This window comes from Acinetobacter sp. YH12076, assembly GCF_013419525.1.
GTDB lineage: Bacteria > Pseudomonadota > Gammaproteobacteria > Pseudomonadales > Moraxellaceae > Acinetobacter > Acinetobacter amyesii.
This window is the reverse complement of record NZ_VOZY01000007.1, coordinates 1-57,671: the sequence shown is the minus strand read 5'-3', so window position 1 is coordinate 57,671 and position 57,671 is coordinate 1. Positions and strand designations below refer to the sequence as shown.

The window sequence follows — 57,671 nt, the reverse complement described above, 5'->3', positions numbered from 1 at the left end:
TCCGCTGGTGTGCAGCTGCTTTAAAGTCGGTAAAAATACCATTATCGAAACCATTAAAGAAAAGAATATTAGCCATGAAAAACAAGTTACTGCATGTTTAAAGGCTGGCGGCAATTGCGGTTCGTGCTTATCAGAAATTCGAGGCTTAATTAAAGCCTGTCAGACGGAGTACGCAGAATGATGAAGAAAATCACCAAATCAATAGGCTATCCAGAAACAGACTTGGTTATTTTGTCGGGCGGTCAGGCCCGCAGAATGAACGGCATGAATAAAGTGCTGCAAAAATTTGATAATGAAATTCAGCTGATTAAGATCCATCAGCAGTTGAAATCACGGGCTGAAAATGTCTGGATCAACAGCCATCGCGATCATTCGATTTATAAACGGCTCATTCCCTCGATCCGCTTTTATCAAGATGATGAAGCCGGATTTTTAGGGCCATTGATGGGGATGAAAAGCGCGTGGTCACATGTTGAGTCTGATTATGTTTTGTTTGTCCCGTGCGATGTGACCTATATCCCGAAGAAAGTGCTTTCGAGATTGCATCAGGCCATGCAGCGGGATCCCTTGTGTGAAGTAGCTGTAGTGGAAATTAATGGCAAAGCGCTGTATCCATTTTGTTTGCTGAAACGAAGCAGTCTCACAATGCTGCAGGTGCATCTTGATCAAAAACAGCGCAGTTTGAAGGGGTGTTTTAGTAAAATGCACATGCAAGTTGCACGTTTTCAAAATAATGCACTCTTTTTTCACAGCATTAACTCTCTAGATGAGCTGCAGCAGCACCGTCAGCTGAATTTTCTCTAAAAGCTGTACCTTTTGCGGAGCTTTCATTTCAAATAATGAGCCTAATGTGCTGTTTTTGAACCCAGAGAGAAAATCTACAGCCAATATGAAGCTTTTGAGCATGATATCTAGAGATAAAACAGACTGCTTTTATACCTTAAATAATGGGCTTAACGGCAATTTATATTTTTAATTGCTATTAGTTATTTATAAGTTATTGATTTTGTGTGTCAAAAAAACAAACCAAATCCTCTGAAATAAATATTCAAAAAAGCGCAAAGTTGGAACACTTATTGCAATTTTTACTGCAAGAAAAGAGGGCGCAAAATTTGTACTGAGCTAAGACAGGGCAAATGACAGCACCATGGAAGATAAACATGAACAGCATGACACAATTACAGCCAGCGACCATTTTTAAGGATCAGTTTGGCCGTGAAAAACGCAAATTGCGCATTTCAGTGACAGACCGCTGTAATTTTAAATGTGTCTATTGTATGCCTGAACATCCTGAATGGATGAAAAAACATAATCTTCTTAGTTTTGAATCACTTTACAATTTTTGTGAGTTTATGGTGCTGCGCGGGATTGATCAGATCCGGATCACGGGCGGCGAACCGCTCATGCGTCAAGGCGTTGTGCATTTTATTCAACAGCTGCAGCAGTTGAGAAAGCTAGGCCTTAAACGTATTTCCATGACAACCAATGGACATTATCTGAAGCAATATGCACAGGCCCTAAAACAAGCTGGCCTAGATGGCATAAATATCAGCTTGGACAGTTTGGATGAAGCGCAATTTTTCCAGCTGACACAAAAACAATTACAGCCTGTATTAGACGGGATTGAAGCTGCTCAGCAAGCGGGCTTTGAAATAAAAATCAATGCTGTGTTAATGAAAGGTCTAAATGAACAGCAAATCATTCCATTAGCAAAATGGGCGCTGCAAAAAGGTTTCGAACTACGGTTTATCGAGTTTATGCCGCTGGATGGCGATCAAAACTGGTCTAAAGCTGCGGTCGTTACCGAACAAAACATACTAGATAAACTAAAGACTGTTTTTGAAGTGCAAACACTGCACGGTCAAGGCACATCGCCAGCCAGATCATACTTAATCAACGGCTTGCCTATAGGCATTATTTCAACCATCAGCAATTCTTTTTGCGGCAGCTGCGACCGTTTGAGACTGAATGCGCAAGGCGAGTTTTTTAACTGCCTGTTTGCCCGAAAAGGTTTAAATCTCAGCCATGAAATTCAGCAGCTGAAAAGCAGTAAAACAACAGAGTTAATGCCGCTCGATGCAATGGCTTTGCAGCAAAAATTAGGCGGTTACATTTGGCAGAAGGAACAAGGCTTTCATGCCATAACTACCCAATCTAGCCCATCTAGAAAAATCAGCATGCATATGATTGGAGGTTAAAGATGACTCATATCACCATCAAAATAGAATCTTTTGGCGCTATTGAACGCCTGCTGCCAGCGAATTTAAGTCTGACTTGCTTGGCACAGCAGTCGATTGCAGAGGTTTTGCAGCAAGTTACAGATCAATTTCCGGAGTCGTTCAGCATGCTTGAATGCTGCGCCTGCGCTATGGGAGAAGACATTGTGCCAAGGCAAACCGCATTGATGCAGGACAGTACCGTTGTGCTGTTGTCACCTGTGGCGGGAGGCTGAATATGGAGCTCAAGCATATTTCACGCATACAAGATACGGTATTCAGCCAAGCTGATTTTGACAGCATTGAGGCATTTCCTGAATGTGGCGGTATAGGTGTATTTATTGGCGCGGTGCGTAATCACCATGAAGGCAAAGCGGTAAAAGCTTTGAAATATACCGCTTATGTGCCTGTGGCTGAAAAAATGATCCGTCAAATTGAGCAGGAAATTCAAGCCAAATACGGCGTGTCATATGTACGGGTTGTACACCGTATTGGCGCGCTGCAGGTCGGTGATACGGCCATTATCGCAATGGCCTATGCGCCGCACCGCCGTGAGGCTTTTGCAGCCTGTGAAGAAGCGGTTGAACGGGTTAAGCATGAAGTACCGGTGTGGAAAGAAGAGTTTTATATGGATGGCAGCAGTCAATATGTAGAGGGCTGCTGTATTCGTAAGGATCACGCGCCTGAAGTGGCAGATCACGAAACGAAGCATACACATATCCATGGCGAGTCATGTGAACATTCACACCAAAGCAGCCATCAGACTATGCATTTGAATGCCAATATTTATCAATGGCATCTATAAAACCTCAAATTTAATACTGCACATGCAAATGAATAAGATAAGGACAAAGCAATGAAAAATGTGGGCATGAAAGCGGAAAGTTACCGTACAGCCATTGCAACTGGAATACTGCATGCACCGCCACATTGCATTGAACTGCTGCGTAATGGCAATACAGAAAAAGGCGACGCGCTGAAAACCGCACGTATTGCAGGTATTTTGGGCGCAAAACGCACGGATGAACTCATTCCGCTGTGTCATCCGCTGCCGATCTACCGTGCAGATGTCGAATATGAATTATTTGAGGCGCATGTCGAAATCAGTGCTGTGGTCGAAACCATTGGCCCAACGGGTGTGGAAATGGAAGCATTAACTGCGGTCAGTCTTGCCGGTTTAACGCTGTATGACATGCTGAAACCGCACTGTGAGCCTGAAGATTTATGCCTAGATCAGGTGAAACTGCAAAAGAAAAAAGGGGGTAAATCACATTTTACCCGTGTATTGAAAGAAAGCTTATCGGCGTTGATTATTGTGCTTTCAGATACGGTTGCTGCCGGTAAAAAATCAGATACTGCAGGGCAAAATGTCCTCGAAATTTTAGAAGAAGCAAACTTCAGCAACATCAGCTATCAAGTGATACCGGACAGTCCTGAACAGCTTTTGGCTCTTATTGAACAGCATAAGACGCAATATCCGCTGATTTTGACCGTGGGCGGTACAGGTCTAGGCCAGAAAGATTTAACCGTTGAAACCATTCAGCCGCTGTTAAAACGGGAAATTCCAGGGCTGATGGAAGCATCCCGCAGTTTTGGGCAGAAACGCACCCCTTATGCGGCCCTCAGCCGCGGTGTTGCCGGCTATATTGATGACAGTTTAGTCATTACACTGCCGGGCAGCAGACAAGGCGCAAAAGAATCATTGATTGCCATTTTACCTGCCTTGGTGCATCTATTTGATGTGCAGAAGAATATTCCGCATGCAGGAGGCTACCAATGAACCAAGCCGTATTGCACGCAGGCTGCGGGGCCGAGGCTGGACTGATTTCAGTGGACGAAGCGCTTACGCTGATTCAGACACATACGCAAAGTTTAGCGCATGAAACTTTGGCGCTTCAGCACGCTTTAGGCCATTATTTGGCGGCAGATGTGCATTCACCAATTCAGCTGCCTTTATTTGCGCAAAGCGCAGTGGATGGCTATGCCATTTGCGCAGCGGGTGAAATTAAACCCGGCGCGCAATTTAAGCTGATTGGAGAAATCCGCGCAGGGCAAACGGCTGAAATAAGCTTAAAAGCAGGGCAAGCTGTCCGCATATTTACCGGCGCGCCGATACCTGAAGGCACGGCAACTGTAGCGCGGCAAGAAATTGTAAAGGCGGATAGACAGCAGATTGAACTGACTGCAGTCTTAAGCCCGCATGCAGATATTCGAGATGCAGGTGAGGAAATTTCATTTGGACAATGTTTAGCAGCGCGTGGTCAAAAGCTGACGGTTGGATCAATTGCAGCGCTCAGTATGGCTGGTATTTCACACTGCGAAGTTTTTGCCTATCCGAAAATTGCGGTCGTAATTACAGGTGATGAAGTTGCGCAAAATATAGAAGATTACCGTGCTGGTAAAATATTTGATGCCAATGCGCCGCTGATTTTAGTATGGTTTCAGTCGCAGCACGTCCAAGTTGAAGTGATTCATATTGCAGATGAAAAACAGGCGGTTTTAGATTTATTCAACCGTTTAAAAGACAGCTTTGATTTAATTTTAACGACTGGCGGCGTATCTGTCGGTGATTATGATTTTGTTCGGCCGGCAGCCTTGGACATCGGTTTTCAGCAAATTTTCTGGAAAGTGAAACAAAAACCCGGCAAACCGATGCTGTTTGCACAATATCGACGTCCTGACAGCAGTTCCTGTTATTTACTCGGACTGCCGGGCAACCCCGCTGCAGTCTATGTCGGCATGCAAATTTATACAGATAGATTATTGAAAGCCCTACAAGGTCAAACACCTGCGCTGGACTGGTTCAGCGCAGTCATGACACATGACCTAAAAGCAGATGCACGTGAGCGGTTTTTAAGAATGTCGGCGCACTTTGATAAGCAAGGCAAGCTTCAACTAACCAGCCTGTCTAAACAGCAGTCGCATATGTTGAGCAATTTAATGCAAGCCAATTGCATTGTTCGGATTCCTGCAGGGCAGTCTGTGCAAGCAGGACAAATTCTTCAAGGCGTATTTATTCAGCATTAGGAGTTTGCTATGCGATTCAAATTTATTTTAGCAGTAGGACTGAGCTTCATTGCTGGCGCATCTCAGGCGGAAACAGTCAAAATTTATGCTGCAGCCAGTTTAAGCAATGCTATCAGCGATATTGCAAAGCAATATCAGGCACAGAATCCAGACATCAAAATTGTACCGGTATTTGGCGCGTCATCTGCTTTAGCCAAACAGATTGAAGCCGGTGCGCCAAGTGATTTGTATTTTTCAGCAGATGTGGACTGGATGAATTATTTGGTGCAGAAGCAGAAAGTACCTGCAAAGCAAGTGTTCAATATGCTGAGCAATGATTTGGTGCTGATTACGCCTAAAGCGGTGAATATGCAATTTAGGGCCGTGCCGCAGTTTAATTTTTCCAAGGCATTTCAAGGTCACTTATGTACAGGTCAAATGGAGTCTGTACCTGCTGGAAAATATGCAAAACAAAGCCTAACCAAGTTGGGCTGGCTATCAAGTTTGAATGGAAGGATTGTCGGGACAGATGATGTACGTTCAGCACTGGCTTTTGTCGAACGCGGTGAGTGCCAAGCGGGGATTGTTTACCGTACCGATGCGATGATCAGTTCTAAAGTTAAAATAGCCGGGATTTTTCCAAATAATACTCATCAACCGATCATTTACCCATTGGCTTTAACACAGCAAGGCGCAGCTAAACCTGAGGCCGTGAAGTTTTACCGTTATCTTAAAGACCATGCGCAAAGCAAAATGCTGTTTAAGTATTATGGCTTTGGTGTGAAAGGCTAAAGCATGCTGAGCCTAGAAGAGTGGAGCGCATTGTATCTATCGGCTAAAGTTGCCGTTTGCGCCACTGTATTTTGCTTGCCATTTGCTATTGGGCTGGCTTGGGTGCTGGCGCGCTATGAGTTTCATTTGAAATTTTTAGTCGAAGCGCTGTTACAAATGCCGATGGTGCTGCCGCCGGTGGTTTTAGGTTATCTGCTATTGGTGCTGTTTGGTTCAAATGGCTGGATCGGCAAGCTGCTCAATGAATGGGGCATTCAACTGGCTTTTAATTGGAAAGGTGCCGTTTTAGCATCCATGATTGTGTCATTTCCGCTGATTGTGCAGCCGATCCGTTTGTCTTTTCAAATGATCAATCAGCAGCTGGAGCAGGTTGCAGGCTCCCTAGGCGCGCATCCGTTACGGGTATTTGCATCAATTAGCCTGCCGCTGGCATTGCCGGGCATTTTAATCGGGAGCATTTTAGGATTTAGCCGAAGTTTAGGCGAATTTGGCGCAACCATTACCTTTGTGGGTAATATTCCTGATGAAACCCGAACCATTCCAATTGCTATCTATTCGCTGATACAGCAGCCCAATGGCGAAGAATCCGCAATGCGTTTAGTGATCCTTTCACTGCTGGCGGCTTTTGGCGCATTGATTGCCAATTATTATATTTTACAGTTCTATCAGCGAAAACTCGGAGCCGGCCATGCTTCAGTGTGATTTTCAGTTTCAATATGCAGATTTTCAATTGCAGGCTCGGCTGCAGATGCAAGAACAGCTGCTTGGCATTATGGGGCCATCAGGCAGCGGCAAGTCTACGCTGCTGAAAAATTTGGTTGGTTTGCTGCAGCCGCAGCAAGGTTATATATCGCTGAATCAGCGTGATGTGTTCGATACGGCGCAGAAGATTAACGTGCCGATGCATCAACGCAGTATTGCGCTGATTTTTCAAAAATCATGGCTTTTTCCGCATATGAATGTGCAGCAAAATCTGCAATATGCGGAGAACTTAGGCGCTCAGGAAAATGCGAAATTTAAATTTGAGCAAGTGACTAATCTGCTTGAGTTACAGCCACTGCTCAAACGGCGGGCGCATGAACTTTCTGGCGGAGAAGCGCAGCGCGTTTCCATAGGACGCGCATTGCTGTCACAGCCTGACTTACTGCTGTTAGATGAACCGCTGACAGGACTGGACCGCAGGCTGAAAGATCAAATATTGCCATTTTTAAACACGGTGAAAGAACAGTTGGCGCTGCCGATGATATATGTTACGCATCATGGCGATGAATTAGATTATTTAAAAGCCCATGTTTTGCATCTAGAAAATGGTCAAATAAGTTTTTAAATAAATATAAATTATATAAGTAATAACAATAAATTAGATGAAAAAATGGCATTAAGTTGCATCTTAAAGTTTTGATTAGAACTATGAAAAACTCATTTTCTAGATTAAATTGTTACAAAACAAGGGAGAACACAGCGTTTTCCCTTTTTTATTCCTAATGATCTTGGAAATAATGATTTGTACGACTGACCGTGCAGACAGGGAATCTAATCGATGCATGATGATAGCTTAGCCACACATAATTCAACTGCAAAACTGGGTGCAGGGCTATCTAATCGGCATATTACAATGATCAGTATTGGTGGTGTAATTGGTGCTGGACTGTTTGTTGGATCATCTGCTGCGATTGCAAAAGCAGGGCCTGCCGCCGTTCTTGCTTATATTACTACCAGTATTTTGGTTTTTTTAATCATGCGAATGTTGGGAGAAATGGCTGTAGCTCAACCTGACACCGGCTCATTTTCAACCTATGCAAGAAAAGCCATTGGGCCTTGGGCGGGCTTTACCATCGGATGGTTATATTGGTGGTTTTGGGTTTTAGTTATTCCAATTGAAGCAATCGCTGGTGCAGAAATTCTGCATGCATGGTTTCCTTCAATATCAAGTGCTGTATTTGCGACATTCTTTATTGTGCTTCTCAGTTTAGCGAACTTTTTTAGTACTCGGAGTTTTGGTGAGTTTGAATTTTGGTTTTCTCTGATAAAAGTCTTGGCTATTGTAATTTTTATCGCCATTGGACTCACCGCCATATTTGGATTTTGGCCCTTAGCACCTGAAGTGAGTGGTGTAGAAAATCTATTCAAAAATGATGGATTTTTGCCAAATGGTCTGGGTGGCGTGCTTTCAGCAATATTGATTTCAGCATTCTCATTCTTTGGTGTAGAAATTTTATCGATCGCTGCAGCAGAATCAAAAGATCCTGAGCAAAAAATTAAACGCGCAACCAATTTAGTGTTGTATCGGGTTATCTTATTTTTTGTGGTTTCAATTTTTATAACGGTTGCATTGGTCGATTGGCGTTCACCGCAATTACAACAATTAGGCACCTTCCAATATGTCTTGGTCAGTTTAAATGTCCCTCAATCAAAATTGATTATTGATAGTGTGGTCTTTATTGCGGTTGCAAGTTGTATGAATGCCGCACTTTATAGTTCATCAAGGATGCTATTTTCATTGGGGACACGCAAAGAAGCACCTCAATGGGTCACATCAATTAATGCCTCTGGTGTGCCTGCAATTGCAGTATTGGCATCGTCTGTAGTGGGCTTAATTTGCTGTGCAGTCAATTATTTATTTCCAGGCCAAGTATTTGGATTTTTACTGTCTACAACAGGTTCAATTGCCTTATTGGTTTATTTAGTGATTGCATTTTCACAGCTTAAATTGAGAACACAAATCGAAAAAAATGGAACTGAGGTTGCGTTTAAAATGTGGCTATTTCCATGGCTGACATGGGCAGTCATTTTGGTGATCTTAAGTGTGCTGATCTATATGTTTTTATCTCCAGCCTACAGTTATGAAACTTCATTATCTTTAGGTGTTACGACATTGGTGGTGCTCTGCGGCTTAGTTGTGACAAGAAAAGCTAAGTTGAAGAATGATTCAGAACTAAATTAAAAAAGTTTCGCTGATAAAAATCGTAATCATGAACCAATGGATTGTCTTTAGAATGTGCCGTGTCAGGGGATTAAAGCGAATGCGTTACGTTATATCTCTATGGCAATCCATTTTTAAGACAAATTCAAAGATTCACTTGACCTTCGACCGACTCCAAGCTTTATAATCGTTAAAATTTTCTTGATTGATGCAATATGCGTTCTGCGACATGGATAACAGTCTTAGTTGGATTGTTCATGTTCCAAAGCCTTTGGAACGTGGCAGCCGCTTTCTGTGTGCATGAAGAGCAAACTCAAGTTGTTCAAAGCTATCATTTTGGTCATCATCAAAATACCTTATGCGTCAGCAGTGAAACCAATCCACAGCATTCGTTGCATCAAGCATCTGAATCCAGTAGCAAACCAGTCAAAAATACCGCTAACGATCTGCAACTCGGTGAAGATCATCAAGACCATTTACCGTCTATGACGCATTTGATTGTACAAAACCAACAATCGATTCTTTTTATTGCACATCAGAGCTTTGAATATTCGCCAAAATTTGTTTGGAAGAATCTTTATCAAGCCCCTGATTTATTACTGCAAACACCTCCTCCTGTTTATGCCCCGCTAATGGCGGGGTAGCCTAAAACATTCCCGCCACTTTTTTTAATAAATGAGTGGGAAAAATCATGTCTTTATATTTTATGGCGTTTATACGTCTAGGCTTAGCTGTCGGTATTTCGACGGCCTTACAAAGTACTTTTGCGGAAAATGTCAGTAGTTTTGAATCTGCATTTGCCAAAGTACAAAACTACCAAGCCCAAACAGATATTTGGCAACAACAACAGCAAATCTCAGATTTTAATGTGCGCCAAAGCAAGCTTTGGCAAAACCCAAGTCTATCGATTGAACAAAATGGTTTTGGTAAAAATCAAGATCAAGAGCTCAGTATCGGAATCAGCCAGCCAATGGATGTATTCGGTCAGCGTAAAATCAATCAAGCACTCGCGAGTACCTCTGCACAGCAAATACAGTTGCAACAGCAAATTTGGAATGCGCAAAGTCAGTTGATTGTGAAGTTTGCATGGTCACAGCTAGCCATCGCTCAAAATGAGCAATCGATTTACGCTACACAGCTCAAACTCAGTAAATCTAATTTGGACAGCGCGCAAAAACGCTATCAGGCAGGCAGTATTGCTTTGGTGGATGTAGAGCGCGCTCAAATTGAAGCTTTGGAAATACAGCGTCTATACCAACAGGCGCTTTTAAAACAGCAAACTGTGGCGCGTCAGCTTTCTAATTTATGGGGTGAAACTACGTCGCAAATTGCGTTGAATAACAGCGTTACGCCTTGGCCTGAACAGAGCCAAAGTTTAGTTGAGCGTAATTTATCGGAAGGTTGGCTACAAAAATTGTATGCCTTGAATGTTCAGCAGGCAAATCAGCAAATTGAACATTTAAAAGTACAGGCACGTCCAAACCCAACCCTAAATATGGGCATGTCACGTACCAAGTCTCCAACTGACGCCAATGATACGGCCTTGGTACTTGGTGTGGATATTCCGCTCAATATTTTTAACCGCCAGCAATATGCCATTCCAATGGCGCAAAAACAGCAAATTTTATTAAATCATCAGCAACAGCGCGAGTTAAAACAGCAAGTTTTGGACATTGCCAATAGCATTCACCAGCTTAAAGGTCTGCGTATGCAGTTTGATGCCACAGGCAATCAGATTGGTTTGGCTGAAAAGGTTCAAAACCGAACTTTGCAAGGTTTTCAGGCAGGTAAATTTGCTATTACAGACGTACAGCAAACCACAAAACAACTCCAAGACCTTCGACTTAGCCAAATGCAAATTTTGGCGCAGGCTTGGCAAAGCGCACTCAGTGCTGAAGCCTTAAGTATTGGAACCAGTTATGAAGAAATCAGCCGTTCAGATGCTTATAGCCAATTGAATAAAAAAGCCATTGAGGCATCCCAAAATCTCATCAACAGCGCATCAGCACAATAAGGCAGTTAATCACATGAAAATTAAACAAGATGGAAAAATTTCACAGCCTTTGATGATTGCAGTTTTGGTTGGCCTAACGCTGATGCTGTGTACTGCTATTTGGTTAAGTACAAATAAATCCGATGCGGATAAAACTGAGTCGGAAGGTGAAAATAGCGAAGCCAAAAAGAGTGATACTGAAGCAGAACATGCGGAAGAAGGTGAACTGCAACTCACCACTCAACAAATGGTGGAACAAGGAATTAAAATTGCGACTGTAGAAAATGGTCTGGTCGAAAATATTATTCAATTGCCGGGTAAATTGGCGGTCAATACAGATCAGCAGGCACATATTTCCCCAAACTTCAGCGGTCATGTCGAACAAGTCAGTGTAGCACTCGGTCAAACTGTACAAAAAGGTCAAACTTTAGCTGTGCTGTCAGTACCTGAATTGATTGATCAGCAAGCCAATTTACGTATGGCAGAAGCCAATTTAGATTTAGCCCGTCAAGATTATCAGCGTGAGCAAAAGCTATGGTCTCAAGGAATTTCTGCCAAACAGGACTTCCAGCGTGCTGAAAATGCCTATCGTCAGGCTCAAATTAGCGTACAGTCAGCACAATCGCGCTTACAAGCTTTGGGCGCGAATAGCGGTCAAAACGGACGATTTATTATTCGTGCGCCAATCGCTGGCGTGATTAGTCAAAAAGATATTGTGGTGGGTGAAAATGTACAATTGGCAGATCAATTGTTCACCATTGAACAGCTAAAAGATTTGTGGCTAGAATTTAACTTAACTCATCAATATTCCGCACAATTACAAACGGGTCAAAACGTCTCTTTCAAAATCAATGGCTCAGATCAGCTCTATAGCGCAGAGGTACAAAGCCTGACGTCAAAGGCAGATGTGCAAACGGGACGCTTGGTGGTACGTGCCAAATTAAAACAACAATCTGCTGAGCTTCGCCCGAATGTGATGGTCAACGTGCTATTGGCTGATTCAGGTACTAAAAAAGCATTACGGGTGCAAAAGTCCGCCGTGCAAAGTATTGAGGGTCAAGACAGTATTTTTATTGTTGAATCTGAGCTAAAAGGCCAAGTGCATTTAAAAGCACAAGCGCTAAAACTTGGACAAGCATCCAGTGATGGGCAATGGCTAGAAGTGATTTCGGGTCTTGAGGCAGGGCAAAAGTATATTTCCCAAGGCAGTTTTTTACTGAAATCTGAACTGGAAAAAGACGAGGCTGGCCATGAACACTAATTCAGAGAACCCGAACACAGATTTACCAAAGCCAGAAGGTCTATTCGAACGCATTATTCAGTTTTCAATTCAAAATGCAATTTGGGTGATGCTGTTTGTCTGCACATGGATTGCCGTCGGGATTTACAGTTATCAAAAACTGCCGATTGATGCAGTACCTGATATTACCAACACCCAAGTGCAAATTAATACGCAGGCCAATGGCTTTACAGCGTTAGAAGTTGAACAGCGGATTACTTATCCGATTGAAAATGCGATGGCAGGTATTCCAGATTTGGAGTTGACCCGTTCTATTTCCCGTTATGGCCTGTCACAAGTCACGATTGTCTTTAAAGACGGTACGGATATTTACTGGGCACGTCAGCAAATTAATCAGCGGGTACAGGAAGTTCAGTCGTCATTGCCAGCTCAGGTTTCTCCGACGATGTCGCCAGTTTCGACAGGTTTGGGCGAGATTTATCAATGGGTGCTGAAAGCAGAACCCAATGCAAAAAAAGCAGATGGTACGGCATATAGCGCGATGGATTTGCGTGAAATTCAGGACTGGATTGTGCGTCCGCAATTACAGCGTGTACAAGGTGTTGCCGAGGTCAACAGTATTGGTGGTTTTAATAAAACCTACGTGGTTTCACCTGATTTAAACCGCATGCAACAGCTGAACCTGTCATTAGAACAATTACAGCAAGCGCTTACAGAAAATAATGAAAACCGTGGTGCAGGATTTATTGAGGAAAATGGTCAGCAGTTAACAGTTCGAGTGCCGGGAACCTTAAACACCATTTCAGATATTGAAAACACCATGATTGACAGCCCAAATGGCAGTCCAATTCGGGTGGGTGATATTGCGCAAGTCTCCATTGGGCATGATTTGCGCACAGGTGGTGCAACCTATAACGGAGAAGAAACGGTTTTAGGTATTGCCATGATGGCTATGGGACAAAATAGCCGAACTGTCTCGAAAGCTGTAGATTCCAAAATTAAAGACATTCAAGCCAGCTTACCCAAAGGGGTAAAAATTGAAACAGTGTATGACCGTACCACATTGGTGGAGAAAGCGATTAAAACCGTTCAAAAGAACTTGGTTGAAGGCGCAATTCTAGTCATCATCATTTTATTTATCTTTTTAGGCAATATCCGTGCAGCACTCATTACGGCCTGTGTTATTCCGCTGTCAATGCTGTTTACCTTAACCGGCATGGCACAAAAGAATATCAGCGCGAACCTAATGAGCTTAGGCGCATTGGATTTCGGGATTATTGTTGATGGTGCAGTGGTGATTGTTGAAAACTGTATACGACGTTTAGCCCATGCACAGCAAATTTTGAAACGTCCATTAACGCAAAATGAACGCTTTAAAGAAGTCTTTTTGGCTGCACGTCAGGCGCGCCGTCCGCTGATATTCGGTCAGTTAATTATTTTAGTGGTTTATTTGCCAATTTTTGCTTTAAGTGGTGTAGAAGCAAAAATGTTCCATCCGATGGCATTAACTGTGGTATTGGCACTTGTGGCGGCGATCATTCTGTCTATTACATTTGTACCTGCTGCTGTAGCGCTTTGGGTGAAAGGTGAAATTAAAGAAACAGAAAGCCGTTGGATGAATTGGCTGAAAAAGCAGTATCTTCAAATTTTAAATAAAGCCTTTCATTACAAGGCTGTAGTGATGACTTTTGCACTGTGTTTACTGCTCATTACTGGGCTTTTAAGCACCAAAATTGGCAGTGAGTTTGCACCACAGCTGAGTGAGGGTGATTTTGCAGTTCAGTTGATGCGCTCACCAAGCACAGGCCTAGAAGAATCATTAAAAATGCAGGAGAACGCTGAGAAATTGCTGCTGAAAAAATTTCCAGAGATTCAGGCTGTATTTGCTCGTACAGGTACAGCAGAAGTGGCAACCGATGTAATGCCTCCGAACATTTCCGATGGTTATATCATGCTCAAACCACGTAATGAATGGCCAAACCCTAAAGAAAGTGTGGATGAACTGCGTGGCCGTATGGTGGCTTATGTGGCTACAATTCCAGGTAATAACAGTGAGTTTTCCCAACCTATTGAACTGCGCTTTAATGAGTTGATCTCAGGTGTGCGTAGTGATGTGGGCGTTAAAATATTTGGCGATGATATGCAAGTGCTTAACACAGAAGCCACTAAAATTGCCAAAATTATGCAGCAAGTTGCGGGGAGTAGCGCCGTAAAAGTTGAACAAACCTCAGGTTTGCCTTTATTAAATATTGAAATAGATAAGGCTTTGGCTGCGCAATATGGTTCAAGCGTTAAATCTATACAGGATACTGTGGCAGCCAGTGTCGGTGGACAAAGTGTAGGGGAGATTTTAGAAGGTGATCGCCGTTTTGATTTTGTTATTCGTTTAAATGATCAAGATCGTAATGTAAGTACAATTTCACAACTACCGTTAAAGTTGCCAAATGGTGGCAGTATTGTACTCTCAAATGTTGCCACAGTGTCTAATGTAGATGGGATCAATCAAGTCAGCCGTGAGAATGGTAAACGCCGTATTGTAGTGACTGCCAATGTTGAGGGCCGTGATTTAGGTTCTTTTGTGGCGGGTATGCAGACTCAGCTGAAACAATATGCATTACCAAGCGGTTATTGGATTGAATATGGCGGTCAATTTGAAAACCTTGCATCTGCCAAAGCAAGAATGCAAATTGTCATTCCTTTAGCACTACTGACCATCTTTATTTTATTAATGGCAGTATTTCATAATGTGAAAGAAAGTCTGCTGGTCTTTACTGGCGTACCCTTTGCCTTAACGGGCGGTGTATTGTTTCTTTGGTTAAGAGATATTCCGCTTTCGATGTCTGCAGGGATTGGATTTATTGCACTCTCAGGTGTTGCTGTGCTGAATGGCCTGGTCATGCTGACCTTCATTAAAGAACTGGGGGACAAGTATCCATTGCATGAAGCCGTATGGCAGGGCGCTGTACTTCGATTACGCCCAGTACTCATGACTGCCTGTGTTGCCTCTTTAGGTTTTGTACCAATGGCTTTGGCAACAGGTACAGGTGCGGAAGTGCAACGGCCTTTAGCCACGGTTGTGATCGGCGGTATTCTTTCTTCCACCTTGCTGACCTTGGTGCTATTGCCAGTGCTTTACCGCTGGCTTAATACAGCTCGATCTCAATAATCTAGACTAAGCAATTTTGATTAAAACGATATTGCATTAACCCATACGGTTCATTCATTAGACAGAATGGATCGTATGGACTTACGATTTATCAATATTTAAACACAGCTAAAATCAGCAAATCAGTATAAGCCGATATTCACCTACATTTTCTACAGGTGCGCGGTGTACACAAGGCAAAACTTGCTGTGTAGGATGATCCACCGCTAAACGCCAAAGATGACCATTGCCTAGATTTACAGGCACAGCATTTTCTTTGAGCTGATAATGTAAATCAAAAAAATATTCCGCTAAAAAATCATCAAATTCTGAGGTAGGGCCATCGTACAAATCTTTAAGTTGTTCTCGTATTTTAGGAATTAAGATTCTTTGTGTCACTTGATCATTTGGCACAATATCACTGGAAGCACCATAATATGTACATAAAAAGGTATCGGTAGCGATAGGTGATCGATCGACATGAAAGGAATAAACATCGGTTGAGATGAAATCGAATTCATCATCTCGTTCATAACATTTGAGCAAGTTCAACGAAGGTGATGCACCAAATTCTGTTAATTGTTGCAGATCATTTAAAATAACTTCTCTGGCTAAATGGCCTTGCGATGAAAGTGTTAACTTCATCAGATCATCTATAGAAATTTCGGTTATATTTTCAATCAGTTCGAGTTTTTCGACTATTTCTTTAAAGTCGCCTTGTATGCTGCGTTGCCAGCAAAGCGCATTCATTTGACCTTCGAAATGACTATGAATCAATTCAGAAAATGTAGTGACTACACCAATTTGAGGATGCTGGGAAAAAGTATTGCTCATAATAGGGATCGAATTAAATCTGAGGCGAAGATACTGCGTACAAGGAAGTGCTAGAAGGATTAAGCAGTTTCATTTTATCTTAAAACACAAACTGCTATACAAGATTATTTGAGCGTAGGTATTAATCGTTACGCTTTCTGTTTGGCTTTTTGGCGTAAGACATACAAATATAAGCTTTCTACTTTTTCATGTGCCCAAGGTGTAGTACGTAAGAATCGTAGTGATGATTTAACGCTTGGATCTATGCAAAAACATCTAATTTCAATTTTGCGGCTTAAGCCTTCAAAACCACCGTAGTAATCCAATAATTCATCCAAGATGTCAGCAAGTTTTTTGCCGTGTAAAGGGTCATTGGAGGTGCTCATATTAGATCAATCATATTTTGGGAGACCATTATTATAACCTGAGCGAGTTGAAAAAATGATAGGGTTTGAATTTAAACATCAGGAACGTCAGATTCGCCAATTGATAAGATTCTGATTTCGGCATAACGTATATTATGTTCATTAGCGTACTCGGCATCGTGAATGATAATTTTACAGATTCACGATGTCGAGCTGTGGCAACGGATGCGTTGTGTAGGCCACAGTCTTGGATATGCTATTTAACATAATATATATTATACGAAATGCTTCAACTTTATTTACAAAGATGATAATTCACGGCTCTTGCACATCAACTGTATTCAAATTGCTATGTTCCTAAGCTACGCTAAAAATAAATTTGTTCTGGCACAATCCTTAAACAAAAAAAGCCATAACAACGATTGCTATGGCTAAATCACATGTATTTCTATAGTTGAAATTCTGAATTTTAAATCAATCAATTGTTTTACTGATTGTTGATTTAGGAAGATTTGATTTCCTCACTACTAAATACTTTAGTCTTTTGCTCTATTTGATCTGGCTTTAAAAATGATGATGCAATAATCGCAATCACAGCAAAGCCTGAAATATAGGCAATAATTAAATTAGGGCTTCCATCACCAATACTTAGCAATTTCGTCGCGATTAATGGTGCTAAACCGCCACCTAGCACGCCTGCAAATTGAACTGAGATTGAAATACCGCTATAGCGTATTTCTGCTGGAAATTGGCGTGAAAATAACTGTGACTGCGGCGCATACATCAAAGGAAAAACCACGCCAATACCAATCACAATGGCCGTCCAAACCAATACAGGATCCTTGGTATTTAACATCGCAAAAAATGGATAGCTGTATATAGCCAATACGCATAAACCAAATCTAAACATGTTTTTTTGCCCAACTTTATCAGACAAATGTCCAAAAATTGGCGTAATAACCATGATGACTGCAGCACCACAAATCGTTGCAAACAAGATATCTTGTCGAGGAATATTTAGCTGTGTGGTTGTATAAGCTAAAGCAAATGTCGATGCCAAATAGAACCAAGCATTTTCAGCAGCACGAGATAAAATAATCGTAATCAACTGCTTAGGATGATTTTTAAACACTTGTTTTGCTGGAACTTTAATTGTTTCGGTTTGAGCTTTAACTTTTTCAAAGTCTGGAGACTCAGGCACCTTTACGCGAATATACCAACCTACAGCCAGTAAAATAATGCTGGCTAAAAATGGTAGACGCCAACCCCAGCTAAAAAGTGCTTCTTCAGGCAACATTGAGACTAGACCTAAAGCCACCGAAGCGAGCAATAAACCACCACCTGTACTGGCTTGCGGTAAACTTCCCCAAAAGCCTTTTTTACCCGCTGGCGCATGCTCTACCGCCATGAGGACTGCTCCGCCCCATTCTCCACCCATGGCCATGCCCTGTATAAATCTTAAAATAATTAAACAGACCGTTGCCCAATAACCAATGGTTTCAAATGTCGGTAACAACCCAATCATCACCGTTGGAATACCCATCAACATTAATGTGACCAATAACATTGATTTACGACCAATTTTATCGCCAAAATGGCCAAAAACAATTCCACCAAGTGGTCGACCAATAAAGCCTACAGCATAGGTAGCAAATGCTGCCAATACGCCCGTTAAGGGATCAAGATTTGGGAAAAAAAGTCGATTGAAAATGAGTGCTGCGGCAGCACCATAGATAAAAAAGTCATACCATTCGATGGTTGTACCCACCATGCTGGAAATACCCGCTAAACGATGCGAGGACTTAGCAGGTGGAGCTGTGTTTCCCTGTACATTTTGCATTGTAATCTTCCTTATTCTGCAAGATATTTCTATATTGCATTTTCACGATGCTTGATTTGTATGATGATTTTCTTCTTGAAAATCAATATTTTTCAGATCTTATATATGTTTAATTTATGATGAGTCACTTGTTCATATCGAATAAGAAATTAAGTATGAATATTGACCAATGGTTTGAACCGTTAAAGTTTTTTAAATCACTGATTAAATAGATATTTCCTCCATTATTTTGTCTAAAGTCGGACTAGATTGTTGCCACTTTGGCTGCTTGTCTTTATCCACAATTAATGCGCGAACACCTTCGACAATATCGCCATGTTGAAACCAAACATCTTGCAAATGTCGTTCAATTTGCATGCATTGGTTTAGTGAAAGACTTCGACCTAAATGTTGGAGTTGCAAACTGATCCTTTTCGCGATTGGAGATCGTTGTTCCAAGGTATTGCGTATTTTTAACGCCCACGCTTGAGCATCATTATGCTGTTCATTTTCAAGACTATTTTCAATGGCATCAATGCTCTCAAAACCAAAATGCTTACGAATTAAATCTGCATTTTGACTGAGTTCACTTTCCGCTGGTCGAGTAATATATTTCGCAATCAATTGTTCAATATTTTCTTTGCTGAGATGCTTGGAATTTCTTAAATCTTCTTCTAATTGAACAAGTTGCTCACTCGGAACATGGTAGTCAATCAAATCTAGATACAACGCATCGCTAGCACTGATTTGATCGCCCGTAGTTGCCATGTACACACCAATATCATCTAAACGTGATAAAAAGTGTGTCGCAGCCACATCTGGGAAAAATCCAATGGCAGTTTCAGGCATGGCAAATCTAGACTTTTCGCTGCTGACAAGCACATGACATGCTTGGGCTAAGCCAAATCCACCGCCAAGTACATAGCCATCGAGTATGACAATAATGGGTTTTTCATACGAACGAATGGTGTTCAGCATTTCATACTCAGCTTGAAAATAAGCTTGATGATCATCTCTACCATTCATATAACTATCATAGAGATAGCGAATATCTCCACCTGCACAAAATGCTTTGGGACTATTTGAGCGAATAAGTACGGCATGAATATTGGTTTGATCAGCCCATAGTGCTAATTGCTGTTGAATCCCTTGGATCATATTCAAAGACAAGGCATTTAAACTTGCCACGCGATCTAAACTGATTTGGCCTAAATGTCCATGTTCTTCAATCATTAAGTTATTTGTACTCATATCCATATCATCCTTTTTTATTTTTAATTGTGTTTAAAATTGGCTTGGCGCTTTTCAACAAATGCTTGCATGCCTTCTTTTTGGTCTTGAGTTGCAAAAATCGAATGGAATGTTCTGCGTTCAAAACGCAAACCTTCTTGCAAACTGACTTCAAATGCACGGTTAATTGACTCTTTGATCATCATGGTTGCCACCACAGATTTTTCCGCTATTTTTTCAGCAGCTTTTAAGGTCTTTTCGACCAACTCCTCTTTAGGAAAGACCTGAGCAACTAAACCACTCTGCTCTGCTTCTGCTGCGCCCATTTGTCTCGCAGTCAGACACATTTCCATGGCTTTGGCCTTACCAATAGCAAGCGTTAAACGCTGTGTCCCACCTATCCCTGGGATTACTCCCAATGTCACTTCTGGTAAACCAAATTTTGCATTGTCGGCACAGTAAATAAAGTCACACATGAGCGCTAACTCACAGCCTCCACCTAACGCATAACCACTGACAGCTGCGATTAAAGGTTTACGGCGCTGTGCAATTCGATCTGCCAGATGAAAAAAATCATCCAAATAAATATTCGGAAAACTCAGTTCAGCCATTTCTTTAATATCTGCACCAGCGGCAAAGGCTTTTTCTGAACCTGTAATAACCATACAGCCAATGGAAGAATCTCTGTCTAAATCATCTAAGGCCAAATTAAGGTCTTGAATTAATGTGCTATTTAATGCATTTAAGGCCTGAGGACGATTTAAAGTAATAAGTCCAACACCATTGTTCTTTTCAAGCAGAATCGTTTCAAATTGCATGTAATATCCCTATATATGTTCAATATTTATAAGTAGGCTTCATATCTGACGCCTTTCCATTTAAATGTCTTAATAACAACGTTATAAGCTGCGGGCAATTACTAAACGTTGGATATCACTCGTACCTTCATAGATTTGGCAAATACGTGCATCACGATAAATACGCTCTATCGGGAAATCTTTGAGATAGCCATAACCACCAAAGACTTGTAATGCTGCGGAGCAAACACGCTCAGCCATTTCAGATGAAAAAAGTTTGGCCATAGACGCTTCATTTAAGCAAGGTTGCCCTGCTTCTTTTAAACGTGCCGCGTGATAGACCAATTGGCGTGCGGCCTCTATTTCTGTTGCCATACTTGCCAATCGGAACGCAACTGCCTGATGTTCAAAGATCGGCTTTCCAAAAGTAATACGCTCTTTGGCATATCGGGTTGCTTCTTCTAATGCTGCTCGTGCAAGACCAACCGCTTGCGCCGCTATACCAATACGACCGCCTTCTAGATTTGATAAGGCGATTTTCAAACCTTCACCTTCTTTTCCTAACATCAAGCTTTCATGCACACGAACATCTGTTAGTGCAATTTGACAGGTATCTGAGGCATGTAATCCAAGCTTTTCTTCAGTACGAATCACTTCATAGCCGAGTGTTTCTCTTGGGACAATAAAAGCACTCAGGCCTTTTTTCCCTGCACTTGGGTCAGTCACAGCAAAGACAATAATGACCCCTGCATTATATCCCGAGGTAATAAACTGCTTAGCACCATTAATCACCCATTCATTGCCATCTTTTACTGCACGAGTTTTAATGGCAGCAGCATCTGAACCTGTATGCGGCTCAGTTAATGCAAATGCACCGATCATTTTGCCTTGTGCTAAAGGCACTAAATATTTCTGCTTTTGTTCTTCTGTGCCAAATTTAGCAATAGGAACACAGCCTACCGAGTTATGTACACTCATAATGGTTGAGGTTGCCCCATCGGCCGCGGCAATCTCTTCTAAAGCCATAACATAGGCAAGATTACCTGTATCTGAACCACCCCATTCATCTGATACCAACATACCCAATAAACCCAGTTCTCCCATCTGCGCTAAAGCCGCTTTGGGAAAGGTACCGTGTTTATCCCATTCGGCCGCTTGAGGTTTAATTTGTTCCTGTGCGAAACTGCGTGCCATGTCCTGAATTAATAATTGTTCTTCGGTAAATTGCATCTTATCTTCCTGTACATCAATCAATTGCTTTCATCCAGTTTGAAAATGACTAAAACTGAATGAAAGCTTGATTTTGATCCTGATTGTTCGGCATTCATTTAGGGTTAATCGTTGCGTCATTTAACTTGCATGCTGCGTAGATTGTTTTGCAATCTCTTGATTTCTTAATAAGAAACGCTGAATTTTTCCACTTGGAGTCTTCGGCAGTTCTTGAACAAACTCCACCAATCGTGGATAAGCATGTGCAGATAAGCGCTTTTTCACAAATTGCCCTAGTTGCTCTGCTAACTCTTCTGACGCTGTGACATGCTCAGCTAAAATCACAAAAGCTTTTACAATTTCTGTCCGATCCGGATCAGGTACACCAATGACCGCAGCTTCAATCACTGCATCATGCTCAAGTAAAGCGCTTTCAACATCGAATGGCCCGATACGATAACCTGATGTTGTAATCACATCATCATTACGACCAACGAAGCTCATACTGCCATCTGCGTGTAATTCTGCGGTATCACCCGTGAGGTAATAATGCTTTACAAAGGGTGACTTACGACTTTCTTTATAGCCACCAAACCACATCATCGGTGATTGACTGATATCGACAGCCAGTACTCCTGGCGTTCCTGCAGCTAGCTCTTGCCCTTGTTCATCAACAACCGCCACGCGATATCCCGGACTGGCATAACCTGCGACACCTGCGCGAATATCATGTTGTAAACCATGGTGATTACACACCACCATACCAACTTCAGTCTGACCATAATGGTCAAAGATCGGTGCATCGAGGACTTGTTTAAACCAACGGAACACTTCAGGGTTAAGCGGCTCTCCAGCACTACTCACGACTCTAAATTTCCCTTTGAGTTTTGCCATTTGTTCAGGATCAGCCGCCATCATCATTCGATACGCTGTCGGTGCGCCTGCAAGGTTCGTCACTTTGTAGTCATCTACGATCTGACACAAACTATCAATGCTAAAACCACCTTCGTAAAAGAGTGTTGCATGTCCAAGTAAAAGTGGCCCAGTAATTCCGTAATACAAACCATAAGCCCAACCCGGATCGGCAATATTCCAAAACGAATCATCTTCACGTAGCCCTACCGCATTTTTCATATATTGACCAAAAGCGATCAAAGCTTTAAGCGGGACTTCTAAGGGCTTTGCAGGACCTGTAGTACCTGAAGTAAACATCAAAAGAAATGGATCATTGATGCTCTGTAGGACAATTTCACAATCTGTAGACTGTGCGTTTACTTCATCCCAAAAGTTTAAATCTCCCTGTTGTATCCCTTGACCCGCTGGATCTGCAACAGTAACGATTTGAGGACAATGTGCAACTTCATCTAATTTACTGCGATTACCAACATCGCTAATCACCAATTTGCTTTGTGCAAGGTGTAAACGATGTTCAATGGCTTTGGGGCCAAAGGCGGTAAATAGCGGTTGATATACAGCACCTATTCGCCAAGCCCCTAAAATCACCACAAGTAATTCAACTGTACGGGGTAATAAACCCGATACACGATCACCTTTTTGCACACCCTGTGACTTTAAAAAATTGGCAAATTGGCTTGACCACTGTTGCAGCTCTGCAAAGGTATATTGTTCTTTCCGCCCATCTTTGCCTTGCCAATACAGTGCAACCTTATCTTGATCAATCGCATGACGGTCGCAGCATTCATAACATGCATTTAATTGCTCTAAAGAGCCTGATAACATTTCTTTGGCAGCATGATTTAAGTCAAATGCCTTTGCAACATCTTGATAATTCGACATCTTCTCTACCTCAGTCTCAATTTATTGTTATTCCGACACGAGTGTTAGTATTTTTAGCCATCCCTAGGCTAGATTGGTGTTCAAAGCGATTAAGCGTCCTTAGGTAAGTATTGCTGCACAATGCTTGAAAAATCTAAGTGTGCATTACCTTGTAAACACAGCTGTTGATACATCTGCTGAACCAGTCCACCTAAAATAATCGGCTGTTTGACTTGTCCTGCGGCTTCTACAGCCAATCCTAGATCTTTCAACATCAACTGAGTTGCAAAACCATCGGTATAACCACGTCCCGCAGGTGCATTTGCTGAGATACCCGGCCATGGATTACATACATCCGAACTCCAGCAACGTCCGCTCGAACTATTCACCACACCTGCTAAGGCTTGAGGATCAATCCCCAGACGCGCACCGAGCGCCATACCTTCAGCAACGGCTGCCATGGAAATACCAAGAATCAAGTTATTGCAAATTTTCGCAATTTGACCTGCACCCACATCGCCACAATGCACAATGTTTTTACCCATGTGCCCCAATACAGCTTTGGTTCTTTCAAAAGTTTGATCATCTGAACCGACCATAAAGGTTAATGTACCTGCCTGAGCACCAATAGTGCCGCCTGAAACAGGTGCATCACAGATTTTTATCTGATGTGCAGCACCCGCCTCGGCTATATCCTTAATGGTTTGCGGATCAATGGTACTGCTATCGATACATAAGCTTCCTGCTTTCATTACCGCTAATACACCATTTTCTCCCAAATACACTTCTTTGACATGCTTGGCAGCAGGCAACATGCTAATCACAACATCTGCTTGTTTCGCTGCATCTTGTGGGCTTTGGCAAACAATGCCACCTGCTTCAGTAAAATGCTGAATCGCAATTTCGCTTAAGTCGAAACCGTAAACCGTAAAACCTGCTTTGAGTAGGTTTTGGGCCATTTTTCCGCCCATGTTTCCTAAACCGATAAAGGCAATATTCATCCTTGAACTCCTAAATTAACGTAGGTTAATGGTGGTATTCACTTCACCTTTTTCTTGTGTATCTTCGAACCAACGACTGGTGATCGTTTTGGTTTGTGTATAGAACTGAACTGCTTGCTTACCATATGGACCTAAGTCACCCAGTTTTGAACCACGCGATCCTGTAAAGCTAAAGAAAGGAACAGGTACAGGAATTGGAATATTGATACCCACTTGACCAATATCGATATCGCTTTGGAATGTACGTGCGACTGCACCGCTTTGTGTAAATAGTCCGACACCGTTGCCGAATGGATTGGCATTAATCAATTCAATCGCCTGCTCCAGAGTATCGACATGAATAATGGCTAATACGGGTCCAAAGATCTCTTCGGTATAGATGCGCATATCGGTTGAAACTTGATTAAAAATCGTTGCTCCGACAAAGTTTCCTTGCTCATAGCCAATGACTTGAACATCACGACCATCCAGCAGCAACTCCGCACCTTGCTCTACACCGCTTTGAATTAAATCCAGTACACGTGCTTTTGCGCGAGGTGAAATGACTGGGCCAATATCGGTATTCGGTTCATGCCCTGCATTGACCTTCAGCGTTTTGGCTTTTTCAACCAGTTCATTAACCCATTCTTTACTTTCACCAACCATGACAGCAACAGACAAAGCCATACAACGCTGACCCGCCGCACCAAATGCTGCACCAACGAGAGCATTTAAAGTTTGTTCTTTATTGGCATCCGGCATTACCACCACATGGTTTTTGGCCCCCATCATCGACTGCACACGTTTTCCATGCTGTCCTGCAAGGTTATATACATGTGTACCAACAGCCGTAGAGCCAACAAACGAAATGGCCTTAATAGCTTTATGTGTGCATAAACGATCAACGACATCCTTACCACCATGCACTACGTTTAATACACCTGCTGGAATACCGGCTTCAATCGCAAGTTCGACAAGCATCATGGTCGACAATGGATCTTGTTCAGATGGCTTTAAAACAAAGGTGTTTCCACTGACAATCGCCATTGGGAACATCCACAGTGGAATCATCGCAGGAAAGTTAAATGGTGTAATTCCTGCACATACACCCAAAGGCTGTTGCAAGGTATAGGTATCCACACCACGTGCAACACCTTCTATATATTCGCCCATTTGAAGTGTGCCAACCGAACACGCATGCTCAACGACTTCTAAACCACGTTGAATATCACCTTCAGCATCTGCAAGTGTCTTTCCTTGCTCAGCAGTCAGTACGCGGGCAATCTCTTTCATATTGCTACGGATGAGATCTTGTAGCTTCAGCATAATGCGCATACGTGCTTGAACAGGCGTTAAGCGCCATGTTTTAAAAGCCTCTTGCGCTGAAGCAATCGCTGCATCCACTTCTTCCATAGTCGCCATTGGAACACGACCCAAAACCTCTTGTGTTGCAGGATTTAGAATGTCTTGCCACTCTGTAGTGTTTGACTCTACAAATTTACCGTTAATTAATAATTTAGCCGTCGCTGACTGAATATTTGACATTGTGTTCATGACCTCTCCATAGGCACTTATTGTTTTGTACTGACTTAGAAAATATCCAAAAGCCTTATATTTATATTTTCCAATTCACTTCAAACTAGCAAAGAAAATTTTGACTACCAATAGAGATTCACGCACGATTGATGTGCAAATATGCACAGGGATGACAATAACAATGAAAGTAGATTGGGATCATTTACAGTATTTTTTGGTTTTGGCTCGTGCGAAAACCCTAACCAATACCGCACGTATTATTGGAGTTGAGCACAGTACGGTTTCTCGACGTATACATGCGCTAGAACTGGCTTTAGGCACACCATTATTTAAACGTGAAGCCACAGGTTATGAGCTCACTTTAGAAGGTTTGGCACTGGTTCCTCGCGTTGAACAAATGGAACAGGCTTTTTTACAAATCGAAAAACCTAACCAACCTATGCAAGGTCGTGTGCGAATTGGCACACCCGAAGGGTTTGGAACAGCATTTTTGACACAGCTCTTGGCAGAATTGTCCAAAAAATACCCCTTGCTGACTATCGACCTTATTCCTGTGCCGAAAATGATCAAGCTTTCACATCGTGAAGCAGATATTGTTATTTCCATCGATCGACCAAAATCAGGCCCCTATATCATTACTCGATTGGCAGACTATTGTTTAAAGATTTATGGCAGTAAAGAATACTTAAAAAACACGCAACCCATTCATACATTAGAAGATTTAAAATCACATACTTTTGTGAACTATATAGATGATCTTGTCTATAGCCCTGAACTGTATTGTTTAGAACGTTTACCTATTCAGCTCAATGCAAACTTTAGAAGTAGTAGTATTTTGGCGCAACAAATTGCCGTGAGTGCGGGTGCTGGATTGGCAATATTGCCCAAATTTTTGGCTGAGGAAAAACCCGAATTAGAACAAGTTTTGGCGCAAGATGTTCGTTTTGTACATACCTTTTGGATGTTGACCTTAGTCGATTTACAACATGAGCCACGCATTAAACTTGTTTGGGACTTTTTGAGAAAAAGAACTGACCAATATCATAGTTTATTAATGGATTAAGAAATGAAGCTACCTTCCAAACTATAACTGTTATAGAAATTTAGATGAATGTTGTATCTATGCTTTCAGGCGATATACCCCAATAATCACCTATAACCACTAGGGATTTAGAGTACATCTTATGAGCAATCAAGAGCCTAAAAAACCGCAAAAATATGCAGACAGTGAAATTTCAGATAAGGCCTTTAAACGTGCCATTATTTGGTTCTCAATCTATGTGCTTTTATTCTGTATTGGTGTAGCGTTTGTCGTTGGTGCAGATAATTCCTATATACCTTAAGCGATAATCTATTCACTTATTACAACTCGCTATTGCATGTATATCTTACATTTCATGTTTGCTAGTGATCAGATCATATTGTATTGATCATTAGGCCAAATAAATTGGTTTAAATTTGAATTTAAAAAAAGCTTGTAAGTCTAGATTTACAAGCTTTTTTGCATTTTTAAAGTGATCAAATTACAGCTATAAAATTACTTTCCCCTCTGAATCGCTTATGCAGGACTCTGTTTTTTTAAACTTGGTGCTGTAGATGCGTTTGAATATATTCACCGTATACCGACATTTTTTCAAAGATGTGTTCTGAATAAAACATGTCTTCTACCAAGACTTGCGCACGGTCAAACTCATATAAACCTAATCGTTGTAAAATTTGCGCATTAATAAACGAAAATTTTTGACATAAATCGATATATTGCTGATCTTTGTCTTTAAATAGCAGCTTTAACATATTGATTTTATTTAGATCAAAGTCAATCGGTTCAGCGTTATCCGCCAAGACATGGATTTCAACATCTAAATATTCAGCAAGCTGATTTAATTTTTCTAAGTCGATATGTAGATGTGTAATACAAATAATTTTGGAAACTTTCGGATTACATAAGCTATTGATCAAACTAAAATAGAAGTATTCTGCTGGCGATAGCTGTTCATTATTTAGCTCAATGTAGACATTGAGTCCCGATAAAACATCATCAACTTTAAATGCGCTAAGTTTAGCCTCAGCATGATAATAACGATTCAATATCGCAACATTTTCAGGGCTTTGTGGTGTAGCGTAGATCACCTTCTGATTCAAATTCGCTAAGATAAAGGGTGCAAATAAAAAAGCCGCATTTTCAGCCTTGGCGTGCATATACTCCTGACAAATACTGACATAGCCCACTTGCTGTACTTGGCGCAAAATTCGACTTCGTAAAAGCACCGCTTCTAAATTAGTATGCTGTTGTTGCAACAGATGCAGCGTTGAATCTGTCAATGGAACATCCACCAGTAAATGTTGTAACAGTTCTAATTCACTGGCTTTAAACATACTCAACTCCCTAACTTCCATACCATTTGACGCCACAAGTGTTGTGGTCAATGCACCTTATAAAAAATTCAAGCTTAAAACTAGATACAGTGAATTTGAAAAAACATATAACAGTACAGACTCATCTGTTATAAAAATATAATGCACAATTAATTTTACTGATATATTTATAACAGAATCTTGTCTTGTTGATGACTATGTATAAATCGGAACAGCTCGCACAGCACCTACGTCAACTGATTGAAAATGGCACTTTAAAAGCGCACGAAAAACTTCCGTCTTTACGTGAACAAGTGCAGTTGTCCGGTTTTAGTTTAATCACGGTCATGAATGCTTATCAGGAGTTGGAATCACGTGGCTTAATCTATGCACGTGAGAAATCTGGCTACTATGTGGCGCAAGGCTTACTCGAAATAGAAGCTGAACAAACTCAAATCGTGTCCTTAAACACACCGGTTGAAATTAACTCTCTGGTCTTTAAGTATTTAAAATCAATACAAGATGAAAAAATCATTCCATTGGGTTCAGCCTTTCCATCTCAAGACATTGTTTTTTCTAAAAAGTTAACCCAAATCATGGGGCAAATTTCCCGAAATCCCAAAAGTTACGATGCCATTGATAATCTTCCACCCGGTAATTTAGCCCTTCGTAAGTTGATTGCACAGCGTTATTGCATGCAAGGCATTGCCACAGATCCAGAGGATATTGTGATTACCTCAGGCTGTATGGATGCACTGAATCTTTCCTTACAGGCCATTGCCTCACCGGGTGATTATATTGTGTTACAGCAAAATATTTTCTATGGCGCATTGCAAGCTGCAGAGCGCTTAGGCCTTAAAGTGGTGACCTTACCTGAACATCCACAAGACGGTTTTGATTTAACCGCGTTTGAACATATTTTAAAAACTTATCCCGTCAAGATCTGTTGGTTGATGCTGAATTCACATAATCCTGTGGGCTTCACAGTGAGTGATGAAATCAAGCAAAAAATTGCCGTGCTCTTACACCAATATCATGTGCATTTAATTGAGGACGATGTGTATGAAGAAATGCATTATGCGTCTAAGAAACCTGTTTCAATGAAATACTTTGATCAAAATAATATGGTCTTACATTGCTCTTCTTTTTCTAAAACGTTGGGCGCTGCATTTCGGGTGGGTTGGGTGCATGCAGGTAAATACTCTCAAGCGATTCAACACTTACAACTCATGAGTACTATTTCCGTCAATACCTTATTGCAAAATGCCTTGGTGGAATTTATTTCAAATTATCATTATGAAAAACATTTACGGGTCTTAAGAAAAAGTCTACAGCAACATAAATTACAGTTTTACCGTTATTTAGAAAGCCGCCTACCGACTGGATGCAAATTACAATATCATCCAAGTGGTTATTTTCTTTGGTTAAAACTACCAGAAAATATTGAAAGCATGGCGGTCTATGAAGCCTTAATTCAACAGCAGATCGGTGTTGCTCCAGGCCGTTTATTTAACGTATCAGAAGCCAAAACTCAATATATCCGTTTAAATTGTTCCTTTGCATGGAAGGATGAGATTCAACAGGCTTTAGATGCCCTCCTTAGTACAATCTCTGCACTTTCCTCAGATCAGATGAATATTTGACAATTTTTATTGTCATCATTATGCTCAAACAGATATTGTTCAAATACATATATTTGTTGTTGAGATAACAACGAATTCATTCAACATTTACCAAAATTCAAAAAACAAATAGGTTCGTTCATGGAAGATCAAAAACACAGTCAACGCATACATGCCTTTAGTTCGGATGTACTCACAGATCTGGATGCTGTGGGGATTGCACAGCTCATCAAATCTAAAGAAGCCTCCGTGCAAGAAATAACTCAAGCGGCCATTGCACGTGCGGAACAAGTGAACCCCCATCTAAATGCCATTGAACTGGACTGTTTTCAGCGTGCTTTAGAGCAAAATCAATATGTTGAACATGGTCTTTTTGCGGGTGTCCCTTTTTTCTTTAAAGATAATCTAGATTATCAAGGATTGCCCTCCCGCCATGGTTCAAAGGCCATAGGTTTAAAACCAGCCGATCGTAATCCTCAAATTAGCCAACAAATCTTAGATCAAGGGTTTGTCGTATTAGGAAAATCCAAGCTCCCTGAATTTGGTCTAAATGCCAGCACCGAATATAAAGATGGATCAGCCACCTATAACCCTTGGCATTTAGGTTATTCCTGCGGTGCATCTTCAGGGGGTTCCGCAGCTCTCGTTGCAGCCGGTGTAGTTCCGATTGCCCATGCCAATGATGGCGGTGGTTCGATTCGTATCCCTGCTGCATGCTGCGGTTTGATTGGATTAAAGCCTAGCCGTGGCCGTACTTATGACAGTGAAGCAGCAGCTTCTCTTCCGATTAATATCATCAGTGAAGGTGTCCTAACCCGTAGCATACGAGATACTGCTCATTTCTATGCAGGAATGGAGTCAAATTATTACAATAAAAAGTTGCCACGCATAGGCATGATTCATGGGCCTTCTAAACGTCGACTACGCATAGGCTTAGTCCCGCAATCGATTACAGGGCAAATAGATAGCGAAACAACTGCAACGTTAATGCATAGCGCAGCACTCTTAGAAAAATTAGGCCATCATGTTGAAGAACTTCAGTTACCTTTTTCCTTAAGCTTTGTTGAAGATTTCAGTGAATATTGGGGGATGTTGTCCTTTTTACTGAGTACCTTTGGCAAGAAAATCTTTGGCGCTGACTTTAATCCCAAAGAGTTAGATCACTTAACCGTTGGTTTATCGAAGTTGTATAAAAAGAACTTTTATAAAACCCCGCTGTTTCTGTATCGATTAAAGAAAATGCAGCAACAATATCGTGAAATCTTTAAGCATTATGACGTTTTGCTATCGCCTGTACTTGCACATACCACACCTAAAATTGGCTATTTATCACCTCAATTACCGTTTGACCAATTATTTGAACGTATTCAGAACTATGTGACATTTACACCTATTCAAAATGTAGTGGGTGCGCCGGGTATGTCGATTCCTATGGGAGAAACGCAAAACGACGGACTACCGATCAGTATGCAAATATCAGCCGATGTCGGTGATGAAAAAACCTTGATCGAACTGGCATATGAAATTGAAGAAGCTCAGCCATGGCGACGTATTCAAGATATGCCTCGAACTGCTTAACAAACTAATCAAAGGTTTAAAAAAGGGAGCTGATTGGCTCCCTTTTTTTATTCAAATCCGCAGAATAAGGCTTTTCAAGGGATCACTGTATTGGAATACAAGATGCTTAATTAAAATGATACGTCAGTCCTGCATATACCGCCCGACCTTCACCAGGTGTTAAACGAGCAGGATCTTTGCCGGCATCGTTATAGCCCGGTGTCACGGTAGATGCATATTTTTTATTGGCTATATTTCTGAAATCCAACCAAGCCATATACTGTTTTTGCGGTTGAATATAGCCGAACGATGCTCCCCAAATTTGCCAATCTTTTGCGTAGAAACTATTGGCATAGTCGGTTGTGACCTTTGCGGCATAAAGTGTATTAACCGCAGCATAAAAGCCTAAAGGATGTTCGTATTTCAGTTCAGCCTGATAGATGTGTTTTGGTATACCTGCAAGCTCATTTTTTCCAAATACCGCATCATTTTTATAGTGAAAATCATTCAAGGTATAGGCTTGTTTCAGTTGAACTTGTCCATATTCATCATTTTGCCAAAGTGAACTGTTTAAACCGAATTCAATCCCTTGATGAATGGTGTCTGAAGCATTCGATTCGGCAATAATCTTTTTAGGCTCTGTTTGGATTTCAACAGCCAACAGTTCATTTTTAACCTGTGAATAGTAATATGCAATATTCCACTCACCTAGTGCATGTTGACCACGCCCACCCAGTTCAAATGTATTCGCAGTCTGACTATTCAAATGAATCGGAGCGCTTTGGCGTCCCGTTGCTGCGCCACTACCATCTGGGAAGTATTGATCAGAACCCCAAATTAAAGCCCATGGATGTGGTGCTTCTAAGCTTCGACTAACATTGGCAAAGAGCTGTGTTTCTGGTTGGATTTGATATCGAAAACCTAGCGATGGCAGGACATTCCATTCACGAATATTTTCTTTATGACTTTGCACAGGCCATGTCACTTCACTTTCACGATGGGTGTACGCCAATGCAACTCGACTATCGAGCCAAAACTGTGGATGTAGTGCCAAGGCGTTGGCATAATGTAAAACATAGTCACCACCTTGGTAGGTATAATGCCGCGTTTCTGTACCCGCAGCATAGGCGCCTTGCGCTACACGCAAACGTTCAACGACCTGACCAACTGGCAAATGCGTAGTACTACGAAAACCTAAGGTATTTTGGCTTTCATGCCCCCACAAGATTCGGTCAAATTGGTAGTTAAATAAGGTACTGATATCATCATAGTCAACATCGGTACTATACAAACCTTCTTGCAAATCCATCGGATAATGATGATAGGCCAGACCCAACTGTAGACGATCGCCCGAGGCCAAAGTCATATTGGTTTTATTCGCCAACCAAAGACTTCCCGGCTGCGGACGATTATTATTCAGCGAGATATTTTGGGCTACTGCTTGTTTTGGATTTTGTTCAATCTGTTGTTGGGTTAGACGTCCAGGTGTTTGGTGTTCAGTCTCTCGGTAACGCAGATAAAAACGTGTATCTAGGTTAGGGTTTATTTGATATCCCACATTGGCCGATAAACCTTTGCTCTGGCTTGAAGCATGATCTTGAAAACCGTCATCATCACTTTGCGTTAAGGAAAGATAATAGTCTAAGTCGCCAATTTGTTGTCCTGAATTGATTTCACTTTTTTGATAACCGTGGCTGCCCATTTCATGATGCACTGACAGTTTTGCTGCATTTTTTCCAGTTGGGCTAGCATAGTTAATTAGCCCCCCCAAGCTTAATGCACCACGTGTTAAACCATTAGCCCCCCGTAAAACCTCTATATGGTCTACCCACAGCGGCTCAAGCAGTTCATAAGGTGTTCCTCCTGGCCCTGTAAATGGCAAATCATCTAAGGTTACATACAACCCTGAAGCATGCGCCCCCGGTGCACGATTGATCCCCGAGCCACGTATCGACAGTTTTACCCCTTCATTTCCTGAAGATGCCGCGTATATCCCCGGTTGATTTTTAAATAAATCAGCATTTGTTCGCTTGGGTACATCTTGAATGTCTGCTGCAACGATCGCATTGGTTGCACCATTTACTTTAGTCAGTGCTTTTTTTATTTGATCATCCATTGAACTTTGTTCAACGTTAATGGTGATTTCAGGTAATACATTGCTATCTGCAACACTATATTGTGCCATTGCAGTAAGCATCATCAGGCTTAAAAGCTTAAGTGACGTGTTGTTATATTTGGAAAATTGAGGGACATCCATGATTGCGTCTTCTAAGTGAAACGAAATTTACGGCAAGGATTGTAGTGTGTTTTATCGTCATGTATGTATCAAAATATTTCAAAATTCATGATTTTTATCAATATCCTTCTTCGTATTTTTATATTCAAATGATTTGTTAAATGAAATAAAACAGATAATTATATTTTTTAGTCAAAAAATATAAGTTTCTAAATAAGATAAAAGCCTTCAATCAGTGAAGATCAAGGGCTAGTATGAATTGAGAGCACGCATTGAAAGATTGTCGGAAAGTTAGATGTCAAAACCTGAACATACTTCCAATCACGCTCTCGTTAAATTGATATTGAAATTTCTAAGGCAATTTAAATTAAACTATTTTCTGTAATAGCATTAGAAGTTGTACATCGCGACTGCATTGATTCGGTTATCTTCCCCCTTAGTACTGCCATTTGGTGCGGCGCCAAAAGCTTCACGTTCACCGTAGACATATTCCAGACCTAAACTAATCGGCTTAACAGGGCTGTAAAATACATTTGCCCATGCTTGCCACAAGTTTTTATTGGCCTTGGTTTTATCGACTAATGAGTTGACATAATCAGCATTATTATCTGCTTTCATATAACCATAGCCCAATGTTCCGCGCCATTGTGCTGAAATTTGTTGAGTTAAACCTACAGTAATCGAATCAAATTCATTGGTGGCGATGATGTCTTTATCCGCATTGGTCACAAAACCTTGGTTCGTCCATGACACAAAACTACTGTCGCCTTTGACATGGTAATAATCCGCTTTGAGCACTGTTTTATCCGTCAAATCTAGCTTTGCGCCCAGACCAAGTCCCCATGCGGTTTCTGTATCCGTATCCGTTTTCTTTTCAGCACCCATCGCACGTGCGCTCAACATGAGTGTATCTGTCATTTTATGGTTTAACCGCGCTGTTAATGCAGGCAAACGCATATTTGAACTGTCATCCTTAGAATCTTCTGCTGCAAGCACAAGATTTGTCTCAGGACTAAATTTGTGACTATAGCGAACTTGCGGTGTACGCTTAACAGCACCACCGACATAGCCCAATGCATCAATGGTTTCAGGCATATAATCAGGTACAGCAAAGTTAGACCATGTTTGCCCCACCAACCAATCACCATAGGTCAAATAGGCATGACGAATCCGCAGTCCATCATTTGCGCCCAAAAAGTCGACTTCAATTTTACCGCCTACATCTCCCACTTGAGTCGGCGTTTTAAAGTCTAGTCCTAAACGTGTGGCAGCAAGTGTTGCTTTTAAACGATCTGAACTTTCAGCATTCCCTTCTAGCGGAACACTATTCATTTGGTTATACAGGCGAGATAAGCTGCCGCCTTCTGCCTGATAAGATGCATCTGCACGCACATTGCCATACAAGCTAAACTCAGCGCCCGATTTGGTATTTAAACTCAGGCTCGGTGTTTGAGTCGGTTTTAGTGCTTGTGCAGCAACTACAGGTCGTTGTTTTACGTCTTTGATTTCACTCGACAATGTGTTTTGTTGTTGAACATATTGCTGCATCATGGCTTTTAACGCTTTGACTTCTTCACGCAACTGCTCAACTTCAGCTTCGCTGACTGCTGCATGTGTCCACATGGGGAACGCGGCTGCACAAGCCAGTATCATCGGTTTAATTTTAAAGGTTTTTTTTACTAAATTTAGCTTTTGAGTTTTCATCCTGACCTCGATTTGGGCGATGCCCTTTCCTTATTTTTTGTCACAATTTCCCACTAGCCCTCATGCTGTGCATCAGGGCCTAGAAACTTAAAATTTTGGGGTAATGTTAAATCTTTAAATATCGGCTTAATTCGCTGGATTTTTGATAGCTTGCGTATTGAGTTTTGGCGATTGACCTTGAGTAGATGCCTCTACAGACGCTTGCAAATTCACCATAAATATTGCTAAAGAAGCAATGACACCGGGAATGGCTATCACCAAGAAGTTCATTTGGTGTGGTAAATTCATGGTTAACAGCGCACCAGTAAGTACCGGTCCAACGATTGCACCAATTCGTCCAATACCCGATGCCCAGCCCATACCTGTAGAACGTACCGTGGTTGGGTAGTATTGTGCGACAAAGGTATAAAGTAAGATTTGTGAACCGATGGTAGCTGCGCCTGCTACAGCAATTAAGGTATACAGAACCATTTGCGGACTGTTAAAGCCCAGTAAGATTAAAGCCAACGCGCCACACATGAACATGATGCTCAGTACTTTTTTGATATGGAATCGGTCTGCCAAAGCACCACCACCAATAGCACCTACCATTCCACCAATATTCAGCGCAAAGAGGAAAATCATACTTGCACCAAGCGAATAGCCAGCTTGAATCATCAATTTTGGTAACCAACTTCCAAGTGCATATACCATCAATAAGCACATGAAAAATGCAATCCAGAACATGAACGTACTGAAACTACGGCCTTGTTGAAATAATGCTTTTAACGGTGCTTTGTCTTCTTCAGAAACTTCATTGAGTACAAATTGAGTATCCGTTGTGAGGACTTGTTCAGAAGCAATTTTAGAGACAATTGTTCGAGTCGTATCTGTTTGATGCTTTGAGGTTAAATACATCAATGATTCAGGGAGGAATTTCCAAATTAAAGGCAATGCAAGACATGGAATAATCGCAATATAAAACATGATTTTCCAGCCATATACAGGCACTAACCAAGCACCCAATAACGCTGAAGCCATACCACCTATGGCATAACCACTAAACATTAGTGCAACCAAGGTACTGCGTATACGTTTTGGCGCGTATTCTGTCATTAATGCGACAACGTTCGGCATAACGCCACCGATGCCTAGACCGGCAAGAAAACGTAAAATACCAAACTCAACGGGAGTACTTGCAAAAGCGCCGCAGAAGGTAAAACCACTAAAGATACCGACACAGATCATAATGGTTTTTTTGCGACCAATTTTATCCGACAGTGTGCCAAAACACATGGCACCAAACATCATGCCAAATAAAGCCGTACTTGCCAGTAAGCCGGCTTGTACCGCAGATAAGGACCATTCTTGCATCAACAACGGTAAGGCAACGCCATAGATCACCAAGTCATAACCGTCAAAAATAATAATCAAAAGACACCAAATCAAAACACCCCAATGAAATGGCGTAAATTTGGCTTCATCAACCAAGGTATTAATATTAATTTTCTGGTTTTGCATAGCCCACCTCCTAATTGTGAAGCTTGTAAAATTCGCTTTTCACAATGAATAAGTCGGTGCTTAATGTCCAAAACCGATTAGGCATGTTTGTATACCTAAAAAGTTGAATACAAATTAATCCCTTGATTCCGCTTTATTTAAACAGATCATTTCATAACTGCAGTTCATCTGAACGTCTAGCGACAGCATACTCAAAACACAGCACGATCATATGGAATCGCTTCTAAATCATATACTTGATAAACACTATCAAATAAACCACGAATATCTTCGCTCTCATCCATATGACGCACAGCCATAAATACAGGGCTAATCGCGGCTTCATCTAAGATAGGAACAAAGGTTAAATGTGTTAATTGCACACTTTGGGCACTCATTGGGGTAATACAAACCCCTTCGTTCGCCGCAACAAAGCCTAGTGCCAGTTGTAATTCACGTACTTCACGTACTTTTTTAGGTTCCAAACCATACTCTGAAAATATGCCACGCACTTGGGTCGAAAAGTTTGGTTTGTTGTGATTTGGGTAAAAAATCAATTGCTGATCGATCAGATCTGCAAGATATACCCCTTCCTTTTTTTGTGCCAAAGGGTGACTAGCGTGTAAGGCTACTACTAAGCGTTCTTCACGCAGTAAAACCCGTTTAATTGCAGGGTCTGAAATACGCAATCGACCAAAGCCGACATCTATACGGCCTTCTTTTAATGCTTTGATTTGTTCAGTGGTCGCCATTTCCTCCATTTCTATTTTTAAATGAGGATGTTGTTGTTTAAATAAATACAAAATATTCGAGAGTAAACCAAACAATAAAGAGCTCACAAAACCGATTGTCACTGTTCTTTCTGTCAAACCGATTCGTTTCGTCATTGATTTAATTTCTTCTGCATTAGACAAAAGTTTTAAAGCATGATGATAAAAAAATTGACCTGCTTCTGTAGTCTTAAGCGGACGGCTACCGCGTTCAAATAACTGAATTCCAAGCTCATGTTCCAAATTTTGAATCTGCCGACTCAAAGGTGGTTGAGCTATATATAGTTTTTCTGCCGCTTTGGTAAAACTCTGCTCTTCAACCACCGCGACAAAGTATCTTAAGTGTCTTAGTTCCATGGTTATCGATACCTATTAAGTATAATAAAATGCAAATTTGATCTTCGACGTGAAGATTTTATTCTTTTAAGGTATATCACATAGACAGGATTAAGCAAATTTAATCCCATCCAACAGATCAAAAACATCGTGCAGTGCATTACCTGAAAGAAGCTTCAGCCGCTACACGAAACAACTTAAAAAGTATTGTTAGACAACCAAACAAGGAACGTGGCAGCCAAAGACCTCTTTTATCGAGTGATAGCCACCCATACTTAAATGCATACTTAAGGAGATATAGTATGAACCGTCAAGAGATTGATGTTCTGGTTAAACAAATGAACGTAGATACAGCGACAGGGCCTGTTGACCAACGTGTACAGCAAGTTGTGGTACGTTTATTGGGTGATTTATTCCAAGCGATTGAAGATCTGGATATTACTCAAACTGAACTATGGAAAGGTCTAGAGTATTTTACAGACGCGGGTCAAGCAAACGAATTGGGTCTTTTAGCCGCTGGTTTAGGTTTAGAGCACTATCTTGATTTACGTGCGGATGAAGCTGATGCGAAAGCAGGTATTACAGGTGGTACACCACGTACCATTGAAGGCCCTTTATATGTGGCTGGCGCACCTGAATCAGTGGGCTTTGCTCGTATGGATGATGGTACGGAAACCGATAAAATTCCAACACTGTTTATTGAAGGTACAGTAACAGATACCGAAGGCAACATCATTGAAGGCGCTAAAGTTGAAATTTGGCATGCCAACAGCCTAGGTAACTATTCTTTCTTTGATAAGTCTCAATCTGACTTTAACCTTCGCCGTACGATTCTTTCTGACCAAGACGGTAAATATGTTGCACAAACCACGATGCCCGTTGGTTATGGCTGCCCTCCAGAAGGTACAACTCAATTTGTTTTAGACAAATTAGGCCGTCATGGTAACCGTCCATCACATGTACATTATTTTATCTCTGCACCAGGTTACCGCAAGCTAACCACTCAATTCAACATCGAAGGTGATAAATACCTTTGGGACGACTTTGCCTTTGCAACTCGTGATGGTCTGGTGGCAACTGCTGTTGATGTCACAGACGAAGCTGAAATTGCACGTCGTGGTCTAAACCAGCCGTTTAAACACATTAGCTTTAATGTTGAGTTAGTTAAAGAACAAGCTGCTGCACCAAATACTGAAGTTGATCGTCGACGCGCTAGCGCTTAATTACTCACCCAAAGGAAGCCGAGCTGTCTCATCCTAGTATGACAACTCGGCGACTATCCCCTCATTGGACAGTCGGAGAATGGACATGCCACGTATTCCTGTAATTAACACCAGCCATCTAGATCGTATTGATGAACTTCTTGTCGATAATTTTGACACTGGTGAATTTAAACTGCACCGCTCAGTATTTACCGATCAAGCGTTGTTTGATCTTGAAATGAAATACATTTTTGAAGGTAACTGGGTATATTTGGCACATGAAAGCCAAATTCCAAATAACAATGATTATTACACGACTCATATTGGCCGCCAGCCGATCATCATTGCACGTAACCGTAATGGTGAACTGAATGCCATGATCAATGCCTGCTCACACCGTGGTGCACAGTTATGTCGTTATAAAAAAGGCAACAAAGCGACGTATACCTGTCCATTCCATGGTTGGACCTTTAATAACTCAGGTAAATTGCTCAAAGTTAAAGACCCTGCCGAAGCCGGTTATTCAGATTGTTTTAACCAAGATGGTTCACATGACTTGAAAAAAGTCGCACGCTTTGAAAGTTATAAAGGCTTTTTATTTGGTAGCTTAAATCCTGATGTGCCAAGCCTTGAAGAATTCTTGGGTGAAACCACCAAAATTATCGACATGATCGAAGGTCAGTCGGAAAACGGTTTGGAAGTTTTACGTGGTTCATCTACCTATACCTATGAAGGTAACTGGAAACTGACAGCTGAAAATGGCGCAGATGGCTATCACGTTTCAGCCGTGCATTGGAACTATGCAGCAACCACACAGCACCGTAAAGAAGCACAAGCGGCAGATAATATTCGTGCCATGAGTGCGGGTTCTTGGGGCAAGCAAGGTGGTGGTTCTTATGGTTTTGACAGTGGTCACATGTTGTTATGGACCCAATGGGCAAACCCAGAAGACCGTCCAAACTTTAGCAAAGCCGATGAATATACCGAAAAATTTGGCGCGCCGATGTCGAAATGGATGATTGAACGTTCACGTAACCTATGTATTTATCCAAACGTTTATTTGATGGATCAATTCGGTTCACAAATTCGCGTTTTACGCCCGATTTCTGTCAATAAAACTGAAGTCACCATTTACTGTATCGCCCCTGTTGGTGAAGAGCCAGAAGCACGTACACGTCGTATTCGTCAATATGAAGACTTCTTTAATGCTTCAGGCATGGCAACACCTGACGATTTAGAAGAATTCCGTGCCTGCCAAGCAGGTTATGCAGGGATTGAATTGGAATGGAACGACATGTGCCGTGGTTCAAAACACTGGATTCATGGACCGGATGATGCAGCCAATGAAATTGGATTAAAACCGCTATTAAGTGGCATCAAAACCGAAGATGAAGGTCTTTACCTTGCTCAGCATCAATATTGGTTAAAAACCATGAAACATGCCATCGCTGAAGAAAAAGAATTGGCAGAACAAGTCGCAAATGAACAAGGAGATGTCGCATGAATGCAACTGCACATTTAGACAGCGTAAGCATTGAAGCTGTATCTCAGTTCCTCTACCGCGAAGCGCGTTTTTTAGATGATGAAAAGTGGGATGAGTGGCTAGAGTGCTATGCCCCATCTGCATCATTTTGGATGCCGGCTTGGGATGACGATGACCGCCTAACGGAAGATCCGCAGTCTGAGATTTCTTTGATTTATTATCCAGACCGTCAAGGTTTAGAAGACCGTGTCTTCCGCATTAAAACTGAGCGTTCATCTGCCACGATGCCAGATACCCGAACCAGCCATAACATTAATAACGTCGAGATTATTGAACGTGATGGTGACAAAGTAACGGTGCGTTTTAACTGGAACACCTTAAGTTTCCGCTACAAAACCAACTATAGCTACTTTGGCATGTCACGTTATGAAATTGATTTTTCAGGCGAGCAGCCAAAAATCCTCAGCAAATATGTTGTTCTGAAAAACGATTATATCAACCAAGTTATTGATATTTATCACCTCTAAAAGCTTATTTTACTAAGCAAGGTTTTACTTTCAGCCAGAAGGATATTTGGCTGAAAGGACACGTTATACCAGATTTTCAAAAGGATATTCAGCCATGTCAAACCATAATGTTGCACTTCAATTTGAAGATGGCGTTACTCGTTTTATTAGTGTTGCTCAAGGTGAAACCCTATCCGACGCAGCCTATCGTCAAAAAATCAATATCCCTCTAGATTGCCGTGATGGCGCATGTGGGACATGCCGTGCATTTTGTGAGTCGGGAACTTACGACATGCCTGAAGAATCTTATATCGAAGACGCTTTAACCCCCGAAGAAGCTGAGCAAGGTTATATTTTAGCTTGCCAATGTCGTCCAAGTTCAGATGCGGTTTTCCAAATCAGTGCATCATCTGACGTGTGTAAAACTGAAATTCATGAGTTTCAAGGCACATTGTCTCGTGTTGAAAATATGTCGGATTCTACGATTACCTTTGATATTCAACTGGATGAAGATCAACCTGACATTAACTTCTTGGCAGGTCAATACGTCAATGTCGGCATTCCGGGGACTGAAGAAACACGTTCGTATTCGTTTAGTTCAAAGCCGGGCAATCGTTTAACAGGCTTCGTGGTTCGTAATGTCCCTGAAGGAAAAATGAGTACCTTCCTGAGTGCCAATGCGAAAGCCGGCGACAAAATGACCTTCAAAGGTCCTTTTGGTAGTTTTTATCTGCGTAATGTCGTCCGCCCTGTGGTCATGCTTGCAGGTGGTACAGGTATTGCGCCGTTTATGTCCATGTTACAAGTGCTTGAAGAAAAAGGTTCTGAACAACCTGTTCGTCTTGTATTTGGCGTAACCAATGACTTTGACATCGTGGCAAAAGACAAGCTCGATGAATTACAAAGCAAACTCCCGTGGTTCGAATACCGTACTGTGGTCGCTCACCCTGAGTCACAGCATGAACGTAAAGGCTATGTGACCAGTCATGTTGAAAAAGATTGGTTAAACAACGGCGATGTAGATATTTATCTCTGTGGTCCTGTGCCGATGGTTGAAGCTGTACGTGGCTGGTTAGATACAGAAGGCGTTAAACCTGCAAACTTCTTGTTTGAAAAATTCTCAGCGAATTAAGGGAGAATAGTTTAATGTCAGAACAAGCCAGATTTAGCAATAAAGTTGTCATTGTAACCGGTGCCGCTCAAGGTATCGGTCGTGGAGTCGCACTACAAGTGGCCCGAGAAGGCGCTCAAGTGGTATTGGCAGATCTTTCAGATTTTGTTGAAGATACGCTGAACGATATTCAAGCCCATAATGGCGATGCCATTATTGTTAAAGCCAATCTTGAAACATATTCAGGCGCTCAATTAGTTGCTACCCAAGCCATTGAAAAATATGGCCGAATTGATATCTTGATCAATAACGTCGGAGGTGCGATTTGGATGAAGCCCTTCCAAGAGTTTTCAGAAGAAGAAATCATTAAGGAAGTTAATCGTTCATTATTTCCAACTATGTGGTGCTGCCGAGCCGTGTTACCTGAAATGATTAAAAATCAGCAAGGGACGATTGTGAATGTATCTTCTATTGCAACCCGTGGTATTAACCGTGTGCCATATTCATCGTCAAAAGGTGGGGTCAATGGCTTAACCGCTGCACTCGCTTTTGAGCATGCCAAAGATGGTATTCGAGTCAATGCCGTAGCCACAGGTGGCACAGAAGCGCCACCACGGAAAGTACCAAGAAACGCAAACCCATTGTCAGATCATGAAAAACAATGGATGCAAGACGTAGTCGATCAAACCATTGACCGTACATTCTTGGGACGCTATGGCACAATTCAGGAACAAGTCAATGCCATCCTATTTTTGGCATCCGATGATTCATCTTATATGACAGGAACAGTCGTCCCTGTTGGTGGTGGAGATCAAGGTTAATCTCTAAAAATCATTGGTTAAATTCAACAGGCTCATTGACATAGTCGCATGGAGGCAAAAGCGATGGCACCCCTGTTAAAAACATTAAAAGAAGATTGGTCGATCTCAGCGACGGTTGCAGGATTTTTAGCCGTGCTGATCTCCTATTCAGGCCCATTGATTATTTTTTTCCAAGCCGCACAAAAAGCCCAAGTCTCCCCAGCCATGATGATTTCATGGATTTGGGGGATTTCTATTGGTGCAGCACTGGCGGGTATTTATCTCTCTATTAAATATAAAACCCCGGTAATTACCGCGTGGTCAGCGCCCGGTACGGCTCTTTTAGTCACCCTCTTTCCGAATATTTCGCTGAATGAAGCCATAGCGGCTTATATCACGTCTGCTATCGTTATATTTTTGATTGGAATCACCGGCTATTTTGACAAACTCCTAAAATGGATTCCTCAAGATGTCGCTGCGGGAATGATGGCAGGTATTTTATTTCAGTTTGGGCTTGGACTGTTCATTGCTACAGATAGTATGCCGATCATTGTCTTTGGCATGTTATTAGTCTTTCTGATTTCTAAAAGACTATCGCCACGCTACGCGATGATTTGGGTCTTACTGACTGGAGTCGTTTTGAGTTTTTCATTAGGAAAAATTAATCCTGTTGATGTGAATTTTCAACTCGCTATACCGCAGTTTATTGCCCCAATTTGGACTTGGAACTCAACTTTAAATTTGGCGATTCCCTTAATCTTAGTCAGTCTGAGTGGTCAATTTCTTCCGGGGATGGCGATCATGAAACTCAGTGGATATGACACGCCAGCTAAGCCCATTATTACAGCGACCAGTATTGCCTCGCTCGTTGTCGCATGTGTCGGAGGCATTACCATTGTTTTAGCGTCTATCACCGCAGCCATGTGTATGGGCAAAGATGCACATGAACTGAAAGAAAAACGCTATATAGCCGGTATTGCCAATGGTATTTTTTATATTTTAGGCGGCTTATTTGCAGGCAGCATTGTCATGTTATTTAGCCTATTACCTAAAGAGTTGGTCGCTGCACTTGCAGGTCTAGCGTTATTAGGAGCGATTGGAACAAATATGTCGGTTGCGATGAAAAATGAAGCCAATCGTGATGCAGCGCTGATTACCTTTTTAGCGACAGCATCAGGTATGCATTTTTTAGGGCTAAGCTCAGTTTTTTGGGGGATTTGTATCGGTGTTGCGGCACATGTCATTTTGACCAACCGTGTAACTACACAAGCGCCGATGACAACGGCTCAAGATTCTAAAAGTTCATAATATCCAAACGCATTGCTAATACAAAGAAGATGGAAAATTACATCTTCTTTGTTTAATCAAAAATAAAATGCTTTCATTTAGACTTCGGTTAATTCAGGCAATTCTCGATGAGCGATTTCAAAAGCTTCTTGAACATCTAATCCCACAGCAGTCAATAAAAGCTCTACAACTTTGGCAATCAAGTGAACCCTTTAGGCAAATAAGCATAGCAACGCACAGATTCAATTTTTATGATGAAGTAATCGCCACCTAGCCTTAGTTTAAAAAAAACCATCTAATTTGAACCAACATAAACTTTATCAGCAGCGTAAATTTAAAGGTTTTTACCCCCCTGAGAAGATTATTTATTGAATAGAATCACTTAACTAAATGATAAACTTCAATCAAACTTCAAATGAAAAAAATCGTTAATTAAATTTATAAATGCTTGTACACTAGGTGATGAATTTGTACTGCGCTTACTCATATATAAGTTGATTGTTGGAAGGTCCGTATCTAACTTTTTGACAATAATATTTTCATAAGCAATATCTGCAATATAACTCGGTAAAATCGTACACGACTGTGTGATATTGATTGAATTAATGTTGAATAAAATATTACTGGCGCGCTGGATGATTTTTAAGTTGATCTTTTTGTCTTCTGCAAATTTTAAAATCTTATGATGCAAAACTGACGACACTTCCTCAGCCGGAATAATAAAATCTATTTCTTCTAAAGATTTGACTGATATTTTATTTTGATTTGCAAACGGATGCTGATTATTCATCAAGAAAATCAAAGGCTCTTCAAAAATTAACCAACTCGAAATTTCATGGTTATTAATATCTGCCCTAGAAATGGCGATATCAATACGTCCATTATGTAAATCACTGACGATTTGCGTGTCATTTAAGCTCAAAAGTTCAACTTTTAAGTCAGGAAACATCTTTGTGAGTTTCGGAATAATAAAAGGAAAAATTTTCATTTCTGCAACTGGTACAAAACCAATGGTGATTTTTTGCTCTTTGGCTTTTTTGACTTGGCGCGTCATTGCAACTGCTTTATCGGCACTTTCTAAAATGTTTTTGGCATGTTCTAAAAACACAATTCCTTCATCGGTCAGTTCAACTTTACGTTTAGAGCGAATAAATAACTGTACGCCAATAAACTCTTCGAGGTCTTTGATTTGTTGGCTAAGAGAAGGCTGAGCCGTATAAAGTTTTAAGGCCGCTTGGCTAAAATTAAGTTCTTGTGCAACCATGACAAAATATTTTAAATGTCTTAATTCCATTTAAGTCACCTGTGTAGTCCAATCCTTAGGACGTTTTTAATACAATTCCGTTAGCAAGCTAAAATAGTCTTATATTTTGTGGTGAAGTGTTCATTTTTTATTTAAATATCATTTTTTCTCATATTTTACTTCTAAATAGTTCAAAATTTTTAATCAATTGAACTTATGCTAAATTTTTGTGATTTCAAAAGTGCATCTTCTTTAATACTGCTAAATTCATATTAGAAATACATTTTCAAATAAATATTTTGACAATACAGAATCAAAAAAAAGGGATCATGTTGCATCATCCCTTTTTTACTCATCTTTGAATTATTTACGTTTTTTCTTACCACTAAGCAAATCTATGGCTTGGGCATAACGTGTAGGTACAATCCGCTGAATTAAATCAATGATTTTGGCGTCATTGCCGATTAAAACACGACGTTTATTCTGTTTCACTGCATCTAAAATCACTTTTGCTGCAACTTCAGACGGTGTTTTCAGCACTTTATTAAAGGCTTTCGTGGCTCTATCTGGATTCATACCCAACGCGCGAATACTGTCACTCATACGTGCGCTATTTGCAATATTGGTTCGAATTCCACCCGGATGCACGCAGGTAGCGCTCACTCCGACATTTTCCAAGTCTAATTCTTGACGTAAAGATTCTGTAAAACCACGGACTGCAAACTTAGTTGCATTATAGGCACTTTGAGTCGGTTGAGCTGTCAAACCAAATAAGCTGGAAATATTCACAATATGTCCATCGCCACTTTGTCTTAAGTACGGTAAAAATGCTTTTGTCCCATACACCACGCCCCAGAAATTGATATTCATAATCCACTCAATTTCATCATAATGCATACCTTCTACTGTACTGGCTAGCGCGACACCCGCATTATTAAAGATCAAATTGATCTGACCAAATTCAGCTTGGGTTGCAGCCGCCCATTGCTCGACAGCGGCACGATCAGATACATCTAACTGGGTCTGAGTTATTTTCACACCGGTGTGCTTAATCATTTCAGCCGTTTGTGCAAGGCCGTCGAGGTTGCGATCACTTAATGCTAGATGCGCACCTGATTGAGCCAGTTGAATGGCTAATTGCTGTCCAATACCTGAACCTGCTCCAGTAATGGCTGCGACTTTGTTGTTAAAATTTTTCATCGTTATTCCTATACACACTTAATCCAGTTCAGTGATCAAGCCGCATTTTCGTATTATTCATAGCACAAGCTTAACGAGTTCTAATCTATGAATGAAATGATTTTATTTAATTCTAAAATATGAATGCTATACATAGCTATTTAGCGTTATTTCTTCAAATCAAATGAATGTAATTCGCCATGATTAGAGTAAAAATTAAAAGCTTTAATGAGCTTTTTAGCTCATGCTTTTTTACGGATTGTAGCTCCAATTCTTTTAAATCAAACTGCGTTTGATATTTATAAAAGTGATACAAACCCCAAATGTTATAAACAAAGCTCAACATTTATTCTATTTTTCTACACGATCCAGATTCTAGATATTCAAAATCAGTATATAAAATCCACAATATATACTTATTTTTTTGTGAATATAGCCCTTGAAGACAGCAAGGCTGATGCTTTGTAATTTTCCAAGTCTTGTGTATCCACCTTTTGGAAGATCAGGGATGCACATCTCTTACTATGTTTAATAGAGGTTCTAAAATGATAAAAACAACTCTTAGCCTAATCGGTTTGTCACTGGTGTCTAGCTTAGCTTTGGCTGCTGATCCATTGCATGGTACTAAATGGAAAACCATCGATGACCAAACAAAAAAACCTTTATCTGTAGTTCAATTTAACGAAACCTCAAATGGCGTTTTATCTGCAAAAATCGTTGATGTACTCACCCCGGGTGAAGCAGAAAACTGCCAAAAATGTGTTGGTAAATTCCACAATAAACCATTACTCGGTGTACAAATCGTGAATGGTTTGAAAAATACCGGTAAAAATACCTATGACGGCGGTAAAATTACTGACCCGAAAAATGGTAAAACCTATAGCTTCAATGCCAAAATGTCGAATGACGGCAAGACTTTGAATGGTCGTGGTTATATTGGTGTATCTGCGCTTGGACGCAGCCAAACATGGATACGTGTAAACTAATCCTTAGTGTACAAATTCAAAAAGCGGCTCGATTGAGTCGCTTTTTTGTATGAAAACCTAGAATGAAATTATTCGACTATAAAATTAAACCGTATAACGTTTGCTTAGCCCCCATTCGGCTAATATGCGACGATACGTTGTGGATGAGCGATCTGCTTCGAAATGCGCCTCCATACTGATATCCAGTGGCAATTCCTCAGGTTTTTGACTTTCCACCATGTCCTGATCTTCAGCAAAAATTTGTGCATTAAAATCATAGACCGCTTGCAAATCGCCAGTGGTATCAAAATTACGAGTTAAAGGCACAAATAAACGGGTTTTATTATGCGATACAGGACAACAGGCATTTAAGATTTTCAACACCCCATTTTCAGGAAAATCGATGGTTAAAATTGCTGAAAATGGTGGATAGACATCAAATGCTCTTTTCCATAAAAAATCTTCTGGCGCTAAATGTTGTAAGTCATGCGGATAATTACTCACATCACTGAGATATTCTGTATGTAGTCCATAGTCCGTACGTACTGTGGAATATTTTTGTACTTTAGGATTTTCACGGTCTGCAAAGCTCTCATGATGCACCCATGCGAAATGTGCAACATCAATAAAGCCTTCGAGCTGACGCCCACTTGAACCACCAATATCTACATAAGGTGGCAATATCGATTGGTGCTGCTCGGTATCCCACGTGTCTAAATCTGGAAAATTGGCCGTAGATTCGTCTCGGTTAAATAAACTGGTCCACACCAATCCATATTTCAATACAACTGGAAATTTAGTTAATGAAAAACGCTCTGAAATTTGAGTCAGCTCTGGCTGTGCGGGAATTTTTACACACTTTCCTGCGCCGTTATAATGTAAACCATGATATGGACAAATAATGTCTTCACCCTTGACCCAGCCTTTAGTTAATGGCACCCCTCGATGTGGACAAATGTCACGAACCAAATGAATTTTTCCACTTTCAGTTTGATATAACGCCATTTTTACATCGAGTAATTGCACTTGTTGCGGTTCAGTCGAAACATCTTCTACACGTGCAACGGGATACCAATGCTGCGCCAAAATATTCCAGTCGTTAGCATCAAATGTACTGCACTGAGGTTGGGTAAATAAATTGAGTACTGGAATGGCATTCATAGTTCATCTCGACATTTTCAATATTTCTTCAGCATTTAGCATCATCAAAATTTACTAAATCCTTATTTTCTAAGTCGAAATTAAAATCCAAACACATTTCTGTCTATTAGAATGATTTGCATAGATTGTTCTGTTTTGTAGAACATTAAGTGTTGAATACTGCTTGATTTGATAAAGCTGGCATGAATATCGCTTAAAATACATAACATTATGATTCGCTGATCACGCGATAGAGATTGAAGCCTGTATGTCGATTACCTTTTCTAGATTTTCTGAATATTTTATGGCGGTTGCACGCACTGGGAGTCTACGCAAAGCTGCTGAACAACTTTTTATTTCAGTTTCGGCAGTACATCGACAAATCGTTTTGGCAGAGGAAGAACTGGGGGTTGCCCTATTTGAACGATTACCTCAGGGCTTAAAACTGACGCTTGCAGGTGAATTACTGTATGCCGATTTATTAAAATGGCAAAAAGAATATCAACTGACACGAACTCGATTTGATGAAATCCAAGGTTTAAACCGTGGAAACATTGAAATGGGCTTTATTGCGGCTTTGAATGACAGTTTTGTCGTCGACTGCATTCAAAAGATGGCTGAAACTTATCCGTGGATCAACCTCAACATCAACATGAATAGCAGTGATGATATATCCAGAAAAATCGTCGATGCAGAATTAGATTTTGGCATTATCTTAAATCCCAAAAGCCATAGCCAATTAGAGATTTTATCCTTTATAGAAATTCCGTTAGGCTTTGTGATGTCGCCGCATCATACCCTGGGTGGAATGGATAAAATTTATCTTTCAGATACGTTAAATGAACGGCATATTTTACCGAGTGAACCACTCATTATTAGTGAATATGTACAGACTTTATATAAACATCATAAGTTTAGTCCGATTCAAAAGATCGAATGTAATGACATTAGAATGATATTGTCATTGGTTCAGCAACAATTAGGCATCAGTTTGATGTCATACATGGATGCTTTGCCACTGCTTGAGAATAATAAGATTATTTTTAAACCAATCCGTGAAAAAGGCTTACACAGTTTGACCATCGCTTTATGTGTCGCATCCAAGCGCCAAACCTCTCGAATTTCTCAGATCATGATTAATCTTTTGGTGGAAAAAATGGAAGAAATTAAGATCAATTTAAAATCTTTGAACCCCTAAAACCATTATTTAGGCTTTTTTTGTCACTTAATTTTTTGAAAAAAAAATGCCAGTGCGAATAACCCGTACTGGCTGCTGAAAGCTAAAGTTTTATTAGTTTATTTTTTTAATCCAATGGATTACCTACAATATTACTGATAATACCTTTCATAATATGATTGCCTTGTTCCTTACGCAGTTCTGCATACCATTCGCGCGTTACGCTTACATCTTTCATATGGGTTACATCACAACGCTTACGCGCTCGCAGAACCAATTCATTGGCACGTTCATTACGTTTATTTTGATAACGACGCAATGAATCTTGCAACCCTAAAGTATTGATTTGCAAAGAACGGGCTAAATATATTGCGTCTTCCATTGCTTGGCAGCCGCCTTGTCCAATATCCGGCGTTGTGCTGTGTGCTGCATCACCCACAATCACCACACGACCTTTGTAGAAATCTGCAAAAGGTTCAATATCATGAATTTCTACCCGATTGGTTTTTTGGGCATCTACAGCATCAATTAGCTTTTGAACCGGTTCACACCAGCCCTTAAAGTATTCTTTAAATAAAGCCTTATATTGTGTTCGGTCATTTTCTAAGCCTGCTGCTAAAGGGACATCAAAGAAGAAATAGAATCGATTGTCGGCAACGGGCATCAGCGAAACACGTTTACCTTCTCCTACAAATGTCGTCCATTGATCTGCCGCAGCAAATTCTTCTGAAATATCGACTAAACCGTTCCAATTGACATAACCTGCATAGCGGCGCTCAACTTGTTCCCCCAATACATACGCCCGTGTCAATGAATGTGTACCATCGGCGCCAACCAATAAATCAGCCAGAACCTCACTTCCGTCAGCAAAATGTGTGATCACTTGATCATCTTGTTCTGAGAAGCTCACCATTTTTTTGCCTAGATGAATATTCTCACGACCAAATTCATCCATAAGCATATTTTGTAAGTCAGCACGTGAAACGGGATAAGGTCGCTGTCCAACTTCTTCGATTAAAGGAAACAGACTAAACTGCGTCATAACATCGCCCGTTAAGCCATCGATATAGGCTAAATGATCCATCTTGCCACCGAGCTTTTCGACTTGTTCGGTTAGCCCCAAATAGTTCAAACATTTGACACCGTTAGACCATAAAGAAATGGCGGCTCCAACAGGTAAAATTTGTTCTGCCTGTTCATAGATGGTTACTTGGTGTCCAAATTTTTTCAAAGCGATCCCAGTCGTTAGGCCCGCCATACCTGCACCAATAATTGTAATGTCCATCTATAACTCCCCTGTGTTTTTTTAAATATCTTTCTCCTAAAAAGCGAAAAGCATGCCATTTTTTCAAACAAACAATAAAAAATTCTAAAGTTGGCACAGGCTGTGCTTCTAAACACGTGTAAATGCTAGTTTTTATCAAATGTTAAATTTTTAACACTAAAAACAAAATGCATATGTTTTAAATGAAAATAGTGAATGGATTTTATATATGGCGACTTTACTCGCACCAAGTTTTGATATTCCTGCACAATTACAGACACTTACAAATTTAGCAGATGACCGTATTGGTGCAAAAATACTTGAATGTTCAGATGATTTTTTTGCAGAAGCAAAACGCATGCTTCAATTTAATGCACCTATCTTTGTCGAAGATAAATTTGATGAGCATGGCAAATGGATGGATGGTTGGGAAACGCGTCGTAAACGCCATGCAGGTTATGATTGGGCAATTATCCAACTCGGTGTTGCTGGCCGAATTCAAGCCTTAGATATTGATACAACATTCTTTACTGGGAATTATCCAGCTTCCGCATCAGTTGAAGCCTGCTTTGCACCGAGTGGTGAACTAGCACAGGCAGCATGGGTCAATATCTTAGGCAATACCGTATTGGGCCCGAGCCAACACCATATATTGAAGGTCTCAACTGATCAGGTTTTTACCCATGTGCGTTTAAATATATATCCAGACGGCGGTATTGCACGATTTAAAGTCTATGGTGAAGTTCAGGTTCAAATTCAAGACAGTATGAGCACATTAGACCTCGTTGCACTAGAAAATGGTGGACGTGTTATTGCTTATAGTGATGCTCATTTTGGACATCCACGAAACATAATTAACCCTGGTCGCGGCATCAATATGGGAGATGGTTGGGAAACTAAACGTCGCCGTGCACCAGGTTTTGACTGGTGCATTTTGGCTTTGGGCCAATCTGGTGCAATAGAGAAAATTGATATTGATACTGCCCATTTTAAAGGCAACTTCCCTGCGCAGGTTTCCATACAAGCGATTTATGTAGAAGATGCCACTGACCCTCAACTGATTCCGCAAAGTATGTTCTGGCCGTTTTTGCTCGACGCACAAGACATGCAGATGGATCATATTCATAGCTTCGTTAGTGAGATTTTAAAGCATGAAAAAATATCGCATATCCGCATCAATATGATTCCTGACGGGGGGATTAGTCGCATACGGTTATGGGGAAAAATACATCCTTAATTGCAGTGTTAATCAAATAGGAAGCCTTCGTGCTTCCTATGTGTATGGTTTCAATTTTTTTTAATTAAATGCCCTATAAGATATCTAAACATGACACACAGCATAAAAATACAAGCTCTAAGTATTGAAGGCTTTGCGCCTTTTGGTGAGGTTATTTGTACGACTGGACATGATTTTTTCCACATCAATGACGCACATACAGAGCGATATCATGCCCTCGTAGAAACAGAAATTTCAGGTGATGCGGTTGCTGGAATTAGCCTCTTTAGAAATATCAAAACTACTGAGTTGCCTTTTACGATTTCGATGTTGGAGCGTCATCCCAACGGCTCGCAAGCTTTTATTCCAATGCAAGCACAGGCTTTTTTAGTGGTTGTTGCACCTGCGTTAGATGATCACAGTCCCGATCTTACACAGCTATATGCTTTCATTACTGATGGTAGCCAAGGAGTCAATTATCGTGCAGGAACATGGCATCATCCTCTCCTAACACTCGAAGCACCGAGTAGCTTTGCCGTTATCGATCGTATTGGCGCTGGGCATAATTGTGATGTGTTTCAGTTCCCAACGCCTATTCACATTTCAAATTAATGTATTTTTAGCTTAAATACTTACAGTTAAATAGACTAAAAATCACTTAACCATCTGTTAATACATTCTTTATTTAACCTATTGATATAGTTTAATTAAAAAATATCGCAATAAAAAAGCCCTCTACTTCGAGGGCTTTTTTAAACTATAAAGTTTTTATTTTATGAATCATCGTGAGGTTTAAGACTTAAAATCTGCCATGATTAATGTTGCACATCTATCGCCATGCTTGGTTTTTTAACCTGATCTTTGCTCATAGTCACTTCTTTATTTTTAAATAAATTCAGATGATTGAACACAATATTTAAAATAATCGCCATCAAACAAGTCGAACTAATGCCTGAATGAAAGAGTGTTTGCACCCATTTCGGGAAGTTTGCATAGAAAGAATGATCGATAATTGGAATCATTCCTGCTGCAATCGCAGTCGCAACTATGATGAGATTCTTTTGCTCGTTATAGTCAATTTTCGCCAAGGTACGAATACCACTTGCCGCAACTGTTCCAAACAAAACTAAACCTGCACCGCCTAAGACAGGGACTGGAATCGCTGCAATCAGTCGCCCCATAATTGGCAGAACGCCTAATACGACCAAGATCATCCCACCCGCTGCGACAACAAAGCGACTTTTCACGCCTGTAATCGCTACTAAACCGACATTTTGTGCAAAAGCACTTTGCATGAATGAACCGAAGATTGGTGCTGCTGCACTAGATAGCATATCAGCGCGTAAGCCATTGGTAATACGCTCAGCATCTACTTTAGTACCAACAATTTCACCGACAGCAATAATGTCTGCCGTCGTTTCAGTCATAATGACTAAAGTCACGATCAGCATGGCAATAATGGCACTTAACTCAAAAGTTGGCATACCGAAAGCAAAGAAGCTTGGAAATTGAATCCAGTTACCATTTGCAACTTTAGAAAAATCTCCAAAGCCAAAGGCATAAGCGAGCACTGTACCGAAAACGATGGCTAACAAAATAGATAAACGTCGGATGGTTGCATTACGGGTTAAGTTCAGCGCAATCACAATACCCAAAGTCAAAAATGCCAAGCTGATGTTCTCAGCACTTCCCCAGTCTGGTGCTTTATTGTTCCCCCCCATCATCCAGCGTACCGCTACAGGCAGCAATGAAAGACCAATCACAGTGATCACACAGCCAGTCACAATCGGTGGGAAAAAACGAATAATTTTTGAAAAATAAGGTGCTAGGAAAAATCCTATTAGGGATGCAACAATCACCGCGCCATAAACAGCAGAAAGGCCACCGCCTGCGGTTACTATGGCAATCATCGTCGCCACACCTGCAAATGAAACCCCTTGAACTAAGGGTAATTTTGCACCGATATATTTTACACCTACGGTTTGTAGTATGGTCGCCAAGCCACCCACAAAAAGCGCTGCCGCAATCAATAAACCGATTTGCGCAGGTTCAAGTCCCGCGGCTGTACCAATAATCAATGGCGGAGCGATAATACCGCCATACATGGTTAATACATGCTGTAGACCATAGGCAAGGCTTTTCCCTGCGCCTAAATATTCATGTTCTGGTGAAACTGTTTTATCTTGTTCTGCCATTTTTATATCCCTTATTTTTTAACTTTGCTCTTAGCTGCCACGATACGTTGAATATGCAAATGGGCTGATGAGTAATGGAATATGAAAATGCTGTGAGGAATCTTTTACATAAAAATGAATCACAGCTTTTGGAAAAAAGGTTTCTGTATTTAAAGTTTGAAAATATTCAGCTGTCGCAAATTCAAGGCTATAAGCCCCTGCTGTAAAGTCCTTCAGCGCAAAATCATTAACGCGACCATCAGCATTGGTTTGGGCTGAACCTAGCAACTCTCCGTGTGCATTAAATAATTGAATGCTGACGTTCACTGCAGGTTTACCCAGATTGGTATCTAAAATATGTGAGCTAATCATATGCTAAGCTCCTGTTTTAATCTTAATAAGGCAATTTCAGCCAATTGATGATGAACAATTCGTTTTTCGGTTTCAGGATCATTCAATAATCGATATTGCAGCGCCTGCAGTACATCTTCACTACTGAGGCCTGAAGCTTTGATTAAAAAGAGATAACCGTACTTTTTCTCATACGCCATATTGCCTTTGAGCAATGCAAATTGAGTTTCTTCATCTGCTGAAATTTCAGACTGTTCTCGATTAGAAAATTGTTGCTCCAAACTACTTAATTCAGCCTGTGCCTTTTTTTCACCAATCCGTGGATGGTTATCTAGAGCATTTTTGATTTCATCCCAAGTCCAAGCATTTGCAGCTTTTACTGCTTGCTCTGTGATATGCGTGACAGAGGTATAAGGGCGCTGCGCCACAATGTGTTCTGCCCAGCCTTCAATTTGCACACAGTGCTTTAAAAAAGTTTTTACATCTGCTTCGGATGCTTGATTAAATTCAACAAGTTGCACTATAAAATCGCCTAAAATTATTGAATGATTGTTCAAATTTAGTTTTGCAATATCAGTGCCAACCTAGGTCTATGATGTCAGTTACCTAAGTTCAGGCCTAAAAAAAGAGGAGCTAAGCTCCTCTTTATCCAAATATTTTTTTATTAGACTGCATGATGTGTATACCAATGTTCCGCGATATCACCACGGCGACAGATCCAGACTTTTTCATGTGATTGCACATAATCTAAGAATCGTTGTAGTGCTTTAAAACGGCCTGGTCGCCCTAAAATACGACAATGCATCCCAATCGATAACATTTTTGGCGCGCTTTCACCTTCTGCATATAGCACATCAAAAGCATCTTTAAGATATTGATAAAACTGTTCACCACTGTTGAAACCACCCGGTGAACAAAACTTCATATCATTGCTTTCAAGTGTGTAAGGAATAATTAAATGTGGACGGGTTTGACCACTTTCATTCGTCAAATGACTCCAAAAAGGTAAATCATCACCATAGTGATCGCAGTCATATTTGATTTGTGGAAATTCAGCCAATAGCTGACGTGTGTTGGGACTGTCACGCCCTGTGTACCAACCAATAGGCGTCTTTCCAAATAATGCTTCAAGCACACTAATTGCCTGATCCATGTGCTGACGTTCCAACTCTATCGGCATATCCTGATAATGTAACCAGCGTTGACCATGTGAAACGACATCATAATTGGTTTGTTTGATCGCATCGACAATATAAGGATTGCGTGCTAAAGCCATACCAACGCCAAAGACCGTCATGGGTAAATCACGTTTTTTAAATTCTTCATGAATCCGCCAAAAACCGGCTCTGGAGCCATATTCATACATCGAGTCCATCGACATATGTTTGGCAGGAAAACTGGCCGCTCCAATAATATCGGATAAGAATTGTTCTGATCCTGCATCCCCATGTTCGATGTGGTTTTCTCCACCTTCTTCATAGTTCAACACGAACTGCACTGCGATACGTGCCTGATTAGGCCATACGACTTGAGGTACATCGCCATGATATCCAATTAGGTCTCTGGAATAATCCTGTTGTTGGATCTGGTCAATTAAGTCTTGTCCACGTAAGTAGCCTGTAGTCACTTCAACTTCCTAATTTGTTATATCAAACAGTAAAAAAATTAGGTAGAAGCAAGCAAATTATGCGCCAATGTCATAGATGGCTAAATAGCTTTTCATATCAGAGACCATTGCCTTTTTTTAAAATATTGAATGGTTGCCCTGAATCATCTGCAATGATTGAAATTTGCCAAATTTCATCTATTTCTGGAAAATTCTGATGCAGTTGATCAATGAAATAGTAATAACCCGGTGTATTTTCGGCAATATAAATGATTGTATTTGAACACAATATATAGAGCTGAATCTCATCAATGGTTCCAAGATCTTGGCGTACGACATCTATACTTTGAATATTTTTCCATAATATAGTTTTAGTGCTTATTTCAGGCCCAGTTGTAGTGTAAGTGAAACCATCATTAAAATATTCAAAATCACCTTTCTCCTGTCTTACACTCTCAAATTCATTTGTTTTATTTTTTATATCTTGTTTTAAATCAATAGAATCTACAAACCAAATATGAGGATGATAAATTATTGCATTCCAAATAATAAAAATACAAAGTGTAATAAACCATATATTAGCTGTAATTACTATTGTAAGCACTGCCAATATAAATAAGATAAAACCCAAATTTAGGTTTAAAAATAGTAGATTTGAAGTACTTATTGGTAACCGTACTTTCATTGGTAACTGCTTGAACAAAATATCATCATCATTCAATTTTTCGTTATATTTAAAGTAAAAACAAATTGCCAGTATTAAAAATGATATTAAGCCAATGAATGTAAAATGTTTTTTCCATATTTACCAATTAGATAAAAAATATATAAAAATGACCATAAATATTGAAATTGAACAATACATCGTAAGTAAGGAATTCAAAAAAATATGCATTCTCATTGTTTGTTTAATCTAGTAATTTTTTAATGGTATAGCTATAAAGCCTCTTTCATAAATCAAAAAACGAACAGTCTCTTGCTGATTATTTGTACCGAAGAATTTTAAATATTCATGCATAATCTGCGGATGAAATATATCGATTCAAAGAAGCTTTCTGAAACACAGTT

General features: G+C 40.7%; 52 protein-coding genes (1 of these 52 running past the window's edge). 29 read left to right on the top strand and 23 right to left on the bottom strand.

The window, feature by feature from the left end; translation table 11 throughout:
- The 15 genes from FTU22_RS08475 to FTU22_RS08405 form a co-directional block, all read left to right on the top strand.
- Positions 1–181, top strand: the 3' portion of a protein-coding gene (locus tag FTU22_RS08475) for a nitrate reductase (RefSeq protein WP_180093931.1). Its footprint begins 2,612 nt before the window's first position; only the last 181 of its 2,793 coding nucleotides appear in the window; the start codon falls outside the window, past its left edge; the stop codon is at positions 179–181.
- A complete protein-coding gene (locus FTU22_RS08470) occupies positions 181–804 on the top strand; it encodes a molybdenum cofactor guanylyltransferase (RefSeq protein ID WP_372491151.1) in 624 nt (207 codons plus the stop codon). The genes FTU22_RS08475 and FTU22_RS08470 overlap by 1 nt, the downstream gene beginning before the upstream one ends.
- 356 nt (positions 805–1,160) lie before the next feature.
- A complete protein-coding gene (gene moaA, locus FTU22_RS08465; protein ID WP_180093927.1) occupies positions 1,161–2,198 on the top strand; it encodes a GTP 3',8-cyclase MoaA in 1,038 nt (345 codons plus the stop codon).
- A gap of 2 nt (positions 2,199–2,200) precedes the next feature.
- Positions 2,201–2,452, top strand: a complete 252-nt coding sequence (locus FTU22_RS08460; protein WP_180093925.1) for a MoaD/ThiS family protein — start codon at positions 2,201–2,203, stop codon at positions 2,450–2,452.
- 2 nt (positions 2,453–2,454) lie between these two features.
- The gene (locus tag FTU22_RS08455) at positions 2,455–3,021 is read left to right on the top strand and encodes a molybdenum cofactor biosynthesis protein MoaE (RefSeq protein ID WP_180093923.1); all 567 of its coding nucleotides are present in this window, start codon (positions 2,455–2,457) and stop codon (positions 3,019–3,021) included.
- 51 nt (positions 3,022–3,072) lie between these two features.
- Positions 3,073–3,996: a bifunctional molybdenum cofactor biosynthesis protein MoaC/MoaB gene (gene moaCB, locus FTU22_RS08450; RefSeq protein ID WP_180093921.1), complete on the top strand. Its 924-nt coding sequence runs from the start codon at positions 3,073–3,075 to the stop codon at positions 3,994–3,996.
- The gene (locus FTU22_RS08445) at positions 3,993–5,243 is read left to right on the top strand and encodes a molybdopterin molybdotransferase MoeA (protein ID WP_180093919.1); all 1,251 of its coding nucleotides are present in this window, start codon (positions 3,993–3,995) and stop codon (positions 5,241–5,243) included. Before moaCB ends, FTU22_RS08445 begins: the two co-directional genes overlap by 4 nt.
- Positions 5,244–5,252: 9 nt before the next feature.
- Positions 5,253–6,014, top strand: coding sequence for a molybdate ABC transporter substrate-binding protein (gene modA, locus FTU22_RS08440; RefSeq protein ID WP_180093917.1), 762 nt, complete (start codon positions 5,253–5,255; stop codon positions 6,012–6,014).
- Positions 6,015–6,017: 3 nt separating this feature from the next.
- Complete coding sequence (gene modB / locus FTU22_RS08435; protein WP_180093915.1) at positions 6,018–6,716, top strand: molybdate ABC transporter permease subunit; 699 nt, start codon at positions 6,018–6,020, stop codon at positions 6,714–6,716.
- The gene (locus tag FTU22_RS08430; protein WP_180064078.1) at positions 6,703–7,341 is read left to right on the top strand and encodes an ATP-binding cassette domain-containing protein; all 639 of its coding nucleotides are present in this window, start codon (positions 6,703–6,705) and stop codon (positions 7,339–7,341) included. The genes modB and FTU22_RS08430 overlap by 14 nt, the downstream gene beginning before the upstream one ends.
- A gap of 213 nt (positions 7,342–7,554) precedes the next feature.
- Positions 7,555–8,958 carry an amino acid permease gene (locus tag FTU22_RS08425; protein ID WP_180079118.1) on the top strand — a complete coding sequence of 468 codons (1,404 nt, stop codon included), beginning with the start codon at positions 7,555–7,557 and terminating at the stop codon, positions 8,956–8,958.
- 194 nt (positions 8,959–9,152) lie between these two features.
- Entirely contained in the window at positions 9,153–9,581 is a 429-nt protein-coding gene (locus FTU22_RS08420) for a cation efflux protein, CzcI-like (protein WP_218945786.1), read from the top strand.
- Between the two features lie 47 nt (positions 9,582–9,628).
- Positions 9,629–10,951, top strand: coding sequence for a TolC family protein (locus FTU22_RS08415; protein ID WP_180054728.1), 1,323 nt, complete (start codon positions 9,629–9,631; stop codon positions 10,949–10,951).
- Between the two features lie 13 nt (positions 10,952–10,964).
- Positions 10,965–12,191: an efflux RND transporter periplasmic adaptor subunit gene (locus FTU22_RS08410; RefSeq protein ID WP_180054725.1), complete on the top strand. Its 1,227-nt coding sequence runs from the start codon at positions 10,965–10,967 to the stop codon at positions 12,189–12,191.
- Positions 12,181–15,336 carry an efflux RND transporter permease subunit gene (locus tag FTU22_RS08405; protein ID WP_180093913.1) on the top strand — a complete coding sequence of 1,052 codons (3,156 nt, stop codon included), beginning with the start codon at positions 12,181–12,183 and terminating at the stop codon, positions 15,334–15,336. The genes FTU22_RS08410 and FTU22_RS08405 overlap by 11 nt, the downstream gene beginning before the upstream one ends.
- Positions 15,337–15,450: 114 nt before the next feature.
- Here the strand turns inward: FTU22_RS08405 and FTU22_RS08400 are convergent, their stop codons facing one another.
- The 9 genes from FTU22_RS08400 to FTU22_RS08360 all read right to left on the bottom strand — a co-directional run bounded on the left by FTU22_RS08400 (position 15,451) and on the right by FTU22_RS08360 (position 25,858).
- A complete protein-coding gene (locus FTU22_RS08400; protein ID WP_180004439.1) occupies positions 15,451–16,149 on the bottom strand; it encodes a DUF1826 domain-containing protein in 699 nt (232 codons plus the stop codon).
- Positions 16,150–16,277: 128 nt separating this feature from the next.
- Complete coding sequence (locus FTU22_RS08395) at positions 16,278–16,514, bottom strand: VF530 family DNA-binding protein (RefSeq protein WP_168377462.1); 237 nt, start codon at positions 16,512–16,514, stop codon at positions 16,278–16,280.
- 481 nt (positions 16,515–16,995) lie between these two features.
- Positions 16,996–18,333, bottom strand: coding sequence for an MFS transporter (locus FTU22_RS08390; protein WP_180093911.1), 1,338 nt, complete (start codon positions 18,331–18,333; stop codon positions 16,996–16,998).
- Between the two features lie 204 nt (positions 18,334–18,537).
- Complete coding sequence (locus tag FTU22_RS08385) at positions 18,538–19,569, bottom strand: enoyl-CoA hydratase/isomerase family protein (protein ID WP_257225901.1); 1,032 nt, start codon at positions 19,567–19,569, stop codon at positions 18,538–18,540.
- Positions 19,570–19,586: 17 nt separating this feature from the next.
- Entirely contained in the window at positions 19,587–20,360 is a 774-nt protein-coding gene (locus tag FTU22_RS08380) for an enoyl-CoA hydratase (RefSeq protein ID WP_180093907.1), read from the bottom strand.
- Between the two features lie 81 nt (positions 20,361–20,441).
- Positions 20,442–21,569, bottom strand: a complete 1,128-nt coding sequence (locus FTU22_RS08375; RefSeq protein WP_180093905.1) for an acyl-CoA dehydrogenase family protein — start codon at positions 21,567–21,569, stop codon at positions 20,442–20,444.
- Between the two features lie 120 nt (positions 21,570–21,689).
- Entirely contained in the window at positions 21,690–23,345 is a 1,656-nt protein-coding gene (locus tag FTU22_RS08370; protein ID WP_078193325.1) for an AMP-binding protein, read from the bottom strand.
- Positions 23,346–23,434: 89 nt separating this feature from the next.
- Complete coding sequence (mmsB, locus tag FTU22_RS08365; RefSeq protein ID WP_180093903.1) at positions 23,435–24,325, bottom strand: 3-hydroxyisobutyrate dehydrogenase; 891 nt, start codon at positions 24,323–24,325, stop codon at positions 23,435–23,437.
- 15 nt (positions 24,326–24,340) lie between these two features.
- The gene (locus FTU22_RS08360; RefSeq protein ID WP_180093901.1) at positions 24,341–25,858 is read right to left on the bottom strand and encodes a CoA-acylating methylmalonate-semialdehyde dehydrogenase; all 1,518 of its coding nucleotides are present in this window, start codon (positions 25,856–25,858) and stop codon (positions 24,341–24,343) included.
- Positions 25,859–26,021: 163 nt separating this feature from the next.
- On the opposite strand from FTU22_RS08360, the gene FTU22_RS08355 reads away from it, so the two are divergent.
- Both FTU22_RS08355 and FTU22_RS08350 read left to right on the top strand, forming a co-directional pair.
- Positions 26,022–26,903, top strand: coding sequence for a LysR family transcriptional regulator (locus FTU22_RS08355; protein ID WP_078193328.1), 882 nt, complete (start codon positions 26,022–26,024; stop codon positions 26,901–26,903).
- A 121-nt stretch (positions 26,904–27,024) separates the two neighbouring features.
- Entirely contained in the window at positions 27,025–27,183 is a 159-nt protein-coding gene (locus FTU22_RS08350; RefSeq protein WP_180054701.1) for a hypothetical protein, read from the top strand.
- A gap of 235 nt (positions 27,184–27,418) precedes the next feature.
- On the opposite strand, the gene FTU22_RS08345 is transcribed toward FTU22_RS08350, so the two are convergent.
- Positions 27,419–28,216, bottom strand: coding sequence for a hypothetical protein (locus FTU22_RS08345; protein WP_180093899.1), 798 nt, complete (start codon positions 28,214–28,216; stop codon positions 27,419–27,421).
- Positions 28,217–28,413: 197 nt separating this feature from the next.
- Here FTU22_RS08345 and FTU22_RS08340 point away from each other — a divergent pair, with 197 nt between their 5' ends.
- The gene (locus FTU22_RS08340) at positions 28,414–29,838 is read left to right on the top strand and encodes a PLP-dependent aminotransferase family protein (RefSeq protein WP_180094102.1); all 1,425 of its coding nucleotides are present in this window, start codon (positions 28,414–28,416) and stop codon (positions 29,836–29,838) included.
- A gap of 120 nt (positions 29,839–29,958) precedes the next feature.
- The gene (locus tag FTU22_RS08335) at positions 29,959–31,395 is read left to right on the top strand and encodes an amidase (RefSeq protein WP_180093897.1); all 1,437 of its coding nucleotides are present in this window, start codon (positions 29,959–29,961) and stop codon (positions 31,393–31,395) included.
- Positions 31,396–31,501: 106 nt separating this feature from the next.
- Here FTU22_RS08335 and FTU22_RS08330 read toward each other — a convergent pair whose 3' ends face one another.
- The 4 genes from FTU22_RS08330 to FTU22_RS08315 all read right to left on the bottom strand — a co-directional run bounded on the left by FTU22_RS08330 (position 31,502) and on the right by FTU22_RS08315 (position 37,920).
- Positions 31,502–33,631: a TonB-dependent receptor domain-containing protein gene (locus FTU22_RS08330; RefSeq protein WP_180093895.1), complete on the bottom strand. Its 2,130-nt coding sequence runs from the start codon at positions 33,629–33,631 to the stop codon at positions 31,502–31,504.
- Between the two features lie 369 nt (positions 33,632–34,000).
- Complete coding sequence (locus FTU22_RS08325; protein WP_180093893.1) at positions 34,001–35,314, bottom strand: DcaP family trimeric outer membrane transporter; 1,314 nt, start codon at positions 35,312–35,314, stop codon at positions 34,001–34,003.
- A 126-nt stretch (positions 35,315–35,440) separates the two neighbouring features.
- Positions 35,441–36,814 (bottom strand): MFS transporter, encoded by a 1,374-nt coding sequence (locus tag FTU22_RS08320; protein WP_180093891.1) that lies wholly within the window; start codon positions 36,812–36,814, stop codon positions 35,441–35,443.
- A gap of 191 nt (positions 36,815–37,005) precedes the next feature.
- Positions 37,006–37,920 (bottom strand): LysR family transcriptional regulator, encoded by a 915-nt coding sequence (locus FTU22_RS08315; RefSeq protein WP_180027179.1) that lies wholly within the window; start codon positions 37,918–37,920, stop codon positions 37,006–37,008.
- Positions 37,921–38,201: 281 nt separating this feature from the next.
- Between FTU22_RS08315 and catA the strand changes: the two genes are divergently transcribed.
- From catA to benE, 6 genes are all read left to right on the top strand, one after another.
- The gene (catA, locus tag FTU22_RS08310) at positions 38,202–39,122 is read left to right on the top strand and encodes a catechol 1,2-dioxygenase (RefSeq protein WP_111884643.1); all 921 of its coding nucleotides are present in this window, start codon (positions 38,202–38,204) and stop codon (positions 39,120–39,122) included.
- Positions 39,123–39,207: 85 nt separating this feature from the next.
- Positions 39,208–40,605, top strand: coding sequence for a benzoate 1,2-dioxygenase large subunit (gene benA / locus FTU22_RS08305; RefSeq protein ID WP_180093889.1), 1,398 nt, complete (start codon positions 39,208–39,210; stop codon positions 40,603–40,605).
- Positions 40,602–41,111 (top strand): benzoate 1,2-dioxygenase small subunit, encoded by a 510-nt coding sequence (gene benB, locus FTU22_RS08300; protein WP_180079092.1) that lies wholly within the window; start codon positions 40,602–40,604, stop codon positions 41,109–41,111. Before benA ends, benB begins: the two co-directional genes overlap by 4 nt.
- Positions 41,112–41,205: 94 nt before the next feature.
- Positions 41,206–42,222 (top strand): benzoate 1,2-dioxygenase electron transfer component BenC, encoded by a 1,017-nt coding sequence (gene benC / locus FTU22_RS08295; protein WP_180093887.1) that lies wholly within the window; start codon positions 41,206–41,208, stop codon positions 42,220–42,222.
- A 14-nt stretch (positions 42,223–42,236) separates the two neighbouring features.
- Entirely contained in the window at positions 42,237–43,022 is a 786-nt protein-coding gene (benD, locus tag FTU22_RS08290) for a benzoate diol dehydrogenase BenD (RefSeq protein ID WP_180093885.1), read from the top strand.
- 63 nt (positions 43,023–43,085) lie between these two features.
- Entirely contained in the window at positions 43,086–44,309 is a 1,224-nt protein-coding gene (benE, locus tag FTU22_RS08285) for a benzoate/H(+) symporter BenE (RefSeq protein WP_180093883.1), read from the top strand.
- Between the two features lie 379 nt (positions 44,310–44,688).
- Here the strand turns inward: benE and hcaR are convergent, their stop codons facing one another.
- Positions 44,689–45,582, bottom strand: a complete 894-nt coding sequence (hcaR, locus tag FTU22_RS08280; protein WP_180093881.1) for a DNA-binding transcriptional regulator HcaR — start codon at positions 45,580–45,582, stop codon at positions 44,689–44,691.
- Between the two features lie 312 nt (positions 45,583–45,894).
- Positions 45,895–46,731 (bottom strand): SDR family oxidoreductase, encoded by an 837-nt coding sequence (locus tag FTU22_RS08275; protein WP_180093880.1) that lies wholly within the window; start codon positions 46,729–46,731, stop codon positions 45,895–45,897.
- Between the two features lie 524 nt (positions 46,732–47,255).
- On the opposite strand from FTU22_RS08275, the gene FTU22_RS08270 reads away from it, so the two are divergent.
- A complete protein-coding gene (locus FTU22_RS08270; protein ID WP_078190743.1) occupies positions 47,256–47,696 on the top strand; it encodes a DUF2147 domain-containing protein in 441 nt (146 codons plus the stop codon).
- Between the two features lie 84 nt (positions 47,697–47,780).
- On the opposite strand, the gene FTU22_RS08265 is transcribed toward FTU22_RS08270, so the two are convergent.
- On the bottom strand, positions 47,781–48,836 hold the full coding sequence (locus FTU22_RS08265; RefSeq protein ID WP_180079086.1) for an aromatic ring-hydroxylating dioxygenase subunit alpha: 1,056 nt from the start codon (positions 48,834–48,836) through the stop codon (positions 47,781–47,783).
- 247 nt (positions 48,837–49,083) lie between these two features.
- Here FTU22_RS08265 and FTU22_RS08260 point away from each other — a divergent pair, with 247 nt between their 5' ends.
- A complete protein-coding gene (locus FTU22_RS08260; RefSeq protein WP_180079085.1) occupies positions 49,084–50,013 on the top strand; it encodes a LysR family transcriptional regulator in 930 nt (309 codons plus the stop codon).
- A 106-nt stretch (positions 50,014–50,119) separates the two neighbouring features.
- On the opposite strand, the gene hpxO is transcribed toward FTU22_RS08260, so the two are convergent.
- On the bottom strand, positions 50,120–51,277 hold the full coding sequence (gene hpxO / locus FTU22_RS08255) for an FAD-dependent urate hydroxylase HpxO (RefSeq protein WP_180079084.1): 1,158 nt from the start codon (positions 51,275–51,277) through the stop codon (positions 50,120–50,122).
- A 208-nt stretch (positions 51,278–51,485) separates the two neighbouring features.
- Between hpxO and alc the strand changes: the two genes are divergently transcribed.
- Entirely contained in the window at positions 51,486–52,493 is a 1,008-nt protein-coding gene (alc, locus tag FTU22_RS08250; RefSeq protein WP_180079083.1) for an allantoicase, read from the top strand.
- 90 nt (positions 52,494–52,583) lie between these two features.
- Positions 52,584–53,084: an ureidoglycolate lyase gene (locus FTU22_RS08245; RefSeq protein WP_180035231.1), complete on the top strand. Its 501-nt coding sequence runs from the start codon at positions 52,584–52,586 to the stop codon at positions 53,082–53,084.
- 203 nt (positions 53,085–53,287) lie between these two features.
- On the opposite strand, the gene FTU22_RS08240 is transcribed toward FTU22_RS08245, so the two are convergent.
- The 5 genes from FTU22_RS08240 to FTU22_RS08220 all read right to left on the bottom strand — a co-directional run bounded on the left by FTU22_RS08240 (position 53,288) and on the right by FTU22_RS08220 (position 57,288).
- Positions 53,288–54,667, bottom strand: coding sequence for a nucleobase:cation symporter-2 family protein (locus FTU22_RS08240; protein WP_180079082.1), 1,380 nt, complete (start codon positions 54,665–54,667; stop codon positions 53,288–53,290).
- Between the two features lie 30 nt (positions 54,668–54,697).
- Entirely contained in the window at positions 54,698–55,018 is a 321-nt protein-coding gene (uraH, locus tag FTU22_RS08235) for a hydroxyisourate hydrolase (RefSeq protein ID WP_180059856.1), read from the bottom strand.
- Entirely contained in the window at positions 55,015–55,518 is a 504-nt protein-coding gene (gene uraD, locus FTU22_RS08230) for a 2-oxo-4-hydroxy-4-carboxy-5-ureidoimidazoline decarboxylase (protein WP_180093879.1), read from the bottom strand. The genes uraH and uraD overlap by 4 nt, the downstream gene beginning before the upstream one ends.
- 143 nt (positions 55,519–55,661) lie before the next feature.
- On the bottom strand, positions 55,662–56,624 hold the full coding sequence (gene puuE, locus FTU22_RS08225; protein WP_180093878.1) for an allantoinase PuuE: 963 nt from the start codon (positions 56,622–56,624) through the stop codon (positions 55,662–55,664).
- A 97-nt stretch (positions 56,625–56,721) separates the two neighbouring features.
- Positions 56,722–57,288, bottom strand: a complete 567-nt coding sequence (locus FTU22_RS08220) for a hypothetical protein (protein ID WP_180093877.1) — start codon at positions 57,286–57,288, stop codon at positions 56,722–56,724.
- Positions 57,289–57,671 lie beyond the last annotated feature (383 nt).

Excerpts from the sequence above, each read along its gene's own strand:
- FTU22_RS08420 (WP_218945786.1), top strand. The coding sequence starts at position 9,153 with ATGCGTTCTGCGACATGGATAACAGTCTTAGTTGGATTGTTCATGTTC.
- hcaR (WP_180093881.1), bottom strand. The coding sequence starts at position 45,582 with ATGGAATTAAGACATTTAAAATATTTTGTCATGGTTGCACAAGAACTT.
- FTU22_RS08360 (WP_180093901.1), bottom strand. The coding sequence starts at position 25,858 with ATGAACACAATGTCAAATATTCAGTCAGCGACGGCTAAATTATTAATT.
- FTU22_RS08370 (WP_078193325.1), bottom strand. The coding sequence starts at position 23,345 with ATGTCGAATTATCAAGATGTTGCAAAGGCATTTGACTTAAATCATGCT.
- FTU22_RS08330 (WP_180093895.1), bottom strand. The coding sequence starts at position 33,631 with ATGGATGTCCCTCAATTTTCCAAATATAACAACACGTCACTTAAGCTT.
- FTU22_RS08265 (WP_180079086.1), bottom strand. The coding sequence starts at position 48,836 with ATGAATGCCATTCCAGTACTCAATTTATTTACCCAACCTCAGTGCAGT.
- FTU22_RS08425 (WP_180079118.1), top strand. The coding sequence starts at position 7,555 with ATGCATGATGATAGCTTAGCCACACATAATTCAACTGCAAAACTGGGT.
- FTU22_RS08390 (WP_180093911.1), bottom strand. The coding sequence starts at position 18,333 with ATGCAAAATGTACAGGGAAACACAGCTCCACCTGCTAAGTCCTCGCAT.
- alc (WP_180079083.1), top strand. The coding sequence starts at position 51,486 with ATGGCGACTTTACTCGCACCAAGTTTTGATATTCCTGCACAATTACAG.
- FTU22_RS08340 (WP_180094102.1), top strand. The coding sequence starts at position 28,414 with ATGTATAAATCGGAACAGCTCGCACAGCACCTACGTCAACTGATTGAA.
- mmsB (WP_180093903.1), bottom strand. The coding sequence starts at position 24,325 with ATGAATATTGCCTTTATCGGTTTAGGAAACATGGGCGGAAAAATGGCC.
- FTU22_RS08315 (WP_180027179.1), bottom strand. The coding sequence starts at position 37,920 with ATGGAACTAAGACACTTAAGATACTTTGTCGCGGTGGTTGAAGAGCAG.
- FTU22_RS08350 (WP_180054701.1), top strand. The coding sequence starts at position 27,025 with ATGAGCAATCAAGAGCCTAAAAAACCGCAAAAATATGCAGACAGTGAA.
- FTU22_RS08275 (WP_180093880.1), bottom strand. The coding sequence starts at position 46,731 with ATGAAAAATTTTAACAACAAAGTCGCAGCCATTACTGGAGCAGGTTCA.
- FTU22_RS08345 (WP_180093899.1), bottom strand. The coding sequence starts at position 28,216 with ATGTTTAAAGCCAGTGAATTAGAACTGTTACAACATTTACTGGTGGAT.
- FTU22_RS08400 (WP_180004439.1), bottom strand. The coding sequence starts at position 16,149 with ATGAGCAATACTTTTTCCCAGCATCCTCAAATTGGTGTAGTCACTACA.
- FTU22_RS08375 (WP_180093905.1), bottom strand. The coding sequence starts at position 21,569 with ATGCAATTTACCGAAGAACAATTATTAATTCAGGACATGGCACGCAGT.
- hpxO (WP_180079084.1), bottom strand. The coding sequence starts at position 51,277 with ATGGACATTACAATTATTGGTGCAGGTATGGCGGGCCTAACGACTGGG.
- FTU22_RS08325 (WP_180093893.1), bottom strand. The coding sequence starts at position 35,314 with ATGAAAACTCAAAAGCTAAATTTAGTAAAAAAAACCTTTAAAATTAAA.
- FTU22_RS08220 (WP_180093877.1), bottom strand. The coding sequence starts at position 57,288 with ATGAAAGTACGGTTACCAATAAGTACTTCAAATCTACTATTTTTAAAC.
- uraH (WP_180059856.1), bottom strand. The coding sequence starts at position 55,018 with ATGATTAGCTCACATATTTTAGATACCAATCTGGGTAAACCTGCAGTG.
- FTU22_RS08355 (WP_078193328.1), top strand. The coding sequence starts at position 26,022 with ATGAAAGTAGATTGGGATCATTTACAGTATTTTTTGGTTTTGGCTCGT.
- FTU22_RS08335 (WP_180093897.1), top strand. The coding sequence starts at position 29,959 with ATGGAAGATCAAAAACACAGTCAACGCATACATGCCTTTAGTTCGGAT.
- FTU22_RS08320 (WP_180093891.1), bottom strand. The coding sequence starts at position 36,814 with ATGCAAAACCAGAAAATTAATATTAATACCTTGGTTGATGAAGCCAAA.
- FTU22_RS08410 (WP_180054725.1), top strand. The coding sequence starts at position 10,965 with ATGAAAATTAAACAAGATGGAAAAATTTCACAGCCTTTGATGATTGCA.
- FTU22_RS08240 (WP_180079082.1), bottom strand. The coding sequence starts at position 54,667 with ATGGCAGAACAAGATAAAACAGTTTCACCAGAACATGAATATTTAGGC.
- FTU22_RS08405 (WP_180093913.1), top strand. The coding sequence starts at position 12,181 with ATGAACACTAATTCAGAGAACCCGAACACAGATTTACCAAAGCCAGAA.
- FTU22_RS08460 (WP_180093925.1), top strand. The coding sequence starts at position 2,201 with ATGACTCATATCACCATCAAAATAGAATCTTTTGGCGCTATTGAACGC.
- FTU22_RS08270 (WP_078190743.1), top strand. The coding sequence starts at position 47,256 with ATGATAAAAACAACTCTTAGCCTAATCGGTTTGTCACTGGTGTCTAGC.
- FTU22_RS08470 (WP_372491151.1), top strand. The coding sequence starts at position 181 with ATGAAGAAAATCACCAAATCAATAGGCTATCCAGAAACAGACTTGGTT.
- catA (WP_111884643.1), top strand. The coding sequence starts at position 38,202 with ATGAACCGTCAAGAGATTGATGTTCTGGTTAAACAAATGAACGTAGAT.
- modB (WP_180093915.1), top strand. The coding sequence starts at position 6,018 with ATGCTGAGCCTAGAAGAGTGGAGCGCATTGTATCTATCGGCTAAAGTT.
- benA (WP_180093889.1), top strand. The coding sequence starts at position 39,208 with ATGCCACGTATTCCTGTAATTAACACCAGCCATCTAGATCGTATTGAT.
- benB (WP_180079092.1), top strand. The coding sequence starts at position 40,602 with ATGAATGCAACTGCACATTTAGACAGCGTAAGCATTGAAGCTGTATCT.
- FTU22_RS08445 (WP_180093919.1), top strand. The coding sequence starts at position 3,993 with ATGAACCAAGCCGTATTGCACGCAGGCTGCGGGGCCGAGGCTGGACTG.
- moaCB (WP_180093921.1), top strand. The coding sequence starts at position 3,073 with ATGAAAAATGTGGGCATGAAAGCGGAAAGTTACCGTACAGCCATTGCA.
- FTU22_RS08380 (WP_180093907.1), bottom strand. The coding sequence starts at position 20,360 with ATGCAATTTGAAACGATTCTGCTTGAAAAGAACAATGGTGTTGGACTT.
- FTU22_RS08260 (WP_180079085.1), top strand. The coding sequence starts at position 49,084 with ATGTCGATTACCTTTTCTAGATTTTCTGAATATTTTATGGCGGTTGCA.
- FTU22_RS08455 (WP_180093923.1), top strand. The coding sequence starts at position 2,455 with ATGGAGCTCAAGCATATTTCACGCATACAAGATACGGTATTCAGCCAA.
- FTU22_RS08415 (WP_180054728.1), top strand. The coding sequence starts at position 9,629 with ATGTCTTTATATTTTATGGCGTTTATACGTCTAGGCTTAGCTGTCGGT.
- benC (WP_180093887.1), top strand. The coding sequence starts at position 41,206 with ATGTCAAACCATAATGTTGCACTTCAATTTGAAGATGGCGTTACTCGT.
- modA (WP_180093917.1), top strand. The coding sequence starts at position 5,253 with ATGCGATTCAAATTTATTTTAGCAGTAGGACTGAGCTTCATTGCTGGC.
- benD (WP_180093885.1), top strand. The coding sequence starts at position 42,237 with ATGTCAGAACAAGCCAGATTTAGCAATAAAGTTGTCATTGTAACCGGT.
- FTU22_RS08430 (WP_180064078.1), top strand. The coding sequence starts at position 6,703 with ATGCTTCAGTGTGATTTTCAGTTTCAATATGCAGATTTTCAATTGCAG.
- FTU22_RS08395 (WP_168377462.1), bottom strand. The coding sequence starts at position 16,514 with ATGAGCACCTCCAATGACCCTTTACACGGCAAAAAACTTGCTGACATC.
- moaA (WP_180093927.1), top strand. The coding sequence starts at position 1,161 with ATGAACAGCATGACACAATTACAGCCAGCGACCATTTTTAAGGATCAG.
- FTU22_RS08385 (WP_257225901.1), bottom strand. The coding sequence starts at position 19,569 with ATGGATATGAGTACAAATAACTTAATGATTGAAGAACATGGACATTTA.
- FTU22_RS08245 (WP_180035231.1), top strand. The coding sequence starts at position 52,584 with ATGACACACAGCATAAAAATACAAGCTCTAAGTATTGAAGGCTTTGCG.
- benE (WP_180093883.1), top strand. The coding sequence starts at position 43,086 with ATGGCACCCCTGTTAAAAACATTAAAAGAAGATTGGTCGATCTCAGCG.